This window comes from Pseudomonas cremoricolorata (assembly GCF_000759535.1).
In the GTDB taxonomy this organism is placed as follows: Bacteria; Pseudomonadota; Gammaproteobacteria; order Pseudomonadales; family Pseudomonadaceae; genus Aquipseudomonas; species Aquipseudomonas cremoricolorata_A.
Genome location: NZ_CP009455.1, coordinates 2,977,369 through 3,032,348, shown reverse-complemented (window position 1 = coordinate 3,032,348; position 54,980 = coordinate 2,977,369). Strand labels below are relative to the sequence as shown.

At 63.2% G+C, this 54,980-nt stretch carries 55 protein-coding genes and 1 pseudogene (2 of these 56 only partly in view); 23 read left to right on the top strand and 33 right to left on the bottom strand.

Translation table 11 applies throughout. The features are described from left to right. Positions 1–41, bottom strand: partial view of an aliphatic aldoxime dehydratase gene (gene oxdA, locus LK03_RS13585; protein ID WP_038412900.1) — the beginning only. 1,018 nt of this gene lie to the left of the window's left edge; 41 of the gene's 1,059 nt are visible here — the first part of the coding sequence; the start codon lies at positions 39–41; its stop codon lies beyond the left edge, outside the window. 354 nt (positions 42–395) lie between these two features. On the opposite strand from oxdA, the gene LK03_RS13580 reads away from it, so the two are divergent. Next, entirely contained in the window at positions 396–1,331 is a 936-nt protein-coding gene (locus tag LK03_RS13580) for a helix-turn-helix domain-containing protein (protein ID WP_038412899.1), read from the top strand. Between the two features lie 3 nt (positions 1,332–1,334). Here LK03_RS13580 and rssC read toward each other — a convergent pair whose 3' ends face one another. Together rssC and rssB are read right to left on the bottom strand one after the other, a co-directional pair. Continuing rightward, positions 1,335–1,817 (bottom strand): anti-sigma factor antagonist RssC, encoded by a 483-nt coding sequence (rssC, locus tag LK03_RS13575; RefSeq protein ID WP_038412898.1) that lies wholly within the window; start codon positions 1,815–1,817, stop codon positions 1,335–1,337. After that, positions 1,814–2,998 (bottom strand): two-component system response regulator RssB, encoded by a 1,185-nt coding sequence (gene rssB / locus LK03_RS13570; RefSeq protein ID WP_038412897.1) that lies wholly within the window; start codon positions 2,996–2,998, stop codon positions 1,814–1,816. The genes rssC and rssB overlap by 4 nt, the downstream gene beginning before the upstream one ends. Positions 2,999–3,273: 275 nt before the next feature. On the opposite strand from rssB, the gene LK03_RS13565 reads away from it, so the two are divergent. Beyond that, positions 3,274–3,573: a PilZ domain-containing protein gene (locus LK03_RS13565; RefSeq protein ID WP_038412896.1), complete on the top strand. Its 300-nt coding sequence runs from the start codon at positions 3,274–3,276 to the stop codon at positions 3,571–3,573. An 18-nt stretch (positions 3,574–3,591) separates the two neighbouring features. Here the strand turns inward: LK03_RS13565 and LK03_RS13560 are convergent, their stop codons facing one another. Continuing rightward, on the bottom strand, positions 3,592–4,293 hold the full coding sequence (locus LK03_RS13560; RefSeq protein ID WP_028694379.1) for an MlaA family lipoprotein: 702 nt from the start codon (positions 4,291–4,293) through the stop codon (positions 3,592–3,594). 190 nt (positions 4,294–4,483) lie between these two features. On the opposite strand from LK03_RS13560, the gene LK03_RS13555 reads away from it, so the two are divergent. After that, positions 4,484–5,062: a phosphonoacetaldehyde phosphohydrolase-related protein gene (locus LK03_RS13555; protein ID WP_038412895.1), complete on the top strand. Its 579-nt coding sequence runs from the start codon at positions 4,484–4,486 to the stop codon at positions 5,060–5,062. 120 nt (positions 5,063–5,182) lie between these two features. Continuing rightward, positions 5,183–5,446, top strand: a complete 264-nt coding sequence (locus tag LK03_RS13550; RefSeq protein ID WP_038412894.1) for a DUF4404 family protein — start codon at positions 5,183–5,185, stop codon at positions 5,444–5,446. A 37-nt stretch (positions 5,447–5,483) separates the two neighbouring features. On the opposite strand, the gene queF is transcribed toward LK03_RS13550, so the two are convergent. Both queF and LK03_RS13540 read right to left on the bottom strand, forming a co-directional pair. Beyond that, complete coding sequence (gene queF / locus LK03_RS13545; RefSeq protein WP_038412893.1) at positions 5,484–6,314, bottom strand: NADPH-dependent 7-cyano-7-deazaguanine reductase QueF; 831 nt, start codon at positions 6,312–6,314, stop codon at positions 5,484–5,486. A 62-nt stretch (positions 6,315–6,376) separates the two neighbouring features. Continuing rightward, positions 6,377–6,868 (bottom strand): cupredoxin domain-containing protein, encoded by a 492-nt coding sequence (locus LK03_RS13540; protein WP_038412892.1) that lies wholly within the window; start codon positions 6,866–6,868, stop codon positions 6,377–6,379. 146 nt (positions 6,869–7,014) lie between these two features. Here LK03_RS13540 and LK03_RS13535 point away from each other — a divergent pair, with 146 nt between their 5' ends. Next, positions 7,015–7,695 carry a heavy metal response regulator transcription factor gene (locus LK03_RS13535; RefSeq protein ID WP_038412891.1) on the top strand — a complete coding sequence of 227 codons (681 nt, stop codon included), beginning with the start codon at positions 7,015–7,017 and terminating at the stop codon, positions 7,693–7,695. Then, positions 7,695–9,047, top strand: coding sequence for a heavy metal sensor histidine kinase (locus tag LK03_RS13530; RefSeq protein ID WP_038412890.1), 1,353 nt, complete (start codon positions 7,695–7,697; stop codon positions 9,045–9,047). Before LK03_RS13535 ends, LK03_RS13530 begins: the two co-directional genes overlap by 1 nt. Positions 9,048–9,345: 298 nt before the next feature. Here LK03_RS13530 and prpF read toward each other — a convergent pair whose 3' ends face one another. The 5 genes from prpF to LK03_RS13505 form a co-directional block, all read right to left on the bottom strand. After that, positions 9,346–10,536, bottom strand: coding sequence for a 2-methylaconitate cis-trans isomerase PrpF (gene prpF / locus LK03_RS13525; RefSeq protein WP_038412889.1), 1,191 nt, complete (start codon positions 10,534–10,536; stop codon positions 9,346–9,348). 52 nt (positions 10,537–10,588) lie between these two features. Next, entirely contained in the window at positions 10,589–13,177 is a 2,589-nt protein-coding gene (acnD, locus tag LK03_RS13520) for a Fe/S-dependent 2-methylisocitrate dehydratase AcnD (protein WP_038412888.1), read from the bottom strand. Between the two features lie 70 nt (positions 13,178–13,247). Beyond that, on the bottom strand, positions 13,248–14,375 hold the full coding sequence (prpC, locus tag LK03_RS13515) for a bifunctional 2-methylcitrate synthase/citrate synthase (protein ID WP_038412887.1): 1,128 nt from the start codon (positions 14,373–14,375) through the stop codon (positions 13,248–13,250). 78 nt (positions 14,376–14,453) lie between these two features. Next, on the bottom strand, positions 14,454–15,344 hold the full coding sequence (gene prpB, locus LK03_RS13510) for a methylisocitrate lyase (RefSeq protein ID WP_038412886.1): 891 nt from the start codon (positions 15,342–15,344) through the stop codon (positions 14,454–14,456). Then, positions 15,341–16,057, bottom strand: coding sequence for a GntR family transcriptional regulator (locus LK03_RS13505; protein ID WP_038412885.1), 717 nt, complete (start codon positions 16,055–16,057; stop codon positions 15,341–15,343). Before LK03_RS13505 ends, prpB begins: the two co-directional genes overlap by 4 nt. A 294-nt stretch (positions 16,058–16,351) precedes the next feature. Between LK03_RS13505 and LK03_RS13500 the strand changes: the two genes are divergently transcribed. The 5 genes from LK03_RS13500 to LK03_RS13480 all read left to right on the top strand — a co-directional run bounded on the left by LK03_RS13500 (position 16,352) and on the right by LK03_RS13480 (position 21,764). Then, positions 16,352–16,888: an ATP-dependent zinc protease family protein gene (locus tag LK03_RS13500; RefSeq protein ID WP_038412884.1), complete on the top strand. Its 537-nt coding sequence runs from the start codon at positions 16,352–16,354 to the stop codon at positions 16,886–16,888. A gap of 5 nt (positions 16,889–16,893) precedes the next feature. Then, positions 16,894–18,429: an inactive transglutaminase family protein gene (locus tag LK03_RS13495; RefSeq protein ID WP_038412883.1), complete on the top strand. Its 1,536-nt coding sequence runs from the start codon at positions 16,894–16,896 to the stop codon at positions 18,427–18,429. Continuing rightward, positions 18,429–19,409, top strand: a complete 981-nt coding sequence (locus tag LK03_RS13490) for an alpha-L-glutamate ligase-like protein (protein WP_038412882.1) — start codon at positions 18,429–18,431, stop codon at positions 19,407–19,409. Before LK03_RS13495 ends, LK03_RS13490 begins: the two co-directional genes overlap by 1 nt. A 180-nt stretch (positions 19,410–19,589) precedes the next feature. Continuing rightward, entirely contained in the window at positions 19,590–20,936 is a 1,347-nt protein-coding gene (gene pabB, locus LK03_RS13485; RefSeq protein ID WP_038412881.1) for an aminodeoxychorismate synthase component I, read from the top strand. Positions 20,937–21,029: 93 nt separating this feature from the next. Then, entirely contained in the window at positions 21,030–21,764 is a 735-nt protein-coding gene (locus LK03_RS13480; RefSeq protein ID WP_038412880.1) for a phosphoadenylyl-sulfate reductase, read from the top strand. A 184-nt stretch (positions 21,765–21,948) separates the two neighbouring features. Here LK03_RS13480 and cysB read toward each other — a convergent pair whose 3' ends face one another. The 3 genes from cysB to LK03_RS13465 form a co-directional block, all read right to left on the bottom strand. Then, complete coding sequence (gene cysB, locus LK03_RS13475) at positions 21,949–22,923, bottom strand: HTH-type transcriptional regulator CysB (RefSeq protein ID WP_038412879.1); 975 nt, start codon at positions 22,921–22,923, stop codon at positions 21,949–21,951. 121 nt (positions 22,924–23,044) lie between these two features. Next, positions 23,045–23,542 carry a universal stress protein gene (locus tag LK03_RS13470; RefSeq protein WP_038412878.1) on the bottom strand — a complete coding sequence of 166 codons (498 nt, stop codon included), beginning with the start codon at positions 23,540–23,542 and terminating at the stop codon, positions 23,045–23,047. Between the two features lie 66 nt (positions 23,543–23,608). Continuing rightward, entirely contained in the window at positions 23,609–24,559 is a 951-nt protein-coding gene (locus LK03_RS13465; protein ID WP_038412877.1) for a putative 2-dehydropantoate 2-reductase, read from the bottom strand. 252 nt (positions 24,560–24,811) lie between these two features. Here LK03_RS13465 and LK03_RS13460 point away from each other — a divergent pair, with 252 nt between their 5' ends. Next, the gene (locus LK03_RS13460) at positions 24,812–25,888 is read left to right on the top strand and encodes a 3-deoxy-7-phosphoheptulonate synthase (protein WP_038412876.1); all 1,077 of its coding nucleotides are present in this window, start codon (positions 24,812–24,814) and stop codon (positions 25,886–25,888) included. Between the two features lie 64 nt (positions 25,889–25,952). Here the strand turns inward: LK03_RS13460 and LK03_RS13455 are convergent, their stop codons facing one another. Beyond that, on the bottom strand, positions 25,953–26,234 hold the full coding sequence (locus tag LK03_RS13455) for a GNAT family N-acetyltransferase (protein ID WP_028694400.1): 282 nt from the start codon (positions 26,232–26,234) through the stop codon (positions 25,953–25,955). A 473-nt stretch (positions 26,235–26,707) separates the two neighbouring features. Here LK03_RS13455 and oprI point away from each other — a divergent pair, with 473 nt between their 5' ends. Beyond that, on the top strand, positions 26,708–26,959 hold the full coding sequence (oprI, locus tag LK03_RS13450) for an outer membrane lipoprotei OprI (protein ID WP_003259780.1): 252 nt from the start codon (positions 26,708–26,710) through the stop codon (positions 26,957–26,959). Between the two features lie 98 nt (positions 26,960–27,057). Here the strand turns inward: oprI and LK03_RS13445 are convergent, their stop codons facing one another. From LK03_RS13445 to LK03_RS13435, 3 genes are all read right to left on the bottom strand, one after another. Further along, positions 27,058–28,029, bottom strand: coding sequence for a L,D-transpeptidase family protein (locus tag LK03_RS13445; RefSeq protein WP_038412875.1), 972 nt, complete (start codon positions 28,027–28,029; stop codon positions 27,058–27,060). Between the two features lie 105 nt (positions 28,030–28,134). Continuing rightward, positions 28,135–28,416: a hypothetical protein gene (locus LK03_RS13440; protein WP_038412874.1), complete on the bottom strand. Its 282-nt coding sequence runs from the start codon at positions 28,414–28,416 to the stop codon at positions 28,135–28,137. Positions 28,417–28,474: 58 nt separating this feature from the next. Then, complete coding sequence (locus tag LK03_RS13435) at positions 28,475–29,080, bottom strand: arylesterase (protein ID WP_038412873.1); 606 nt, start codon at positions 29,078–29,080, stop codon at positions 28,475–28,477. Between the two features lie 10 nt (positions 29,081–29,090). On the opposite strand from LK03_RS13435, the gene LK03_RS13430 reads away from it, so the two are divergent. Together LK03_RS13430 and LK03_RS13425 are read left to right on the top strand one after the other, a co-directional pair. Then, complete coding sequence (locus LK03_RS13430) at positions 29,091–29,774, top strand: ABC transporter ATP-binding protein (protein ID WP_038412872.1); 684 nt, start codon at positions 29,091–29,093, stop codon at positions 29,772–29,774. Beyond that, positions 29,774–32,281: an ABC transporter permease gene (locus tag LK03_RS13425; protein ID WP_038412871.1), complete on the top strand. Its 2,508-nt coding sequence runs from the start codon at positions 29,774–29,776 to the stop codon at positions 32,279–32,281. Before LK03_RS13430 ends, LK03_RS13425 begins: the two co-directional genes overlap by 1 nt. Here the strand turns inward: LK03_RS13425 and greB are convergent, their stop codons facing one another. From greB to LK03_RS13410, 3 genes are all read right to left on the bottom strand, one after another. Continuing rightward, positions 32,282–32,764, bottom strand: coding sequence for a transcription elongation factor GreB (gene greB / locus LK03_RS13420; RefSeq protein WP_038412870.1), 483 nt, complete (start codon positions 32,762–32,764; stop codon positions 32,282–32,284). A gap of 73 nt (positions 32,765–32,837) precedes the next feature. After that, positions 32,838–33,146, bottom strand: coding sequence for a hypothetical protein (locus LK03_RS13415; RefSeq protein WP_038412869.1), 309 nt, complete (start codon positions 33,144–33,146; stop codon positions 32,838–32,840). A gap of 216 nt (positions 33,147–33,362) precedes the next feature. Beyond that, positions 33,363–34,772 (bottom strand): transglycosylase SLT domain-containing protein, encoded by a 1,410-nt coding sequence (locus tag LK03_RS13410; protein WP_081951599.1) that lies wholly within the window; start codon positions 34,770–34,772, stop codon positions 33,363–33,365. 151 nt (positions 34,773–34,923) lie between these two features. Here LK03_RS13410 and LK03_RS13405 point away from each other — a divergent pair, with 151 nt between their 5' ends. The 4 genes and pseudogenes from LK03_RS13405 (at position 34,924) to LK03_RS13395 (ending at position 37,603) form a co-directional block, all read left to right on the top strand. Next, positions 34,924–35,730, top strand: coding sequence for a TatD family hydrolase (locus LK03_RS13405; RefSeq protein WP_038412868.1), 807 nt, complete (start codon positions 34,924–34,926; stop codon positions 35,728–35,730). An 85-nt stretch (positions 35,731–35,815) separates the two neighbouring features. Continuing rightward, positions 35,816–36,376 (top strand): annotated as a pseudogene (locus LK03_RS22850) (methyl-accepting chemotaxis protein); the annotation flags it as partial. Between the two features lie 33 nt (positions 36,377–36,409). Continuing rightward, positions 36,410–37,294, top strand: a complete 885-nt coding sequence (locus tag LK03_RS22845) for a methyl-accepting chemotaxis protein (RefSeq protein WP_430962079.1) — start codon at positions 36,410–36,412, stop codon at positions 37,292–37,294. Between the two features lie 75 nt (positions 37,295–37,369). After that, positions 37,370–37,603, top strand: coding sequence for a hypothetical protein (locus LK03_RS13395; RefSeq protein ID WP_038414719.1), 234 nt, complete (start codon positions 37,370–37,372; stop codon positions 37,601–37,603). 11 nt (positions 37,604–37,614) lie between these two features. Here the strand turns inward: LK03_RS13395 and LK03_RS13390 are convergent, their stop codons facing one another. Further along, a complete protein-coding gene (locus tag LK03_RS13390) occupies positions 37,615–38,382 on the bottom strand; it encodes a CHAD domain-containing protein (RefSeq protein WP_038412866.1) in 768 nt (255 codons plus the stop codon). Positions 38,383–38,396: 14 nt separating this feature from the next. Next, positions 38,397–38,675 carry a hypothetical protein gene (locus tag LK03_RS13385; RefSeq protein WP_038412865.1) on the bottom strand — a complete coding sequence of 93 codons (279 nt, stop codon included), beginning with the start codon at positions 38,673–38,675 and terminating at the stop codon, positions 38,397–38,399. A 151-nt stretch (positions 38,676–38,826) separates the two neighbouring features. Between LK03_RS13385 and LK03_RS13380 the strand changes: the two genes are divergently transcribed. Beyond that, complete coding sequence (locus tag LK03_RS13380) at positions 38,827–39,867, top strand: patatin-like phospholipase family protein (protein ID WP_038412864.1); 1,041 nt, start codon at positions 38,827–38,829, stop codon at positions 39,865–39,867. A gap of 51 nt (positions 39,868–39,918) precedes the next feature. On the opposite strand, the gene LK03_RS13375 is transcribed toward LK03_RS13380, so the two are convergent. From LK03_RS13375 to LK03_RS13345, 7 genes are all read right to left on the bottom strand, one after another. Next, positions 39,919–41,790, bottom strand: coding sequence for a SurA N-terminal domain-containing protein (locus LK03_RS13375; RefSeq protein WP_038412863.1), 1,872 nt, complete (start codon positions 41,788–41,790; stop codon positions 39,919–39,921). Between the two features lie 182 nt (positions 41,791–41,972). Continuing rightward, a complete protein-coding gene (locus LK03_RS13370; RefSeq protein ID WP_038412862.1) occupies positions 41,973–42,245 on the bottom strand; it encodes an HU family DNA-binding protein in 273 nt (90 codons plus the stop codon). A gap of 150 nt (positions 42,246–42,395) precedes the next feature. Further along, a complete protein-coding gene (gene lon / locus LK03_RS13365; RefSeq protein ID WP_038412861.1) occupies positions 42,396–44,792 on the bottom strand; it encodes an endopeptidase La in 2,397 nt (798 codons plus the stop codon). Positions 44,793–44,952: 160 nt separating this feature from the next. Further along, positions 44,953–46,236 carry an ATP-dependent Clp protease ATP-binding subunit ClpX gene (clpX, locus tag LK03_RS13360; protein WP_038412860.1) on the bottom strand — a complete coding sequence of 428 codons (1,284 nt, stop codon included), beginning with the start codon at positions 46,234–46,236 and terminating at the stop codon, positions 44,953–44,955. 109 nt (positions 46,237–46,345) lie between these two features. Further along, positions 46,346–46,987: an ATP-dependent Clp endopeptidase proteolytic subunit ClpP gene (gene clpP / locus LK03_RS13355; protein WP_028694418.1), complete on the bottom strand. Its 642-nt coding sequence runs from the start codon at positions 46,985–46,987 to the stop codon at positions 46,346–46,348. Positions 46,988–47,079: 92 nt separating this feature from the next. Further along, positions 47,080–48,390, bottom strand: coding sequence for a trigger factor (gene tig, locus LK03_RS13350; protein WP_038412859.1), 1,311 nt, complete (start codon positions 48,388–48,390; stop codon positions 47,080–47,082). 198 nt (positions 48,391–48,588) lie between these two features. Continuing rightward, positions 48,589–48,894: a DUF6388 family protein gene (locus tag LK03_RS13345; protein WP_038412858.1), complete on the bottom strand. Its 306-nt coding sequence runs from the start codon at positions 48,892–48,894 to the stop codon at positions 48,589–48,591. Positions 48,895–49,144: 250 nt separating this feature from the next. Here LK03_RS13345 and LK03_RS13340 point away from each other — a divergent pair, with 250 nt between their 5' ends. From LK03_RS13340 to LK03_RS13330, 3 genes are all read left to right on the top strand, one after another. Next, a complete protein-coding gene (locus tag LK03_RS13340) occupies positions 49,145–49,858 on the top strand; it encodes a helix-turn-helix transcriptional regulator (RefSeq protein WP_038412857.1) in 714 nt (237 codons plus the stop codon). Between the two features lie 41 nt (positions 49,859–49,899). Continuing rightward, positions 49,900–50,208 carry an antibiotic biosynthesis monooxygenase gene (locus tag LK03_RS13335; RefSeq protein WP_038412856.1) on the top strand — a complete coding sequence of 103 codons (309 nt, stop codon included), beginning with the start codon at positions 49,900–49,902 and terminating at the stop codon, positions 50,206–50,208. A gap of 78 nt (positions 50,209–50,286) precedes the next feature. Beyond that, positions 50,287–51,165 carry a hypothetical protein gene (locus tag LK03_RS13330; protein WP_038412855.1) on the top strand — a complete coding sequence of 293 codons (879 nt, stop codon included), beginning with the start codon at positions 50,287–50,289 and terminating at the stop codon, positions 51,163–51,165. A 75-nt stretch (positions 51,166–51,240) separates the two neighbouring features. Here LK03_RS13330 and LK03_RS13325 read toward each other — a convergent pair whose 3' ends face one another. The 3 genes from LK03_RS13325 to LK03_RS13315 all read right to left on the bottom strand — a co-directional run. After that, the gene (locus tag LK03_RS13325; protein WP_038412854.1) at positions 51,241–53,643 is read right to left on the bottom strand and encodes a TonB-dependent siderophore receptor; all 2,403 of its coding nucleotides are present in this window, start codon (positions 53,641–53,643) and stop codon (positions 51,241–51,243) included. Between the two features lie 115 nt (positions 53,644–53,758). Continuing rightward, positions 53,759–54,706 (bottom strand): FecR family protein, encoded by a 948-nt coding sequence (locus LK03_RS13320; protein ID WP_038412853.1) that lies wholly within the window; start codon positions 54,704–54,706, stop codon positions 53,759–53,761. Next, a protein-coding gene (locus LK03_RS13315; RefSeq protein ID WP_081951598.1) for a sigma-70 family RNA polymerase sigma factor crosses the window boundary here: on the bottom strand, positions 54,703–54,980 show its 3' portion. Its footprint extends 229 nt past the window's final position; the window shows 278 of its 507 coding nt (coding positions 230–507); its start codon lies off the right edge, out of view; the stop codon is at positions 54,703–54,705. The genes LK03_RS13320 and LK03_RS13315 overlap by 4 nt, the downstream gene beginning before the upstream one ends.

The following is a 54,980-nucleotide window of genomic DNA, read 5'->3' as shown; positions in this document are numbered from 1 at the left end:
GTGCGCGGGCACTTGAGGTGTTTGTCGATTGCAGATTCCATCACGCTTCCTCTCAGGTCAGACGGCCAGGCTCGGCCGTCGAATGGCAGGGCATTGCTGCGGGCACCGGGCCACGCGCTGCTGTTCTCGAGGCCTTGCTCGGCGCAGGTCGTTGAACGCTGAGGTGGAAATTAGGCAGCTGCGGGGTGTGCCGCTTGGTTACTGCGGACAACCGTTTGGCTGGTCGGGACAGGGGCGTTGATGGCTATGAATTGGGGAGGCTGTTACGAAACGGAGCGTATGCGTAGTGCACGGGCAAGACTCAACACGCGCTGTAGGAATGGTCTGGTTATTGCTTTGGAGATAGTCGGTCGCGCCGCTGTGCGGCCTCTCGTCGACGCATCAAGGTAATCGCCATGGCTCAGTTGAACCAGTATTCCACCCTGGCCGTCTCCCAGCCCCGCCGCTTCGACTACTGGAAGGAAGTGGTCTGTCGACACTGCCTGAGCGCCGACAGCAAACCCTCGTCGCAGAGCGATTTCGAAGGCACCTTGCAGGTCAATCAGATTGGCGCGTTGAGCATCTCGACGCTGTCCTCGCCGCTGCATCACTGGGTGCGCAGCGAGCAGCATGTGCGCAGCGACGCCGCCGAAGATCTATGGCTGGGCTTCACACGCAACGGCTTCGGCGAGCTGGAACAAGGAGCACAGAAGACCCGTCTTGGTGCAGGCAATCTGTTTCTTTATGACGCAACTCAGCCCTTTCGTTTCAGCCTGGGTGGTACCGAAAACCACCTGCTGCGCATTCCACGGCAGTTGATCGCACCACGGCTGCCGCGCATCGCCGAATGCACCGCACGGGTGCTCGACGAAAGCCGTCCGGGCGCCATACCGCTGCGCGAGATGTGTCAGCAGGCAGCGAGCAACCCAGCGTTGTTGCAGGACGCAGGCCTGGCGCAGCGCTATGCCAGCACCCTGCTCGACCTGCTGGTACTGAGCCTTGAGTTGCAGGACACCGAGGTCGGCCATCAGGAAAAGGATTTGTATGGACGGGTGATGCTGTATATCCAGCGCCACCTGAGCGATGCGCAGTTGTCGCTGGAGCAGATCGCCCAGGCGCATCACGTCTCGACCCGCACCGTCACCCGCGCGTTCGCCCGGCACCAGAAGACCCCGGCGGCAGAAATCTGGAAGGAGCGCCTCAACGCCAGCCGCCATGCCCTCGAGCAGGGGCAGGTGCGCAGTGTGTCACAGGCGGCGCTGGACTATGGGTTTTCCGACTTTTCCCACTACAGCCATGCGTTTCGCAAAGCCTTTGGCGTCACCCCACAGTCGCTGCTGGCACGCGGCTGAGGCTCAGGTACGCTCCAGCGCACTGACCAGGTCGCGGAAGGCTTCGCGGTTGGATTCGTTCAGGCCCATGAGAATGCGGTGCGCTTCGAGCACCTTGGCGCGCACCACCTCTTCGCTTTGATCCTGCGCGGGCAGGTCATCCAGGCATTCCGGGCAGGGCAACGGGTAGTCGACGATGTTGAACACCTGGTCGAAGCCCATCGACTGCAACAGCCTTGAGATGTCCGGATTGGTGGTGACCACGGTGGGCAGCAGCCCCACTTGCTGACGCGAGAGAATCGACAGCTTGGCCAGCAGGCCCAGGGTAGTGCTGTCCATACTCTCGGTTTCGGTCAGGTCGATGACGATGTTGGAGAAATTCAACGCGCTGAAGATCTTCTCGATCGTGGCATCCAGGGCTGTACACAGGGTTAAACGCACTTCACCGACGAACTTCAGAACGAAGGTGCCGTTCTGCTCGGCAAACTGGATTCTTCCAGTACTCATTGAAGGTTCCTGCTCAACACCAATAGGGCGATATCATCCGGCATCTCCCCAAGCGTAGACAATCCGAATCGTTGGCGCAGACCATCCAGGCTGCCCCCTGCGGCCCCGATCAACTCAGGCAGGCCGGCTTCCTTGTCTTTCAGCGTGGCACCGGGCAGCAGGTCGAGGATACCGTCCGAGAGCAAGGTCAGGCTGAACTGCGGCGGCAGCTCGACCACGTGATCCTGGTAGCTGGCCTCATCGAACAGGCCGACCGGCAGGCCACGGCCCTCCAGGTAACGCGCCTGGCCCTGGGTATAAAGCACCGGCAAGGGCAGATGCCCGCCCACCGCGTAGGTCAACAGCCCGGTGTCTTCATCGATCACCCCACCGACCATGGTCACGTGCTTGCCCAGCTTGCAGTTGATCAGGCCGCGGTTGATGTGCCCGAGCACATCGGACGGCTTGAAATCGCGCAGGCGGCTGTTGCGCTTGAATTCGAACAGCAGGCGGGTGGTCATGAACTTCAGCAGCACGGTGACGAACGCCGACGAGGCGCCATGGCCGGAAACATCGGCCAGGTAGAACGCGATGCGGTGCTCGTCGACGCGGAAGTAGTCGACGAAATCCCCCGATAAGTACAGCGAAGGGATGATCTGGTGCTCGAAGGCGATTCCCGCTGCACGCCAGGGGTTTTCCGGGAGCATGTTCATCTGCACCTGACGCCCGGCGGTCTGGTCTTCCTGCAACAGGTGCAGGCTGGCCTGCAATTCGCGGTTGGCGGTTTCCAGGTCTTCGCGGTAGCGCTGGTTCTCGTGCTGCAGGCGTGCACGCTCGAGCGCCCGGTGCACCGAGTGCTCCAGCACGGCAAGGTCTTCCAGGGGTTTGATCAGGTAGTCGGCCGCGCCCAGGCGCAACGCTTCGACGGCGTCGGTCATCACCCCTGCGCCGGAGACCACGATCACTGGCAATTGCGGGACGCGCTCGGTGAGCAGGCCGATCAGTTCGAGCCCGCCCATGTGCGGCATGCGCAGGTCACAAATGACCAAGTCGGGGGGCTGCTGTTCGAAGAGCGTCAAGCCCTGCTGGCCGTTACTGGCCTGAAGCACGCGGAAGCCGCTGTCTTCGAGATAGGCTGCGAGGCTCGCGCGCACTACGTCGTCGTCGTCGATGATCAGCAGCGTTGCACTGGTTTTCTGCATGTGGGCGAACGGCGCCAGAAATAGGTTGGCGTAGCGGCTGGGCCAAGGCTGACAGACGGCTACTGGAATTCTCTCTGACACTCACCGCTGGGGGCAACGGACGCGAAGATGCATTGCCCAACACCGGGTAGAGGTGCCCTGTAAGGCGCAGACGGTACTCCCATCCGCCAGGGGTTTCAAGCATGGCGCGGGCGCGACGTTCACGCACTTTACACGGCAAATTGCCGGGAGTTATAAGAAAGTCCCCTAGCGCTACCAGATGAAAGGTTGAGCCCATGTCAGACACCCCCACCGGCTACAGCGAGAAGCGCGATTTCATTCGCATGCGTGTCGACGCTGCCGCCACCCTGCTGCACGCTGGCGAGGTGATCGCTGCCGTCTGCATCGACCTGTCCAGCAGCGGCATGCAGGTTCAGGCGCCGCAGCAGTTTCAGGTCGGTGATCGTCTGGAGGTGCGTATCGAGTCGGAACACACCGCCCTCGAAGGGCTGCGCGCGAGCACCGAAGTGGTGTGGATCGCCGACCAGCCGGACGGCGAACAGAAACTGGGCCTGCGCATCCTGGTGATGCACTGAAACCCAGTTCGGCTGCGATCAGAAGTCGTCTTCGACCTCGCCATCCTTGACCCGGAATTCGCGGTTCTGCAGGTAGGCGTTGCGGATGAAGATGTACTTGTCGCCGCTGATCAGCTTCTCTGCCGAAAGCAGCTGCGCGCGGGTATCGACCACATCGAGGGCGAAGATCGAATTGCGCGTCGGCACGTGGTCGATATAGCGATACGGCTTGGTGTAGGTATCCGGGTAGCGGGCCAGGCCGTCACGCACGGTGCTCGGGCCGAGCAGCGGAATGACCACGTACGGACCACTCGGAACGCCCCAGTAGCCCAGGGTCTGGCCGAAGTCTTCGTCGCTGCGCTGCAAGCCCATGCGCGTGCCGACGTCGATGAAACCGCCCAGGCCGAAGGTGGTGTTGACGATCAGCCGCGCAGTGTCGACGCCGGCCGCGTGGTACTTGAGCTGCAACACGTTGTTGGCGAGGTTGGTGACATCGCCCAGGTTGCTGAAGAAGTTGTGCACGCCGTCTTCGACGAACTGTGGCGTGACCGCCTGGTAGCCCTTGGCCAGAGGCTTGAGCGCGTAGGTGTCGAGCACATCGTTGAACCTGAAGATCGGCCGGTTGACGGCCTCCCAGGGGTCTTCCTCGGTGGCGGCCTGTACGGCGACCAGCGGGGCCAGCGCCAGGCTGGCACAGATACAGGCCTGGGTGACGCGATCGATCACTCCGGTCCTACGCATAGATGCATCTCCATTAGGGTTCACGACGACAGGTCGCGGGCGGTTGCCTGACAAGCGGCCAGTATAAGGACTCCGCGGTTTAAGAACAGCCTCGCCGATCGAGCCGGGAAATATTGTCAGCAAACATTACCGCTGTCATGCAACGGTAACCTGCCGCCCATAGCGTGGGAATTCTTTTCCGGACGCTGCCATGCCAATCGCCACGCCCGCCCCCTCCCCACTCAACGCCGTGCTGTTCGGCCTGCGCGGCTGCCTGGTACTGGCGAGCGTCGACGCAACCACGCCCACACCTGGCGCCCTGGCCTGCCTGCGCCAACTGCGCCAGCAAGCAGTGCCCTGCCTGTGGCTGGATGACCGCGGTGACGCGCCTGAGCGCCAGGCGTTGCTCGATAGCCTGCCCGCATGGCTGCCCGGCCACGTCGTCGAAGGCCGCCCATACCCGGCGCCAGACGCCTGCTGGCAGGCCTTGATCAGCCTGGGCAGCCCGCGCCTGGCCGGCAGCGTGCTGGTCAGTGGCGATCCGGCGCTGCTCGAAGCCGCACTCAACGCCGGGCTATGGACCGTCGGCCTTGCCGCCTGCAGTCCGTGCTGCGCCAACAGCGCACTGCGCTGGCAGCGCATGAGCGGCGCCGAGCAGGCCCAGGCCCGGGGCCAGGCGACCCTGGCCTTGTTCAGCCTCGGCGTGCACTCGGTGATCGACCATCTAGAGGCGCTGCACGGTTGCCTGCAAGACATCCGTCAGCGCATGGCCAAGGGCGAAAAGCCCTGATCGCGGGTTGATGCCGATCAGGCAAAGCCTTCGCCAGTGGATTACCCTTGCAGCAGGCTAGAAACCTTTCGCTGGCTGCGAAGGTCCATGCCTTGTTAAGTCATTGATGGAGAACCCCCTATGCCCGCCCGCGAACTGCAAGACCGTCTGAACAGCCTGCGCGAGCAACTGGATCGCAACGTGCCGCTGACCGACGAAGAAGTCGCCAGCCTGCACGAGGAAGCCCGGCAGATCGAAGCCCAGCTCAAACTCGAAGAAGCCACCCCGGACAACAACATGGCCGACGGCGTGAACCTGGCGGTCGAGCGCTTCGAGGCCGACCACCCCGACCTCACCGCCACCCTGCGCAGCATCGCCAACTCGCTGCACAGCATGGGTATCTAAGACGCCGGACTGGGGCGCGATCGCGCCCCAGGCGGGGTTACTGACGGGCCAGGCGCAGGTTGCGCGGGCTGATCAATGCGCTGCTGCGGTAGGGGTTGATGTCTAGCCCGCCGCGGCGCACATAGCGCGCGTACACCGTCAGGCGTTCGGGCTTGAGTAGGGTCAGCAGGTCGAGGTAGATGCGCTCTACGCACTGCTCGTGGAAGTCGGCATGCTGGCGGAAACTCACCAGGTAGGCCAAGAGGCTCGCGTGGTCCAGCGCCGCGCCGTGATAGTCGACCACCACACTGCCCCAGTCTGGCTGACCGGTGACCGGGCAGTTGGATTTGAGCAGGTGGCTGTGCACGGTTTCTTCGACCACCCGTTCAGGGTTGCAGCGCAGCAGTTCAGGCTGCGGCTGGTCGTAGCCGCTGATGGTCACATCGAGTGCATCGATGCACTGCCCAGGCAACGCCGCCAGGCCTTCGGCCTCGACTTCGGCCAGGGTCCGCACACGTACCCCCACCGGCTTGCCGGCAACCGCAGACAGGTCGCGCGCCAGGCACTCGCGTAGCTCGCTGATCGAGGCGAAGGGTGTCTGGTTGAGGGAGTTGAGGTAGAGCTTGAACGACTTCGACTCGATGATGTTCGGCGAATCGGCCGGGATGGCGAACTCACCCATGGCCACCACTGGCTTGCCCGACGGCAGCAGCCAGGACAGTTCGAAGCAGTTCCAGAAATCCACCCCTTGCCACGGCAGATTGCCGGCGGCTACGCCCAGCTCGGCCCATTTGGCCTGACGGGGAATGGCGAACAGCAGCGAGGGCGTATAGGTGGAGATGTATTCGCTGGACTTGCCCAGCGGGGAATGTTCGGCGGCGGGATGCATGGCGTGTGTCCTGCTGAATCAAAATGCCGTCCAGTCTACCGGTTTCGCCCGCCGCCTGCAGGTCACTCGATGTTCAGCGGGCCGACCATCCCGGCCTGATAGTGCCCCGGCACGTTGCAGGCGAACTCGATGGCCTCGGTGCCACGGAAGGTCCAGGTCAGTTCGGCGCGCTGGCCCGGCTGCACCAGTACAGTGTTGCCCTCGCCATGGGCATGCACTTCATCACCATCGTGGCCGCCATGTCCCCCAGCCGCAGCAGCGGCATTGAAGATCTTGCCCTGCATGGCGAGCATCTCTTTCTGATGCTCGACGTGCATGGCCTTGGTGCCCAAATTGAATTCATGGGGCAACTGGCCTTGGTTGATCAGCACGAAGCGTACCGTTTCACCGGCTTTGACTTGCAGGCTGGTGGGTTCGAAGGCGATGTCCTTGAGCAACACCTCCACCGTACGGGTGGCCTCGGCAGCAGGCGCCGGTTCGCCGAAGGCAAAACTCTCGGCCATGGCCGGCAGGCTGAGCGCAGACACGGCCGCGACAAGCAACAACGATTTCATGACGACTCCAAATCACTGACAGAATGCCGCGCAGTCTAACCGGCAAGCGCTGGCATCTGGCTGACCGACAGATTACAAAACTGTCAGCTTGGCCGTAGCCCGCCGCCCTGGCGTATCCTTGCGCTCTCGTACCTCAAGGCCGCGCCATGAAACTGCTGATCGTCGAAGACCAGGCCAAGACCGGCCAATATCTGTGTCAGGGGCTGCGTGAGGCCGGCTTTGCCACCGAGCTTGCCAGCGATGGCGACAGCGGCCAGCACCTGGCCCTGACCGGCGACTACGACCTGCTGCTGCTCGATGTGATGCTGCCGGGCCGCGATGGCTGGCAGATTCTGCAAAGCGTGCGCCAGGCCGGGCTGGATACGCCGGTGCTGTTTCTCACTGCCCGCGATGCCGTGCAAGACCGCGTGCATGGCCTTGAGCTGGGCGCCGACGATTATCTGGTCAAACCCTTCGCGTTCTCGGAACTGCTGGCACGGGTGCGCAGCCTGCTGCGCCGCGGCGCCAGCCCAAGCCACGACACCTGCCTGAGCCTGGCCGACCTCAGGCTCGACCTGATCCGTCGCCGGGTCGAGCGCGCCGGCCAGCGCCTGGACCTCACCGCCAAGGAATTCGCCCTGCTCGAACTGCTGCTGCGCCGCCAGGGCGAGGTGCTGCCCAAGTCGTTGATCGCCTCGCAGGTGTGGGACATGAATTTCGACAGTGACACCAACGTCATCGAAGTCGCCATCCGCCGCCTGCGCCTGAAGGTCGATGACGCCCATCCACACAAGCTGATCCATACCGTGCGCGGCATGGGTTATGTGCTCGAAGTGCGCCACGACTGATGCGCCTGTCGCTGGGAACGCGCCTTGCCTTGTTGTTCGCCGCCTGCACGGCAGCGGTGTCGCTGGGCGCCGGGCTGCTGTTCAGCCAGGCCAGCGCGCGACACTTCATCGAACTCGACCAACAACTGCTCAGCGCCCGTCTGACGCAACTGCGCAGCCAGTTCGGGCCGCTGTCCAGCGCAGAACAACTCACCGCGCACCTGCCCCAGCTGCGCAGCCAGCTCAGCCATCAGTCTGACCTGGCCTTGCGCATCAGCGGCGGCGACGGGCAAACCTGGTTCGCCAGCCGCAGCGGGCTGCCAGATGAGCCAGCTGCAGCCGGGCTTGCCACCTTGCACGCCAATGGCACCGACTTTCGCAGCCTGGGTGTCGCCCTGGGCGGCAACGACACCGGCGCTGCGCGCATGACGCTGTTTCTCGACATCACCCACCACCAGCACTTCCTGCAACGCATGCAGCAGTTGATCTGGTCGACGGTCGGTCTGTCGGCCCTGGCCACGGCGCTGCTCGGCGCCTGGGCGGTGCGCCGCGGGCTGCGGCCGTTGCGGCAGATGGGCAAGGTCGCCGCCAGCGTGTCGGCGCGCTCACTGACCACGCGCCTGCCGGTCGGCCAGTTGCCCGATGAACTGGCCGAACTGGCCGGTGCGGTCAACGCCATGCTGCAACGCCTGGACGATGCCTTCCAGCGGCTGTCGGCATTCTCCGCCGACATCGCCCATGAACTGCGCACGCCGCTGTCCAACCTGTTGACCCACACCCAGGTAACGCTGACCCGCCCGCGCAGCCTGGAGCACTACCGCGAGGCACTGCATGGCAACCTCGAAGAGCTGCAGCGCATGGCGCAGATGGTCAACGACATGCTGTTTCTGGCCAAAGCCGATCACGGTTTGCTGGTGCCAGGCCAGCAGCCGTTGCAGCTCGAAGAGGAAGTCGACGCGTTGCTGGAGTACTACGCAGCGCTGGCCGAAGAGGCGGACATACGTCTGCAGCGCGACGGCACCGCGGCGCTGAGCGGTGATCGGCACATGCTGCGCCGAGCGCTGTCGAACCTGCTCGACAATGCCTTGCGCTTCACCCCCGCAGGTGGCGAGATTCGCGTCACCTTGCAGCCCGGCGCGCGCCTGTGCGTGGCCAACACCGGCCCTGCCATCGGCCCTGCCGCCCTGCCGCGGCTGTTCGACCGTTTCTACCGCGCAGACCCCGCCCGTCGTGACGGCGGCCGCGAACATGCCGGGCTGGGCCTGGCCATCACCCGCTCGATCGTCCAGGCCCACGGCGGGCAGATCAGCATCGATAGCCAGGCGGGCTGGACCCGAGTGATTCTTGACCTGCCGGTCGTGCGGGAGGGCTAACGGTGTGATGGCCTGAACTTTTACAGACCAGAACTCGTTCGCAAGTCAACCCAATCAGCGCCCGATTACCTGCAACGCTCACAGCCAAGCTCTTTCACACCGATCGTTCAGGCGCCACCGATCGCGACTGTAGCCGGCCGGAGTGCAGGGCCGGCTAGTGGAGCATGGGGGTTTTGCCTACTTTTGGCCCCCGTCAAAAGTAGGTCGCCGCCAGGCGAAACAGGGCTCAGAGAACAGTGTCGCAATGACTGACGTTCCTCTAAGGCAACCACTAAATCCCGCCCTCAACGAAAGCCAATTAAAAACTTCCCCCCGGCACCCGCACCCATCCTTCCATCAACACCCGCGCACTGCGACTCATCAGCACCTGGGTAACCTGCCACTGACCGTCCACCTGACGTGCCTCGGCGCCGACGCGCAGGGTGCCGGAGGGGTGGCCGAAGCGCACCGACTGGCGCGTGCCGCCGCCGGCAGCGAGGTTGACCAAGGTGCCGGGGATCGCCGCAGCAGTGCCGATGGCCACCGCTGCGGTGCCCATCATCGCGTGGTGCAGCTTGCCCATGGACATCGCTCGCACCAGCAGGTCGACCTGATCGGCGGTGACCGGCTTGCCGCTGGAGGCGGTGTAGTCCATGGGCGGCGCGACGAAGGCCACTTTCGGCGTGTGCTGCCGGGCCGCGGCCTCTTCCAGGCGGGCGATCAGGCCCATGCGCAGGGCGCCGTGGGCACGCAGGGTCTCGAGGCGCACCAGCGCAGCGGGGTCGGCGTTGATCGCTTCCTGCAACTCACAGCCGCGGTAACCCAGATCAGCGGCGTTGACGAAGATGGTCGGAATGCCGGCGTTGATCAGCGTTGCTTTGAGCGTGCCGATGCCCGGCACCGTCAGCTCATCGACCAGTTTGCCGGTGGGGAACAGCGCCCCGCCCTCGCCGTCTTCATCGGCGGCCGGATCGACGAAGGCCAGTTGCACTTCGGCTGCGGGAAAGGTCACGCCGTCGAGTTCGAAATCGCCGGTTTCCTGCACCTGGCCGGCGCTGATCGGCACCTGGGCGATGATGCTCTTGCCGATGTTGGCCTGCCAGATACGCACCGTCGCCACGCCGTCGTGGGGAATGCGTGTCGGGTCGATCAGGCCGCTGCTGATGGCAAAGGCGCCGACGGCGGCGGTGAGGTTGCCGCAATTGCCGCTCCAGTCGACGAAGGGCTGATCGATCGAGACCTGGCCGAACAGGTAGTCGACATCGTGTTCGGCGCGCTCGCTGGCAGCGACGATCACCGCCTTGCTGGTGCTGGAGGTGGCACCGCCCATGCCGTCGATCTGCTTGCCGTAGGGGTCGGGGCTGCCGATCACCCGAAGCAGCAGGGCGTCACGGGCAGGCCCGGGCACCTGGGCGCGCTCGGGCAGTTGGTCGAGGCGAAAGAACACGCCTTTGCTGGTACCGCCACGCATGTAGGTGGCGGCAATCCGGATCTGCGCTGGGTAGGTCATGCTGGCATCCTGTTGGCCGGCCAGCGCGAGGGGCTGGCGCGGCTCGGTTGAGTCAGACGGTGGCTTCGAGGAAGTCCTGGGCGAAACGCTGCAGCACGCCACCGGCCTCGTAGATCGACACTTCTTCACCGGTGTCCAGGCGACAGGTCACCGGCACCTCCAGGCGTTCGCCGTCGCGCCGGGTGATGACCAGCGTCAGGGTCGCCCGTGGCGTGCGCTGGCCGACCACGTCATAGGTTTCGCTGCCATCGAGGGCCAGGGTGTGGCGATCGGTGCCAGGGTGGAACTCCAGCGGCAGCACGCCCATGCCCACCAGGTTGGTGCGGTGGATGCGCTCGAAGCCCTCGGCGACGATGGCCTCGACCCCGGCCAGACGCACGCCCTTGGCCGCCCAGTCGCGGGACGAGCCCTGGCCGTAGTCGCCGCCGGCAACGATGATCAGCGGCTGCTTGCGCGCCATGTAGGTTTCGATCGCCTCCCACATGCGCGTCACCTGGCCTTCCGGCTCAAGCCGGGTCAACGAGCCTTGGCGCACCTTGCCGTCGGTGTCGCGGACCATCTCGTTGAACAGCTTGGGGTTGGCGAAGGTGGCGCGCTGCGCGGTGAGGTGGTCGCCGCGGTGGGTGGCGTAGGAGTTGAAGTCCTCTTCCGGCAGGCCCATTTTCGCCAGGTACTCGCCGGCAGCGCTGTCACGCATGATGGCGTTGGACGGCGACAGGTGGTCGGTGGTGATGTTGTCCGGCAGCACCGCCAACGGGCGCATGCCGGTCAGGCTGCGTTCGCCGGCCAAGGCGCCTTCCCAGTACGGTGGGCGGCGAATGTAGGTGCTCATCGGCCGCCACTGGTACAACGGCGGCACACTCGGGCCGCTGTGGCTGTCGATGGCGAACATGGGGATGTACACCTGGCGGAACTGCTCGGGCTTGACCGCCGCCTTGACCATGGCGTCGATCTCGGCGTCGCTCGGCCAGATGTCCTTGAGGCGGATTTCCCGGCCATCGACCACACCCAGCACATCCTTCTCGATGTCGAAACGGATGGTGCCGGCAATCGCGTAGGCCACCACCAGCGGCGGCGAGGCGAGGAACGCCTGCTTGGCATACGGGTGGATACGCCCGTCGAAGTTGCGGTTGCCCGACAGCACGGCGGTGGCGTACAGGTCGCGGTCGATGATTTCTTGCTGGATCTGCGCATCCAGCGCACCCGACATGCCGTTGCAGGTGGTGCAGGCGAAGGCGACGATGCCAAAGCCCAGTTGCTCGAGTTCCTGCTCCAGCCCGGCCTCTTGCAGGTACAGCTGTACCGCCCGCGAACCCGGCGCCAGGGATGACTTGACCCATGGCTTGCGGCTCAGCCCAAGGCGGTTGGCATTGCGCGCCAGCAGCCCGGCGGCGATGACGTTGCGCGGGTTGCTGGTGTTGGTGCAACTGGTGATGGCGGCGATGATCACCGCGCCGTCGGGCATCTGCCCGGGCACATCGTCCCAGGCGCCGGCAATGCCCTTGGCGGCAAGATCGCTGGTGGCGACCCGCGCGTGCGGATTGGAGGGGCCTGCGAGGTTGCGCACCACGCTGCCCAGATCGAAGCTCAGCACGCGTTCGTAGTCGGCTTCCACCAGGCTGTCGGCCCACAGTCCGGCGACCTTGGCGTAGGTTTCCACCAGTTGCACCTGCTGCTCTTCACGGCCGGTCAGGCGCAGGTAGTCGAGGGTCTGTTGGTCGATGGCGAACATCGCCGCAGTGGCGCCGTATTCGGGGGCCATGTTGGAGATGGTCGCGCGGTCGCCCAGGGTCAGCGCGGCGGCGCCGCTGCCGTGGAACTCCAGATAGGCGCCGACCACCTTCTGCTGACGCAGGTACTCGGTCAGCGCCAGCACCAGGTCGGTGGCCGTGACGTTCGGCGCCAGACGCCCGCGCAACTCGACGCCGACGATCTCCGGCAGGCGCATCCACGAGGCGCGGCCGAGCATGACGTTCTCGGCTTCCAGGCCACCGACACCGATGGCGATCACCCCCAGGGCATCGACATGCGGGGTGTGGCTGTCGGTACCGACGCAGGTGTCGGGGTAGGCAACGCCCTGCTCGCTGTGGATCACCGGCGACATTTTCTCCAGGTTGATCTGGTGCATGATGCCGTTGCCCGGCGGAATCACATCGACGTTCTTGAACGCTTGCTTGGTCCAGTTGATGAAATGGAAACGGTCTTCGTTGCGCCGGTCTTCGATGGCGCGGTTGCGCTCGAAGGCCTGCGGGTCGTAACCGCCGCATTCCACGGCCAGGGAGTGGTCGACGATCAGTTGCACCGGCACCACCGGGTTGACCTGGGCCGGATCGCCGCCCTTGTCGGCAATGGCATCGCGCAGGCCCGCCAGATCGACCAGGGCGGTCTGGCCGAGGATGTCATGGCACACCACCCGCGCCGGGTACCAGGGGAAATCGAGGTCGCGCTTGCGCTCGATCAGTTGCCCAAGGCTTGCGTCGAGGGTGGCAGGGTCACAGCGGCGCACCAGATTTTCCGCCAGCACCCTGGAGGTGTACGGCAGCCGGGCGTAGGCGCCGGGCTGAATCGCCTCGACCGCTGCGCGGGCGTCGAAGTAGTCCAGCGCTGTGCCAGGCAAAGCATTGCGGTATGCAGTGTTCATAGCGTTATCAGGCTCTATCACGGTAATCGGGCCAGGCCCGAGGCGGCCGGGGCGGCCCCCGGCCTGTGGTTCAGCGCTGCTCGATGGCCACGAACGGGCGCTGCTCGACGCCGGTGTACTCTGCACTCGGGCGGATGATGCGGTTGTTGGCGCGCTGCTCGAACACGTGCGCCGCCCAGCCGGTGAGGCGCGAGCAGACGAAGATCGGCGTGAACAGCTTGGTCGGGATGCCCATGAAGTGGTACGCCGAGGCGTGATAGAAATCAGCGTTGGGGAACAGCTTTTTCTGCTCCCACATGGTCTTGTCGATGGCCTCGGAAACCGGGAACAGCACGCTGTCGCCAGCTTCTTCTGAGAGCTTCTGCGCCCAGCCCTTGATCACTTCGTTGCGCGGATCGCTCTCTTTATAGATGGCGTGGCCGAAGCCCATGATCTTGTCCTTGCGCTCGAGCATGCGCAGCAATTCGGCGGTGGCCTCCTGCGGGCTGCTGAACCGCTCGATCAGCTCCATCGCCGCTTCGTTGGCGCCGCCATGCAGCGGGCCACGCAGCGCGCCGATGGCGGCAGTGATGCACGAATACAGGTCAGACAAGGTCGAGGCGCAGACCCGCGCGGTGAAGGTCGAGGCGTTGAATTCGTGTTCGGCGTAGAGAATCAGCGACACGTTCATCACCTTCACGTGCAGCTCGCTCGGGGTCTTGCCGTGCAGCAGGTAGAGGAAGTGTCCGCCGAGGGTGTCCTGGTCGCTCTCGCAGTCGATGCGCACGCCATGGTGGCTGAAACGATACCAATAGCAGACGATGGCCGGGAACAGCGCCAGCAGACGGTCGGTGCGGTCGTGCTGGGCACCGAAGGTCAGTTCCGGCTCCAGCGTCCCGAGCATCGAGCAACCGGTGCGCATGACATCCATCGGGTGGGCGTCGCGGGGAATGCGCTCAAGCACTTCCTTGAGCGCCTGGGGCAGGCTGCGCAAACCCCTGAGGGTGTGCTTGTAGTCGGCGAGCTCGGCGGCGCTGGGCAGTTTGCCGTAGAGCAGCAGGTAGGCGACCTCTTCGAATTCGGCGCCGGCGGCCAGGTCACGCACGTCGTAACCACGGTAGGTCAGCCCGGCACCGGCCTGACCCACGGTGGACAGCGCGGTCTGCCCGGCAACCTGGCCACGCAGGCCTGCGCCACTGAGTACTTTTGCTTCGGCCATGGTGTTTCTCCTCATCTTGGAATTGTCTTGTAGGAACGGCCGGGTGGTTCGGCCCTGGCAACCGGGCCCCGCCTGCCTCTAGCCTTTCTTCTGCGCGAACAACGCATCGAGGCTCTGCTCGAAGGCGTGATAACCAATGGCGTCGTACAGCTCCATACGCGTCTGCATGGTGTCGATCACGTTCTGCTGGGTGCCGTCGCGGCGCAGTGCGGCATACACGTTCTCGGCCGCCTTGTTCATCGCGCGGAATGCCGACAGCGGGTACAGCACCAGCGCCACATCGACCTCGGCGAGCTGCGCGGTGGTGTACAGCGGCGTGGCGCCGAACTCGGTGATATTGGCCAGAATCGGTGCGCGCACTCGCTCAGCGAAGGTCTTGTACATCGACAGTTCGGTGATCGCCTCGGGGAAAACCATGTCGGCGCCGGCTTCGACACAGGCCGCGGCACGCTCCAGGGCGGCCTCCAGGCCTTCCACGGCCAAGGCATCGGTGCGCGCCATGATCACGAAGCTGTCGTCCTGGCGGGCATCGACCGCCGCCTTGATACGGTCGACCATTTCCTGCTGGGTGACGATTTCCTTGTTCGGCCGATGCCCGCAGCGCTTGGCGCCGACCTGGTCTTCGATATGAATGGCCGCCGCGCCGAATTTCTCCATCGAGCGCACGGTGCGGGCGACGTTGAACGCCGAGGCACCGAAGCCGGTGTCGACATCGACCAGCAGCGGCAGATCGCACACGTCGGTGATGCGCCGCACGTCGGTCAGCACGTCGTCGAGGTTGCTGATGCCCAAGTCCGGTAGCCCCAGCGAGCCTGCGGCCACGCCGCCGCCAGAGAGGTAGATGGCCTTGAAGCCGGCGCGCTTGGCCAGCAGCGCATGGTTGGCATTGATGGCGCCGACCACCTGGAGCGGATGCTCGGCGGCGACCGCCTCACGGAAACGTTGGCCGGGCGTGCGCTTGACTGTCATGACTCACCTCGAAGGCTGGGAGTGGCGGCGCCCTGGTAGTGGCGCTCGATATTGCGTCGGGAAGCGCCGATGTGGCGGCGCATCAACAGTTCGGCCAGTTCGCCGTCGCCGGCTTCGATGGCATCGAGAATACGGTGGTGCTCGGCGAACGCCTGGCGTGGCCGATTGGGCATGCTGGAAAACTGCAGGCGGTACATGCGCACCAGTTGGTACAGCTCGCCGCAGAGCATCTTGACCAGAGTCTGGTTGCCGCTGCCATGGATGATCCGGTAGTGGAAATCGTAGTCGCCCTCTTGCTGGTAGTAGCCGACCCCGGCCTGGAACGCCGCGTCGCGTTCGTGGGTGTCGAGCACCTGGCGCAGCTCGCGAATCTGATCCTGACCCATGCGCTCGGCCGCCAGACGGCAGGCCATGCCTTCGAGCGATTCGCGAATCTGGTACAGCTCGATCAGCTCGGTGGGATTGAGCGACACCACCCGCGCGCCAACGTGGGGCACGCGCACCAGCAGGCGCTGGCCTTCCAGACGGTGGATAGCCTCGCGCAGCGGGCCGCGGCTGATGCCGTAGGTACGCGCCAGCTCCGGCTCGGAAATCTTGCTGCCGGGGGCGATCTCACCTTCGACGATGGCCGCCTGAATACGCCGAAACACGTGCTCGGAGAGGGTTTCACCTTCATCGGCGAGGCTGGCCAGTGGCTGTACGGTATCCCGCATGATTGTCGACACCTTGTTCGATTTAAACGAAAAAATAGCGCCATACCGCTCAATCGTCAAACGCGGAAATCTGGATTGTCGACAATCTAACAACAGAGAAACTCCCCTGCCGCTTCGCTGTCAGAACGCGGCGCGCTGGCGTCAAGACCTCGGCGTGATAGAATGCCGCGCCAGTTGCTGGCACATGGACACCCTGCCTGCCAGCGTTTCGCGCGCCTGGTAGTTGAATGAGGATGCACGCGCAGTCACTGCCAGTCGCCTTGCCCCAACCTTGCACTGAACTGCGTCAGGAATATGAAATTCACACCCGCTCTACCTTTGCTGTGCCTTTTCCTGCTGCCGGCCTGCGCCCTGGCCGCAGAGAAGGCCGTGTACGGCCTCAACGAATACGCCCACCTCGGCGGGCTTGACCTGGAAGTGGCGGCCAAGCTCGACACCGGCGCCAAGACCGCCTCGCTCAGCGCCCGTGACATCAAGCGCTTCAAGCGCAACGGCGAGAGCTGGGTACGCTTCTACCTGGCCATCGATACCGCCCACAAACACCCCATCGAACGCCCCCTGGCGCGCGTCAGCAAGATCAAGCGCCGCGCCAGCGACTACGACAGCGAGTCGGGCAAGGCCTATACTGCCCGCCCGGTCATCGAGCTGCAGATCTGCATGGGTCAGCGCCAACGCACCATCGATGTCAACCTGACCGACCGCAGTGCGTTCCAGTTTCCATTGCTGATCGGCTCGGAGGCGCTCAAGCAATTCGGCGCACTGGTCGATCCAAGCCTCAAATACGCGGCCGGCAAACCTGCCTGTGCCTCCAAAGCTCCCACCGCAGAGTAATTCCGATGCGTTCTCTTACCCTTCACCTGAAAGTCCTGATCACCGTTCTGGTGCTGCTGGGCGTAATGGTCACGGCCTATCAGATCTTCTTCCTCGGCATCCCGGTGACCGAAGACGAGACCGACGACTTGTGGAACATCGACGCCAAGGTCGAGTTCGTGGCCAGCTCCAAGGACCCGGTCAAGGTGCAGATGTTCGTGCCGCCGTTGAATCGGGACTACGTCAGCCTCAACGAGAGCTTCATTTCCAACAACTATGGGGTCAGCGTCAACCGCGCCGATGGCAACCGCAAGGTGACCTGGTCGGCCCGTCGCGCCAACGGCAACCAGACCCTGTACTACCGCCTGGTGCTGACCAAGCGCTACAGCACGGAAAAAGCCGCCATCAAGGGCGCCACCTTCCGTGACAGCCTGGCCGTAGAGGGCCCTGAGAAGGTCGCCGCCGAAGCGCTGATGGCGCCGATTCGCCAGCACTCGGCAGACGTCGAGACCTTCGTGGGCGAGACCATCAAGCGGGTCAACAACCTCAACGACGACAACGTCAAACTGCTGCTGGCCGGTGACACCTCGGCGCAGAACAAGGCGCGCGTGGTCGACCTGCTGCTGTCCATCGCCCACGTGCCGATGGAAAAAGTGCATACCATTCGCCTGATCGCCGACACCCCGCAGAGCCCTGAGCTGTGGCTGCGCAGCTTCAACGGCAATGACTGGCTGTACTTCAACCCCGATACCGGCGAGCAGGGCCTGCCCAACGACCGCCTGCTGTGGTGGACCGGCGATGACAACCTGGTCACCGTCGATGGCGGCAAGAAAGCCAACGTCACCTTCAGCCTGAACAACAGCGAGATGAACGCCATCCGCCTGGCCAAGCTGACCGACGAGAATACCGACGCCGACTTTCTCGAATACTCGCTGTACAGCTTGCCGCTGCAGACTCAGCAAACCTTCATGATCATGGTCATGATCCCGATCGGCGTGCTGGTGATTCTGGTCCTGCGCAACCTGATCGGCATCCAGACCCTGGGTACCTTCACCCCGGTCCTGATCGCCCTGGCCTTCCGCGAAACCCAACTGGGCTTCGGCATCATGCTGTTCACGGTGATCACCGCGCTCGGATTGTCGCTACGCTCCTACCTCGAGCACCTCAAGCTGCAGATGCTGCCGCGGCTGTCGGTGGTGCTGACCTTCGTCGTGGTGTTGATCGCCGCCATCAGCCTGTTCAGCCACAAGCTGGGGCTCGAACGCGGTCTGTCGGTGGCGCTGTTCCCGATGGTGATTCTGACCATGACCATCGAACGCCTGTCGATCACCTGGGAAGAACGTGGCGGTGGCCATGCCATGAAGGTTGCCATCGGTACGCTGTTCGCCGCGTCCCTGGCGCACCTGCTGATGATGGTGCCGGAGCTGGTGTACTTCGTCTTCACCTTCCCGGCGGTACTGCTGGTTCTGGTGGGCTTCATGCTGGCGATGGGTCGCTACCGCGGCTACCGCCTGACTGAGCTCGTACGCTTCAAGGCGTTCCTGAAAAAGGCTGATGCCTGATGTTCGGACTGATCAAGACCTGGAAGGCCCTGGAAGCCCGGGGGATCATGGGCATCAACCGGCGTAACGCCGACTACGTGCTCAAGTACAACAAGCGCAACCTGTACCCGGTGGTCGACGACAAGATCATCACCAAGGAACGGGCCATGGCCGCCGGCATTCATGTGCCGGAGATGTTCGGGGTGATCGAGACCGAAAAGGAAATCGACAAGCTCGACCAGATCATCGGCGGGCGCAGCGACTTCGTCATCAAGCCGGCCCAGGGCGCCGGCGGTGACGGCATCCTGGTGGTGGCCGATCGTTTCGAGGATCGCTACCGCACGGTATCGGGCAAGATCATCAGCCACGAGGAAATCGAGCACCAGATCTCGAGTATCCTCACTGGCCTGTACTCGCTGGGCGGACACCGCGACCGCGCGCTGATCGAGTATCGGGTCACGCCCGACCAGATCTTCAAGAGCATCAGCTACGAAGGCGTGCCGGACATCCGCATCATCGTGCTGATGGGCTACCCGGTGATGGCAATGCTGCGCCTGCCCACTCGCCAGTCGGGCGGCAAGGCCAACCTGCACCAGGGCGCCATCGGCGTCGGTGTCGACCTGGCCACCGGCGTGACCCTGCGCGGCACCTGGCTCAACCGCATCATCAGCAAGCACCCCGATACCACCAACTCGGTAGACGGTGTCCAGTTGCCCAACTGGGATGGCTTCATGAAGCTTGCAGCCAACTGCTACGAGCTGTGCGGGCTGGGCTACATCGGTGTGGACATGGTGCTGGACCAGGACAAGGGCCCGTTGATTCTGGAGCTCAATGCGCGCCCCGGTCTGAATATCCAGATCGCCAACGACTGCGGGCTGACCCAGCGCACCCACGCGATCGAGGCGCACCTGGAAGCCTTGGCCAAGGACGGTATCAGCGAAGACCCCGACCAGCGGGTCAAGGTCGCCCAAGGTCTGTTCGGGCACGTGCTCGGACACTAGACTGGCCATGTGCGGCCGACCGGGCCCTCGCTCCGGTTGGCCGCCTGTCCAGTCTGTCGCTGATGGCTTCAGCCCCAGACCCAGGCGATTCCCGCTGAGTAAACGTCGCTCCGGCGCTAGTCGCTTTTCCTACACGGGTCTACAATCGCCCTCCCCGCTTTGACATCGCTGTCCACACAGATGCCGACCTGCACGCTTCACCCCCTGCCCTATCTCGCCGACCCCGCTGGCTACTTCGCCCACCTGCGCGACGCCCCTGGCGCAGTATTGCTCGACAGCGCGCGCCCTGGTGCCGAACGTGGGCGCTTCGACCTGCTCAGCGCCTGGCCCTTACACGCGTTGCAGGTGCGCCCGCAGGAAAGCGGCGAGGCGTACCTGCAGCGGTTGCGCGAGGCACTTGCACAGCTGGGCCCGGCCGAGCTGCCGAACGCTGTCGAGCTGCCCTTCGCGGGCGGGTTGATCGGCTACCTGAGCTATGACTTTGGCCGGCGCCTGGAGCATCTGCCCGAACGCGCCGTGGACGATCTGCACCTGCCCGATGCCCACCTTGGGCTGTATCCCTGGGCGCTGATCAGCGACCACCACCTGCGCACCAGCCAGCTGGTGTTCCACCCGCAACTGGAGAGCGCCGAACGTGAACGCCTGATCGCCCTGTTCGCCGCGCCTGCGCCAGCGCCGCAGCAGGCTCGCTTCAGCGTGAACCAAGCCATGCGCGGCGATCTCGACCGCGATCAATACCGCCAGGCCTTCGACCGCGTGCAGGCTTACATCCACGCCGGCGACTGCTACCAGATCAACCTCACGCAACGTTTCCGCGCGCCGTGCCAAGGTGACCCGTGGCAGGCCTACCAAGCGCTGCGCAAGGCCTGCCCGACGCCGTTTTCCGCCTTCATGCAACTGGCTGACGGCAGCGCCTTGTTGAGCCTGTCACCGGAACGCTTCGTCCAGGTCAGCGGCAGGCGAGTGGAAACCCGGCCCATCAAAGGCACTCGCCCGCGTGCCAACGCCCCCGAGCAGGATGCTGCCAACGCCCAGGAGTTGCTCGGCAGCAGCAAGGACCGTTCGGAAAACCTGATGATCGTCGATCTGCTGCGCAACGACCTCGGCCGCACCTGCGAGATCGGTTCGGTGCGGGTGCCAGAGCTGTTCAGCCTCGAGAGCTATCCCAACGTGCACCATCTGGTCAGCAGCGTCACCGGACGCCTGGCCGCAGGCCGCGATGCCTTCGACCTGATCGCCGGCAGCTTCCCGGGCGGTTCGATCACCGGGGCGCCGAAGATTCGCGCCATGCAGATCATTGACGAACTGGAACCCACCCGCCGCGCCCTGTACTGCGGCTCGTTGCTGTATGTGGACGTACGGGGCGAAATGGACAGCTCGATTGCCATCCGCAGCCTGCTGATCAAGGACGGTCAGGTCTGCTGCTGGGGCGGTGGCGCGGTGGTGGCCGACTCGCAATGGCAGGCCGAGTACGAAGAGTCGATCGCCAAAGTGAGAATTCTGCTGGAGACGCTGCAGGCACTCTGAGCGCCGGGGTGACACTGCGTGTGCTGCGGCTTTTTTGTTACCATCGGCGTCACTACGAGCGCCAAGCGCCATATTCAAGATGGAAACCGCCTGATGAGCCAACCCTTCGACGTCACCGCCCTGGCCGCCACCTACGCCAGCAAGTCCCCCCAGGACATCCTTAAGCTCGCCTTCGAGCATTTCGGTGATGACCTGTGGATTTCCTTCAGCGGTGCCGAGGACGTGGTGCTGGTGGACATGGCCTGGAGACTCAACAAGCAGGTCAAGGTATTCAGCCTCGACACCGGCCGCCTGCACCCCGAGACCTATCGCTTCATCGAGCAGGTACGCGAACAGTACGACCTGCCCATCGAACTGCTCAGCCCCGACCGCGACAAGCTCGATGCCTTCGTCAAGGAAAAGGGCTTGTTCAGCTTCTATCGCGATGGCCATGGCGAGTGCTGCGGCGTGCGCAAGATCGAACCACTGCGCCGCAAGCTGGCGACCGTCAGCGCCTGGGCCACCGGCCAGCGTCGCGACCAGAGCCCAGGCACCCGTAGCCACGTCGCTGCACTGGAAATCGACACTGCGTTCTCCACCCCCGAGCGCCCGCTGTACAAGTTCAACCCGCTGGCCCAGATGTCCAGCGAGGACGTCTGGGGTTACATCCGCATGATGGAGCTGCCCTACAACAGCCTGCACGAGCGCGGCTTCATCAGCATCGGTTGCGAACCCTGCACCCGCCCGGTCCTGCCCCGCCAGCACGAGCGGGAGGGACGCTGGTGGTGGGAAGAATCGACGCAGAAGGAATGCGGCCTGCACGCTGGCAACCTCATCTCTAAGGCCTGACGGCAGTTGTAAGCTTTTAGCGGCAAGCGGCAAGCGGCAAGTAAAAGCGGTCCGTGGTGGGGCGGCTGTTTCTTGTGGCTTGTGACTTTGCTTTAGGCAAAGAAAAAGAGCAGGCCGGCGCGGACTGCTCTTTCTTGTAGCTTGAAGCTAGCGGCTCGTCGCTCGGCACTAGCCGCCGCGGCGGCTAGTGCACCGGCAATTCGACCCCGTCGAACAGCGCCTCGAGCTCTTGCTTGTTGTGGCACTGAATCGCCTTGGCCATGACCTCGCGGGTCAGGTGCGGGGCGAACTTCTCGATGAAGTCGCACATGAAGCCACGCAGGAAGGTGCCGCGACGGAAGCCGATCTTGGTGATGCTTGGTTCGAACAACTCACTGGCATCCAGCGCGACCAGATCGGCATCGAGCTTGGCGTCGACCGCCATGCCGGCGACGATGCCCACGCCCAGACCCAGGCGCACATAGGTTTTGATCACGTCGGCGTCGGCTGCGGTGAACACCACCTTGGGTACCAGGCCGCGTTGGCTGAAGGCTTCGTCGAGTTTGGAACGGCCGGTGAAACCGAACACATAGGTGACGATGGGGTATTCGGCCAGCGCTTCGAGGGTCAGTTTTGGCAGCTTGGCCAGCGGGTGGCCCTGGGGCACCACGACGCAGCGGTTCCACTTATAGCACGGCATCATGATCAGGTCGTTGAACAGCTCCAGCGCTTCGGTGGCGATGGCGAAATCCACCGTGCCATCAGCGGCCATCTCGGCGATCTGCATCGGTGAGCCCTGGTGCATGTGCAACGCCACTTCCGGGTACTGCTTGATGAAACTACTGATCACCGGCGGCAGTGCGTAGCGCGCCTGGGTGTGGGTGGTGGCGATGGACAGCGTGCCCTTTTTCTCGTTGGAGAATTCCTGGGCGATCTGCTTGATGCTTTCGACCTTGCGCAGAATCTCGCCAGCGGTGTTGATGATGCGCTCGCCGGCGGGGGTGACGCGGGTCAGGTGCTTGCCGCTGCGGGCGAACACTTCGACACCCAGTTCGTCTTCGAGCAGGCGGATCTGTTTGCTGATACCGGGCTGCGAGGTGTACAGGCTCTGCGCCGTGGCGGATACGTTGAGGTCGTGGTGCGCTACCTCCCAGATGTAGCGCAGTTGTTGCAGCTTCATAGATATCCCTCGGATCAGCAAAAGGTCAGCAGGCGGCGACGGTTTATAACTATATTAGTGGTCAAAGAAATAAATCTAGAACTTTTTCTTCAATGGGTAGGGAATTGACAACTGCAGTGCTTCACCCTTTCCGACGACCCAGGTGTTGCGACAGCGGCACCATGTACACCGGCACCTGGGCCAGTTGCAGCAGCCTGACGGCAGTCCGACCGATGGGCACATCGGCCCCGGCCCCTCGGCTGTGACTGCCGAAAATCAGCAGGTCCACCTGCAACCGCTCGACCTGCTCGAGAATCACCTGCGCCGGATCGCCCTGGCGCACCCTCACCGCCCGAATCACCGCCAGATCCGCCGCCTCGCCCAGTTCATCGCGCAGGTTGGCCAGCACGCGTCCCTCGATGCTTGCCAGCACCGTGTCAACGCCCTGACTGTGCAGGCGGTCGAGGGTCTGCTCATCGAGGCAGCTCTGCAGCAGTGACTCGGCGAACTGGCCCATGGGCTCGACCGCATGAATGATGTACAGGTCGGCCTGGAAGGTCCGCGCCAGGGCCAGGGCATGTTGCATGACGAACGGCGCATAAACGCCCAGGTCGCTGGCGTACAGCAGGGAACGAATCATGCGGCCTCCTCGACTGCCGGGACGGCAAGGCAAGGTTCAGCTTAGCAGCGCCTCCGGTCGGCGCCGTCACTCGGCGGCGCGGTTGCGCCGATCGATGAAGGCCAGGGCCTGATACAGCGCCTGCATACGCGGCAGCACGCATCCGATTGCGCGCGCCCGGGCCAGGGGTTCTGCGTAGATCGCCTGCAGTTCCAAGGGACGCTGCTGCACATGGTCGTGGTACATGCTCGGCCAGTAGTCGGGCATCTGCTCGGTCACGCGCAGCAGATGCGCTGCGTAGCCATCGCCCACCTCATGGCCACACGCCCTGGCGCCTTCGACCACTTCGGCCATCAGCGCCTCGATCGACGCGCGGCTGTCCGGGTCGCCCATCAAGGCACTGGTACTGGCCCCGAGCAGCACCGAGAGGCCGTTGTACGGCACGTTCCACACCAGCTTCTGCCAACGGGCCAGGGCCAGATCGGGCATGGCCTGCGAGTCGATGCCAGCGCGGTGGAACAGCTCGGCGCCTTCTTCGACGATGGCCTGGCCGGCGTCAGCCGCAGGCCCGCTGTGGTAGCCAAGATTGACCGCACCGAGCGCCTGGTGGCGAACGGTGCCAGGGCCTTCACGGTGCACGCAGATGAAGCACAGCCCGCCAAGCAGGTGCATGTCGTCGCGCAAGGCCGGGCGCAGTAGCTCCTCCATGCCCAGGCCGTTCTGCAGCAACAGCACCTTGGCCCCCGGCGCCGCCGTTTGGACCAACAATGGCGCCAGCTCGGCGTTGCTGGTGGCTTTTGCACCCACCAACAGCCAGTCGCACGGCGGCAGGTCGGCGGCGTCGGCGTAGGCCTGAACCGGCAGGTTCAGCGAGCCGTGCACACGGCTTTCGACGGTCAGTCCGCGCTCGGCCACGGCAGCGTATTCGCTGCGCAACAGAAAATGCACATCAAAACCTGCACGAGCCAGCATCAGGCCGTAGAAACCCCCTATGGCGCCGCTGCCAATGATGCCGATCCGAACGGGGTGGGTGCTCATGCAACTCTCCTGATGCGCGTGGTCGAGCCGGTGATCTTGGCACGAGCGCCGGGTGCATTTCGAGCCCGAGCTGGATCGAGCCAGGGTCGCACAGCCTCGGAACCGGTAAAAACCCCACGCCGGCTGGGGCTTGCCCATTGTCGCACCCCCCTTGAACGCGCTAAGGTTCGGCCCTCCCCGCTGCGAACAAACTGCTGCTGGGCCGCACGGGGATTGCTGGCGGCCGGCACCCGTGACCTGACGAGTAACACGATGGCTGATTTACCGATCGATGACCTTAACGTTGCCTCCAACGAGACTTTGATCACCCCTGATCAGCTCAAGAAGGAAATCCCCCTCAGCAGCAAGGCTCTGCACACCGTGACCACAGGTCGCGAAGTGGTGCGCAACATCCTCGATGGCAAGGACCACCGCCTGTTCGTGGTAGTCGGCCCTTGTTCGATCCACGACGTCGATGCCGCCCACGCCTACGCCGAGCGTCTCAAAGTGCTGGCCGAGGAAGTGTCCGACACGCTGTATCTGGTCATGCGCGTGTATTTCGAAAAGCCGCGCACCACGGTCGGCTGGAAAGGCCTGATCAACGATCCGTACCTGGACGACTCGTTCAAGATTCAGGATGGCCTGCACATCGGCCGCAAGCTGCTGCTCGATCTTGCGGAAAAGGGCTTGCCCACCGCTACCGAAGCACTCGATCCAATTTCCCCGCAGTACCTGCAAGACCTCATCAGTTGGTCGGCCATCGGCGCACGTACCACCGAGTCGCAGACTCACCGGGAAATGGCTTCGGGGCTGTCGTCGGCAGTCGGTTTCAAGAACGGCACCGATGGTGGTCTGACCGTGGCCATCAACGCCCTGCAGTCGGTATCCAAGCCGCACCGCTTCCTCGGCATCAACCAGGAAGGCGGCGTGTCGATCGTCACCACCAAGGGCAATGCCTACGGTCATGTGGTATTGCGCGGCGGCAACGGCAAGCCCAACTATGATTCGGTCAGCGTTGCGCTGTGCGAACAGGACCTGGCCAAGGCCAAGATCAAGCCGAACATCATGGTCGACTGCAGCCACGCCAACTCCAACAAGGACCCTGCCCTGCAGCCGTTGGTGATGGACAACGTCGCCAACCAGATCCTGGAAGGCAACCAGTCGATCATCGGCCTGATGGTGGAAAGCCACCTGAACTGGGGTGCGCAGTCGATTCCGAAGAACCTCGCCGAGTTGCAATACGGCGTGTCGGTCACCGACGCCTGCATCGACTGGGCTACCACTGAAACGGCCCTGCGCAGCATGCATGCCAAGCTCAAGGATGTTCTGCCCAAGCGCCAGCGCGGCTGAGGCCAACACCTGAACATGAAAACGCCGGGCATTGCCCGGCGCTTTCGTTGTGATCAGTTGGTCATCATGCCTGATTGGAGTGGCGCTGCTGACGCTCCATGTAGCGCTCCACGTATGAACACGACGGAATGACCGTGTAGCCCATCTGCTCAGCGTAGGCCAACGCCCGCTCGGTCAGTGCCGCAGCGATGCCACGCCCGCGCAAGGCGTCGGGGACGAAGGTGCGATAGATGTCCAGCGTCTGCTTGCCCAGATCCATGTAGGTCAGGTAGGCCCGATGACCGTCCACGTGGGTCTCGAACTGATGACCGGTTTGGTCATGGCGGATGGTCAGCGCTTCGCTCATCACAACTCCTCGCAGGTCTTCTGGCAGACCCCAGCCTTATCAATATCACCGTTGCAGCCCGACAGCGTCATGCGCGTTGGACAGTACTGCACGCAGTATCGTTCGGCGCCGAGTATCTGGCAACTAGTCTGCAATAGGCATTGCCCGCCCTGCCGGCAGGAAGTGCGCATGCAAGGGGACCGCTAAGTGTGCTGTTTGGCAACAACAGCGCTACACACCGAAAGCGCGAAAGACCGAAAACGTCACACTTAGTTCAACGCAACTTATGCGGACGAGCCAGTACGGCCTACGCCGCGGCTGCACATGACCCTCTGTTTACAGGGCCGACCCTGCGCTGGGCAGGAGATTTTTTTGCGCTTCTTGCTTTCAGTCAGTTTACTTACTACAAGTAATGGGTACTATGTACGCCGGCCAGTTTCTCATTTTTGAGAGATGGCTATTTAATAGATATAAAGTCCTTGAAGGGGAACACGATGAACAACGTTCTGAAATTCTCTGCTCTGGCTCTGGCCGCAGTTCTGGCTACCGGTTGCAGCAGCGTCTCCAAAGAAACCGAAGCTCGCCTGACTGCTACCGAAGACGCAGCAGCTCGCGCCCAAGCCCGTGCCGACGAAGCCTACCGCAAGGCCGATGACGCTCTGGCCGCTGCTCAAAAGGCTCAGCAGACCGCTGACGAAGCCAACGAGCGCGCTCTGCGTATGCTGGACAAAGCCAGCCGCAAGTAATAATCCTTCGGGGTTATGCTTAAGCCGATCCAACTGGATCGGCTTTTTTGTGTCCGTCGACAATGGCCCGAGGCAACTGCGCGCCCGGATGGGCAGCCTTATTGCAACTCCGGCGGCAGCTCCGAGGCGACCGTAGTGTTTGCCGCACCCGGCACCGCGATTTCCACGGGCAGGCCATCTTCAGCGGCCACCACGTCACGCACCATGTCCCAGTTCATGCGCACGTTGTTGGCAAGGTCTTCGCGCTTGAGCAGGGCGTTGATCACCGCAGTATGCTTGTCGACCACCGACGGGTTGCCGCTGTCGTCCAGAGGCGTGTGCGCCTCGAGGTAGACCTTGCCACCACTGACGCCGAACTTGTACGGCTCGTTGATGATGCGCACCGGTGTACCCACCGGCACCAGGGTCGAGAGTTCCAGCACGTTGTTGTTCAACATGCGGAAGCAACCATGGCTGGTGCGCATGCCAATGCCGAACTTCTTGTTCGAACCATGGATGAGATAACCGGGCACGCCGAGTGTGAACTTGAACGGCCCGAGCGGGTTGTCCGGGCCGGCAGGCACCACGGCCGGAAGAATATCGCCATCGGCGGCATGTTCGGCGCGGATCGATGCCGGTGGCGTCCAGGTCGGGTTGGGCGTCTTGGCGATGATCTTGGTATTGGCGATCGGTGAACCCCAGCCTTCGCGACCGATACCGAGCGGGAAGGTGTACACCACGTCCTCGCCCTTGGGGTAGTAGTACAGACGATACTCAGCCAGGTTGATCACCACACCCTCACGCGGGCCTGGCGGCAGGATGTAACGCGTCGGCAGGACGATTTCCGTGCCGGCACCTGGCAACCAGGGGTCGACGCCCGGGTTGGCGGCGATCATTTCCAGATAGCCAAGGTCGTTGGCGGTGCCGATGTCGGCGAAGGTGTCTTCGTACTTGGCGGTAAGGGTACGTACCTGGCCAACGACGTCCTCACCCGGAGGCGGCAATGGCAGCTGCAGCGCGGTGGCGGAGCCTGCTACCAGCAGGGCAGCCAGGCTCAGGCAGCGGGTGACGGCAGGCAAACGCGGCAACATCCGGTGAATCCTTAGCAATGGGGTCAAGACATTCAAGTGTACACGCGGCCCGCGACAAGCGGGAGGCACAAGGCCCGCAGGCGGCTTGCAGATGATGAAAGGCGCCTACAGCTGCGGCCAAACCGGTCGGGTGCCGCGCCGCTGCGCTTCGAGGATGGCCCGGCACAACGCGCACAGGCGCTGGTCACGGAAGATACTGCGTGCCACTGTCGACCAGCGCGGTTGTGCCGGTAGCAGACCGCCGCACAGCGTGCGGTCGGCAGGTGCTCCCAGTTCCAGCTGGCGAGTGACGAGGTGAACGCGAACTTCCTGGCAGGCGAACAGATCGAGTTGTTCATCGGGCTCGATCAGTTGATAGGCGTACAGGGACCAGGCGGGGCGCGGCATCGGGGGCACTCGAAACGGGGGGCGCAACATTATCCGAAAGCGGCCCCCGATTAAAGCGTCAGAGCAAGGGTTTGAGCGTCGGCCAGGCATTTTCCAACAGCTGCTTCTGCGCACCTGGGCCGGGGTGAATGCCGTCGGCCTGCATCAGCTCGGGCACCCCACCCACACCCTCGAGGAAGAACGGGACCAGCGCCACGTCATTCTGCTTGGCGACCTGGCTGTAGGTTTCGGCGAAGGCCGTGGTGTAGCGCTCGCCGTAGTTGGGCGGCAGACGCATGCCCAGCAACAGCACCTTGGCGCCGGCCGTCTTGGACTGATCGACCATCGCAGCAAGATTTTGTCGCAATTGAGTGGGGGCCTGGCCGCGCAGGCCATCATTGCCACCCAGCTCCAGTACCACCACCTCAGGCTTATGCTCGGCCAGCAGCGCGGGAAGGCGCGCCTTGCCGCCGGCGCTGGTGTCGCCGCTGATCGAGGCATTGACCACCTTAAGCGGATACCCAGAGCTTTTCAGACGCTGTTCGAGCAAGCTGACCCAGCCCTGACGGGTATCCAGGCCAAAACCTGCGCTGATACTATCGCCGACGATCAGCAGTGTTCCCGCCATCGCGGTCTGGGCCAGGCAATACAGGGCCAGACCTGCACTCAATAACCACACTCGCATTGGATTCTCCATGGGCCCCAGCATTCTCGTTGCGCAGAACCTTAGCAAAGTGGTCCCTAGCGCGGAAGGCGAACTGACCATTCTCCACCCCCTGTCACTGACCCTCGCCGAAGGCGACAGCCTGGCCATCGTCGGCGCGTCCGGTTCGGGCAAGTCCACCCTGCTCGGCCTGCTCGCCGGGCTCGACCAGCCAAGCGCCGGCGGCGTCGTCCTGGCCGGGCACGATCTGGGCCCGCTCGATGAAGACCAGCGCGCGCAGGTACGTGCCGAGCACGTCGGCTTCGTGTTCCAGTCGTTCCAGTTGCTCGACAGCCTGAACGCCCTGGAAAACGTCATGCTGCCCCTTGAACTGGATGGCCGCCGCGATGCCCGCGAGCAGGCCCGCAGCCTGCTCGAACGGGTCGGCCTGGGCCAGCGCCTGAGCCATACCCCGCGTCAGCTCTCCGGCGGCGAGCAACAACGGGTGGCCATTGCCCGCGCCTTCGCTGCGCAGCCCTCGGTGCTGTTCGCCGACGAACCCACCGGCAACCTTGACAGCCACACCGGCGCACGCATCAGCGACCTGCTGTTCGAACTCAACCAGGAACGCGGCACCACCCTGGTGCTGGTGACCCATGACGAACGCCTGGCAGCACGCTGCCGGCGCTCGATTCGCCTGGAAGCCGGGCGCCTGGTCGCGCCCGTGGAGGCCTGATGACGCGTCTCGATTTCTTCGGTTTGCTGAGCCTGGCCGGCCGGCAACTGCGCCGTGATGCTCGTGCCAGCGAAGTCCGCGTGCTGTTCTTCGCACTGCTGGTGGCCGTCGCCGCAAGCACCGCCATCGGCTTCTTCGGTGCCCGCCTGAACGGCGCCATGCAACTGCGTGCCAGCGAATTCCTCGGTGCCGACCTGGTCCTGCAGGGCACCTCCCCTGCCCATGCCGAGCAACTGCAGCGCGGGCGAGAGCTTGGCCTGGCGTCTGCCCATCTGGTGGAGTTCAGCAGCGTGGTGGCCGCTGACGACGGCATCCAACTGTCCAGCGTCAAGGCGGTGGATGCGGCCTACCCGCTGCGCGGCGAGCTGCGCAGTGCCCCCGCGCCGTATGCCCCGGAGACCGCCGGCGGCGGACCTGCCGCCGGGGAAGCGTGGGTCGAGTCTCGCCTGCTGGCCGCCCTCGATCTGAGCATCGGCGACAGCATCGATGTCGGCAAGAAAACCCTGCGCCTGACCCGCGTGCTGACCTACGAGCCCGACCGTGCGGGCAACTTCTACAGCCTGACCCCTCGGGTGCTGATGAACCTCGCCGACCTCGACGCTACCGGAGTGATCCAGCCCGGCAGCCGGGTCAGCTACCGCGACTTGTGGCGCGGTGAAGCGCCAGCGCTGGCGGCGTACCGGGATGAAATACAGAAGAACCTGGGCGCCAATCAGCGTCTGCTCGATACCCGCGATGGTAATCGGCAGATCGGCGGCGCCTTGGGCAAGGCCGAGCGTTATCTGAACATGGCCAGCCTGGTGGCGGTGCTGCTGGCCGGTGTGGCGGTGGCGCTGTCGGCCAGCCGCTATGCCGCTCGTCGTCTCGATGCCAGCGCCCTGCTGCGCTGCCTTGGCTTGTCGCGGCGCCAGGCGCTGGGACTGTACTGCCTGCAACTGGCCATGCTTGGCGTGCTCGCGGCGGTCGCCGGTGCCGTGCTCGGCTGGCTGGCCCAACTGGGCCTGTTCCGCCTGCTGCAAGGCCTGTTGCCCAGCACCTTGCCCGGCGGTGGCCTGGGGCCTGCGCTGGCAGGCATCGCCACCGGCCTGGTGGCCTTGGCCGGCTTCGCTCTGCCACCGCTGGCCGCGCTGGGTCGGGTGCCGCCGCTGCGCGTGCTGCGCCGCGACCTGTTGCCGGTCCCCCCGAGCAGCTGGTTGGTGTACGGCGCGGCGCTGGTGGCGCTGGGCCTGATCATGTGGCGACTGAGCCTCGATCTGCTGCTGACCTTCGCCCTGCTCGGCGGCGGTCTGATCGCCGCGCTGTTGCTCGGCGGCCTACTGCTGCTCGGCCTGCGCAGCCTGCGCCGGCTGCTGGCCGATGCGCCACTGACCTGGCGTCTGGGGCTCGGGCAACTGCTGCGTCATCCGCTGGCCGCCGCCGGACAAGCGTTGGCATTCGGCCTGATTCTGCTGGCGATGGGCCTGGTGGCCTTGCTGCGGGTCGAGTTGCTCGACACCTGGCAGGCGCAATTGCCTGCCGATGCGCCGAACCACTTCGCCTTGAACATCCTGCCCGACGAACGCCAGCCCTTTGCCCAGCAGCTGCAAAGCCTCAATGCACGCTCGGCGCCGTTGTACCCGGTGATCCCCGGGCGCCTGGTGGCGATCAACGATGAAGCGGTGCAGCAGATCGTCAGCAAGGACTCGGCGGGCGAACGTGCGGTACAACGCGACCTGAGCCTGACCTGGGCCGCCGAGCTGCCTGAAGGCAATGCCCTGAGCGAGGGCACCTGGTGGAGCGCCATACCGACCGCTGACGATATGCCGGGAGTGTCGGTGGAAGCGGAGCTGGCCGCCAGCCTGGGCCTGCAACTGGGCGACCGGCTCACCTTCGACATCGCCGGCGAACAGCACAAGGCTCAGGTCAGCAGCTTGCGCAGCGTGCACTGGGACAGCTTCCAGCCCAATTTCTACATGATCTTCCAGCCCGGCACGCTGCAGGGCCTGCCGACCACCTACCTGACCAGCTTTTACCTGGGTAGTGGCCACGAGCAGGACATCGTCGCCCTGGCGCGGGCGTTCCCGGCGGTGACCATTCTTCAGGTCGATGCCCTGCTCAGCCAGCTGCGCAGCATCCTCGCCCAAGTCACCCTGGCGGTGGAATATGTGCTGCTATTCGTCCTCGCGGCGGGCCTGGCCGTGCTGTTCGCAGGATTACAAGCGACGCTGGACGAACGCATCCATCAAGGTGCGCTGCTGCGCGCCCTGGGGGCACGCAGAGCGTTGCTGGTTCGCACCCGGCGCATCGAATTCGGCCTGCTAGGCGCTGCCAGCGGGCTGCTGGCAGCGCTGGGCTGCGAGCTGATTACCTGGGTGCTGTACCGCTATGCCTTCGCCTTGAGCTGGAGCCTGCACCCTTCGCTGTTGCTGCTGCCGCTGGTGGGCGCAGTCGTGGTGGGTGGTGCCGGTGTGCTGGGTACGCGGCGAGCGCTCAATGCCAGTCCGTTGCAGGTGCTGCGCGAGGGCTGATCAGCGGCCCTCTGGCAGGTACCAGATCCGGTTCACGTACCACACCGCCTCGCCCGTGGGCGTCTGCACCACCACCTCGTCGTCCTGCTGTTTCTTCAGCAGGGCGCGAGCCATGGGCGAGTCGATGGAGATGTAGTCGTTGCGGCCGTAGATTTCGTCGTAGCCCACCACGCGCAAGGTCAGCACCTCGCCCTGCTCGCTCTCGATCTCGACCCAGGCGCCGAAGAACACGCGACCTTCCTGCTCGGGGGCGTAGGCGACGACCTTGACGTCTTCCAGACGCTTGCGCAGATAGCGCACGCGACGGTCGATCTCACGCAGCAGCTTTTTGTTGTACTGGTAATCCGCGTTCTCGCTGCGATCCCCCAGGGAAGCCGCCCAAGCCACTTTCTGAGTGATTTCCGGGCGGTACACGCGCCACAGGTGGTCGAGTTCCTGCTTCAGCGCCTGGTGGCCTTCGGTGGTGATGATATTGGTGCTCAACGACGACTCCTGGTGACGGCACGGCAGGCATCTGCACCTGCCGGGAGCAGCGCCTGACGACGGCGCCGGATGCTCAGCGCCGGGTAATGAGGCCCTGGCGGGCAATACGGGTCAGTTGCGCGATGACCTCGCCGGCAACATCGGCGGCAGGTGACTGAATCACGGCCAGGTCGAAACGATCGCTGGCATAGCCTGCCAGGTCGCTGTCGCGGTCGGCGAACTGAATGAGAAACGCCCGGGCATGACCCTTGCGCCGGGACAGACCTTCGAGGTGGCGCAACAAGGTGGGCTGGTGTTGACCGCCGAGCAGGATGCGCGGGGTACGGGCAGCCTGGTGGGCCGTCAGTGGGCTCAGGCAGACACTGGTGCGTGGACAACTCATGGGGGCTTACTCTCCGCCTCGCGAATCCCGCTGGGCAGCGGTGGGAGGCGTCACCGAACCAGCGCTTTAGCGGTATTTCGTCGACCTCCACGGAGGCCGTCATGCGCCCCGCAAGTAGCTGTTTAAATCGGCGCAGGCGCCAATGCTAGGGGCTTGTGCGCGAAGATACAAGCCGCACGTTACAGCCCGTGAAGCACACGACAGATCGGTCACGTCTCAGCGCTGGCGGGTACGCTCCAGCGCCAGACGCTCGCGGTTGTACGCCAGGTAGTACTTGTTGACGCTGTTGACGAAGTTGACCGGTCCCATGCCCACCTGCTCCATGGCCACCCGCTCGGTCTGGAAGAACCACTGATTGCCGTTCAGGCCCCGGCGCCGGGCCTCGGCGCGCATGGCCTGGACGCGCTCGGGACCGAGGTTGTAGGCCGCCAGGGTGAAGGCCATGCGCTCACGGTCGTTGAGCGCCGGACTGGCGAAGAACTTGCGGCGAATCAGCGCCAGGTAGCGCGCCCCGGCCTGCACATTGCCATCGACCGTAGCCGTGTTATTGACCCCTACCCGCTGCGCTGCCGAGGGGGTGATCTGCATCAGACCATGGGCACCGCCGCCACCGCGCGCCTGGGGATTGAGCGTCGACTCCTTGTAGGCCAGCGCGGCCAGGTTCAGCCAGTCGATCGATTGCGCCTCGCCGTGGCGCTGCAATACGCTGCGCACCGCTTCCAGGCGCTGGCGCTCCTGACGCGCCAGGGGGTTGTGCACCCGGTACTGGCGGCGGTAGATGCGCTCGAAGGCGGCATTCTGGTTCTCGGGCGCGCGGTAGGTCGCCAGGAAGCGGTTGAGGGTTTGTTCCAGTACCGGCGCGTCGCGGCGCACGTACCAGCGCACCGCCTGGGGCTCGCCAAGCTTGACCCGGGTATCGAGGCGCAGCTTGGGCATGACCCGCTGCCAGCGCTCGGCAATTGGCCGCTCGACCACGGTCAGCGGATAGATACCGGCCTGGACCATCTCCAGCACGTCCTCGACCGCCAAGGTCGGGTCGACCCATTCGATCTTGATCGGCGCGCGCTTGCGCAGCGCCAGCTGGCGATTCACGGCCTCGATCGCCACCCCTGCGGCACTGGCGCTGATTAGCGCCACGGTGCGCCCGGACAACTGCTCGGCACGCGCTACGCTGCGCGCGCCCTTGCGCCCGACCAGCACCAAGGACACGCGATCGACCACCGGATCGCTGGCCACCAGTTGGTGCACCAGTGCTGGGTCGAACAGCTCGCCGGGGGCTGCGATGTCGCCCTCGCCGCGCAACAAGGCGCCGGGCAATTGACCCTTAGCCTTGGGCACCAGCTTGACCTGCAAACGGTGCTTCTCGCCGAGTCGGGCGTTGAGGTAATGCTCGAGCGCGCGGACCCGGTGGTACTCGATACCCACCGGCTCGCCCTTGACCTCACCAGAGCTGTTGCGGCTTTGATTGACCAGTACCCGCAGCACCTTGGCCGAGCTGATCTGGGGAAAATCGCGCGGTTGACTGTGGCTCGAGGTCTGCTGCGGGCCGGCCAGACGAGCGGTGGCAGGACCTGCGATCAGCAGTCCGATTACCAGCAAAAGAGTCAGCAGAATGCGGGCTGTCACATGGCGTGTCCGAATGGAAGTGAGTGTTATCAGCGCAAGCGGAGGTGACAACTGACATCAACAGACAGTGGCAAGCCATTGAGGTTCGGCGATTATTTGTTCCGCCGCCTGCTTTGTTATGCTGGCCTGCCCGGGGCACGAGGTAGCAACCATGCAACTGATCGATATTGGCGTCAACCTGACCAACAGCAGTTTCCATGACCGCCAGTCGGAGGTGGTCGAACGCGCCCGTGAAGCAGGCGTCGTGCAAATGCTGTTGACCGGCACCAGTCTGCAGGTCAGCGAACAGGCCCTCGAACTGTGTCATGGCCTCGATGAAACGGGACAGACACTCTTCGCCACCGCTGGCATCCACCCCCACGATGCCAACAGCTGGAATGCCGACAGCGAGCGGCAACTACGCCAGTTGCTGACCCAGCCACGGGTGCGTGCAGTGGGTGAGTGCGGGCTGGATTTCAACCGTGATTTCTCCCCAAGGCCGCTACAAGAGAAAGCGCTGGAGGCTCAGTTGACGCTGGCCGCCGCACTGCAACTGCCGGTGTTCCTGCACGAGCGCGACGCCAGCGCACGGCTGCTGGACATACTCAAGGCGTTTCGCGATCAACTGCCTGCGGCCGTGGTGCACTGCTTCACCGGTGAGCGTCAGGCGCTGTTCGCCTACCTTGACCTCGACCTGCACATCGGCATTACCGGTTGGATCTGCGATGAACGCCGCGGTACGCACCTGCACGGTCTGGTCGGCAACATTCCCGAGGGTCGCCTGATGCTGGAAAGCGATGCGCCCTACCTGCTGCCGCGTACGCTCAGGCCCAAGCCCAAGAGCGGACGTAACGAACCGGCGTTTCTCCCTGCAGTACTGCATGAGGTCGCGCGTCACCGGGGAGAAACTGCCGAGCACACCGCCGCACATACCACGGCCTGCGCCCGAGCGTTCTTCGACCTGCCCGAGGTTTCTTGACGAGCGTCAACGACGGCGCTGTGAGTGAGCGGCACAATGATGGCACCTTGCCAATACTGTTCCGCCAACTCAGAGAAGACCTGCCATGGGTGCCTGGCTTAGCAACGTTTCGCTCAAATACAAATTCTGGGCCGTCAATGCGGTGGCCTTTTTCACGACCCTGCTGCTGGTGCTCTACGCCGTGCACCTGGAGCAGGATGCCCGCCTGCAGAGCGCGCGCGCGCATGCGGCGGCCGAAGCCCAGTTGCTGGCGGCCTGGCCTGGGGAGCAAGCTCTGCCGGCCCAACCGCAACTGGTCAGCTGGCGCATGGGCCAGACCCCGACCCTTGCCGGCGTAGGGCTTTCCATCCCCAGCGACGCACAGGGCTGGATCGCCCTGGCAGATGGCCCCCTGCTCGGTGACCAGCGCGTACGCGGCGCTCACCTGATTCAACGCGGTGACATGCACCTCGCCGTACTGGCGACCGCCCCCAGCTTCACTCAGGTGTTCTTCGACCGCTTCGGCCACTACGCCCTGTGTGTGCTGGTGCTGATGCTGTTGATGCTGGGCGCCTCGCAGTTGCTGATCCGCTTTCTGCTGCGTCAACTCAACACCCTCAGGAGCGTCATGCTCCACGTCGAGAAAACCGGCGACCTGTCTGCCCGCGTGCCGCTGGCCGGGGGCGATGAGGTCGGACAGATGGCCGTGGCCTTCAATGCCATGCAATCGACCTATCACCGCGTGGTCGGTACCGTGGCGCAATCGGCAGCGCAGCTCGATGCCGGCGCCGCGCAACTGGCAGCCAGCATGAATGACGTGCGTCACGGCATGCTCGGCCAACAGAGCGAAACCGATCAGGCGGCCACCGCGATCAACCAGATGACCGCCACCGTGCACCACATCGCCCAGCACGCCGGTGCCACTCGAGATCTGTCCCAGACGGCGGATGCCTTGGCCGGAAGTGGCCAGCAAGTGGTCGGCAGGGTTCAGGCCTCAATTGCCGGGCTTTCGAGCGGCGTGCAACAAACAGCCGAGATGATTCGCCAACTGGCCGACGACAGCCAGAAGATCACCGGCGTGGTCGGGGTCATTCACAGCATCGCTGAACAGACCAACCTGCTGGCGCTCAACGCCGCCATCGAAGCGGCCCGCGCCGGGGATCTGGGGCGCGGTTTCGCGGTGGTCGCCGATGAAGTGCGCAACCTGGCCAAACGGGTGCAGAGCTCGACCGACGAGATCACCGGGATGATTTCCACCCTGCACAGCGGTACCCGGGACGCCGTCGATTTCATGCACGAAAGCTCGCTCAAAGCCGACGACTGCGTCCGACAGGCCCAGGAAGCCGGCGCCGCGCTGGCAGAGATCACCAGCGCCGTGGCGCAGATGCGCGAGAGCAACACGCAAATTGCGGTAGCTGCCGAACAGCAGAGCCAGGTCGCCGAGGAAATGAACTGCGCCATCGTCAGTATTCGCGATGTGACCGAAGACACCGTGCAGCAAACCGTTGGCTCGGCCACAACCAGCCGCGAGCTGGCCACCCTGGCCGGCGAACTGAACCGCGCCATCGGCCAGTTGGCGCTATAGCCCTTATAGCCAGGCTCGATTGGCTGGCATCGCTGATGGGCACTAGGCTCATGCAATCACCGCGAGGAAGATTCCATGAGCAAACGTCTGCATCACCTGCTTGCCAGTCATTGGCGTATCCAGCCCTTGAGCCTGCATCCGAGCAGTGCACAAGTCATGCAACTGCTTGCATTGGCGCTGATCGTGCCCGGCACGCTACTGGTGGTCAGTGGCCTGGCCGCACTGGATATCGCGCAACTGGCCGTTGGCGCGATCGCCATCGCCGCTGGCTGGCAGATGCGCCCTCGCCCTGCCCGCTCAAGCCACTGAGTATCCTCTGATCAGCGCCGCAACAGCGCGGCGTCGAGGCGCTTGAGGGTGCGGTCCGATTGACCCTCGAAGCCTTTAATTTCCTCCTGCCACTGCTCCACGCACGAGGCCAGATCGGCCTGCTCATCGGCCATCAGCAGCCATTGCAGTCTGTCGTGCCAATCACCCAGATCGCCTTGTGCACGCTTGAGCACGCTGCGCAGCTTCTTGCCGGCGTGATCGAGTTGCGGGTACGCCTCGTCCCCGTAGCGCACCCGCTTGATCAACAAGCGCAAGCGATGTCGATCGTGCTCGGGATCGGCCAGACCCTTTTCCAGCTTGCGCCACTGCTTGCGCAGACGCTTGTCGACATCGGCCTTCAGGCCATCGAGCAAGCCGTCGCGCTCAGCGGCGCGCAGGAACGAGGGAAAGGCGTCGAGGATGCCCAGCAGGCGAGACAGCTCGCCGCTGGCAGCCACACCCCGAAAATCATGGGTGCGCTGACGCATGCGCTGCTGGCCCGCCGCCTGCTGCCCGCGTTCGAGCAAATGCGCCGCCAGCACCTCGCGATCGCGTAGAGGCGTGGTCAGGCTGCCCAGGGCGCGGGCGGCCTGCTCCAGCGGCTCGACGCCTGGCAAGCCGCGCAGTGGCCGCACCAGGCTACGCAAACGGCGGGTGCTGGTGCGCAGATCGTGCAGCGCTTCACTGTCGGTGTCGGCCGCCAGGCGCTCACGGCAGGCCAGCAGACGTACCTGAAGACACAGCACCTGGACAATGATGTGATCAACCATGGCAGACATGCAAAGCTCCTCGATCAGCGACCAGCGCGCGATTCACGAATGTAGAAGCGTGCCTTCTCGGCCTTCCTGGTGCAGCCTTCAAAGCCTTCGAACTGCTGCTGGGTCTTGGCCCCGGTCAGCAGTGACAGCGCCTTCGAATAACTGACAGTCCCGGCAAAGCCCTCGGCCTTGGCAAGGTCCAGCTCTTTCCAGGCAGCGTTGAGCTGAGTGCCGCAGCTTTCGCGGTAGGCCGTCTTGCCGGCACAGCCGGCCAGCGCCAGAACGATCATGGGCAGACAAATCCAGGCTTTCATCTTGGGAACCTCTAAAGGTGGACACTCGGTGGCTGTTGAGACTCTGTAAACGGAGCAAAAGTGCCCAGATACGCCTCCTGCCACCGCGCCGATTGAATCGTGCAGGCCAGTGGTTCATTGTGGCGCGGGTGCAGATAAGGCGGAGTTGTTCATGAGTAAGCGGGTGGCATTGGTTCTGGGCTCGGGCGGCGCACGCGGCTATGCGCATATCGGCGTGATCGAGGAACTCGAACGACGCGGTTATGACATCGCCTGCATCGCCGGCTGTTCGATGGGTGCGGTCATCGGCGGCATCTACGCCGCGGGCAAACTGCCTGAATACCGCCGCTGGATCGAAAGCCTCGACTACCTGGATGTGTTGCGTCTGGTCGATGTCAGCTTCCGCCTCGGGGCGATCCGTGGCGACAAGGTCTTCGGCCAGATCCGCAAGATCGTCGGCGAGATCAACATCGAACAGTTACGCATCCCCTATACCGCCATCGCTGCCGACCTGACCCACCAACAGGAAATCTGGTTCCAGGAAGGCTGCCTGCATCAGGCCATGCGCGCCTCGGCCGCGATACCCAGCCTGTTCACCCCGGTTCAGCAAGGCAATCGCATGCTGGTCGACGGCGGCATTCTCAACCCGCTGCCCATCGTGCCGGTGGTTTCGAGTCACTGCGACCTGATCGTCGCGGTCAACCTCAACGCCACCAACCACAACCATTACCAGCTCCCGGTGATCGAGCGACCTGCGGCCTTCAAGATGCGCTTCGATGCGCTGATCAACTCCCTCGGCTCGCACCTGCCGTTTCGCCGCAAACCCGCTGAACGGCTCATGCGCATCGATCGGGAAATCAGCACCGGACATGCGCCCCAGGCCAACCCATGGCTCAACGAGGGGGCGGACCCCGAAGGTCAGCAGCCGGCCGCTGCACCTGAGACGGACGCCGCGCCGAAGTCTGCCACAGGCTCGTTCATCATCGACAACGTCGGACCGGCTTCACTGCTGGATCTGATCAACCAGAGCTTCGAGGTCATGCAGACCTCGCTGGCACAGTACAAGATCGCCGGCTATCCGCCGGATGTGCTGATCAACGTGCCCAAGCGCGTGTGCCGGTTCTTCGAGTTCTACAAGGCCCCTGAGCTGATCGCTCTGGGCCGGGAAATCGCTCGCGACACGCTGGATACCTACGAACGCCAGCAGCGCTGAGCCAGAAACGAAACAGGCCGCATCAGCGGCCTGTTTCGTTCAGCGTGAAACTCAATAGCGCGTGATATCGGCCTTGGCTTCAAGCTGCTTGCGGAACGCAGCGAAGTCCTGCTGACCTTCGCGGGAGGCAAGGTAGCGGGCGATCTGCTGCTTTTCCTGGTCGGTGGCGGCGGCACCTTCGTTGACACCCTTGAGCTTGAGCACCACCAGGCTGCCATCGTTGAGCACGGCACTGCCGTACACCGGCTTGTTGGCCGCTGTGGGCTTGGCCATGCGGAATACCGCCTGCAGCTCGACCGGATCGATGCCGTCCTGACCGCGACTCACCGCTTCCTGAACCTTCCAGGCCTGGCCATCATGGGCGGCGTCGGCGTTGACCGAGCCGTCTTCCAGACCGGCCACCAGCTTGTCAGCCTTGGCCTTCAGCTCAGCCGTGGCCTTGTCCTTGGCCAGTTGCTGGCGAATGCTCTGCGCGACGGCCTCCAGCGGCAGCTGGGTCGGACGACGATGCTCCTTGACCCGCAGGACCACGATGGTTTCCGGATCGAGTTCGAGCGCGCTGCTGTTGGCGCCTTCATCCAGCACCTCTTCGCTGAACGCTGCCTGGATCACCGCACGGTTGGCCGTGATGCCCTCGCCGCCCTCGCGACCGAAGGGTGCCGAGGTCTGCACTTTCAGACCCAGGTCCTGGGCCGGCTGAGCCAGATCGGAGGCTTCGAACGCAGAGTCTTCGAGCTGCTTGGTGACTTCGACGAAACGCTGCTCGACCTGCTGGGTTTTCAGCTCGCGGGACAGTTTTTCCTTGAGGCTGGCGAAGCTCGGAACCTCGGGCGCTTCAACACCCAACAGCTTGATCAGGTGATAGCCGAACTCGGTGCGAACCGGCGCCGAGACCTGGTCCTGGTTGAGCTTGTACAGCGCATCTTCGAAGCTTGGGTCGTAAACACCCGGGCCGGCAAAGCCCAGATCACCGCCACTGGCAGCAGAACCTGGGTCCTGGGAGAACTCCTTGGCCAGCGTGGCGAAGTCTTCGCCTTTGCTCAGGCGCTGCTGGATCTCTTCGATACGGGCCTTGGCCTGGGCATCGTCGGTCTTGTCATTGACTTCGATGAGAATGTGCGCAGCGTGACGCTGCTCGGCCAGGTTCGCGGTTTCTTTCTCGTACAGAGCCTGCAACGCTTCGTCGCTGACCTTGACCTGGTCGAAGAACGCCGACTTCTTCAGCTCGATATAGTCGATGACCGCTTGATCGGGGGTCATGAACTCCTTGGCGTGCTGATCGTAATGCGCCTTGACCTCATCGTCGCTGACCTGCACGGCGCTCGGATTGGCCTTGAAGGTCAACGAAGCGAAGTCACGGGTCTGCTTTTCAAGTCGGGCGAAGGCTTCGACCTGCTTGTCGGTGACGAAACTGCTGCCGGCGATACCCGTACGCAATTGGCCAATCAGCATTTCTTCGCCAAGCATGTCGCGGAACTGCATACGGCCGTAGCCCAGTTGGCGAATGACCTGATCGAAACGTTCGGCGTTGAATTTACCGTCGACCTGGAATTCCGGCGTTTGCAGGATGACCTGGTCCAGCGCGGCCTCGGAGAAGGCGAACTTGGCATCCTTGGCCCCGTGCAACAGCAACTTGCGTTCGATCAGCCCTTTCAAGGCTTCCTCACGCAACATCTTGTCATCCAGACGAGCCGGATCGAAGTCCTTGCCCAACTGCTGCATGAGTTGCCGGCGCTGCATGTCGACAGCCTGGCTCAGCTCGTTCTGACTGATGGTTTCACCGTTGACCTTGGCAGCATCCTGGCTGTGGCTGGCGGCCTGGAAAATGGCTTCGAAGCCGGTCAATGCCATCAGCACGACGATGAGGCCGATGATGGTCTTGGCAATCCAACCCTGTGAATTGTCCCTGATATTCTGCAGCATGCGTCCCCCAGAAACGGTTGTACCACTGCGTAAACAACCGCGGAGCGTGGGTAGAGTCCTGATATGAAGAAAGGCGCATCCTGTGGATGCGCCTTCTCGAAGCGGGCGTGCCCGGCGGGGATGGTGTTCCCGCCATCACGCGGTCGACCCGGGCATTGCCTGGGTCGGCTGAAAAAGACGCCTTAGTTGACGGCGTCCTTCAGACCTTTGCCCGGCTTGAAGCTAGGCACTTTGGCAGAGGCGATCTTGATGGCTGCGCCTGTCTGCGGGTTGCGACCGGTACGCTCGGCGCGCTCCTTGACAGTGAAGGTGCCGAAGCCGACCAGTACCACATCGTCACCTTTCTGCATGGCGCCAGTGACGGACTCGATTACAGCGTCCAGGGCCTTACCGGCAGTGGCTTTGGAAATGTCAGCAGAAGCGGCAATAGCGTCAATCAGTTCCGACTTGTTCACTCTAAGTCCCCTTGTTTCTCTATTTGAGTTTAATTCTGAAAGCTTGATGAAGGCGTACGAAGATATGCCTGGATTACCGGTTGACGCTGGCGGGCGCCGTATAGGAAGCGCCAGCAAAACGGTGAAATGGCGTATCCAGGCAACTATCTACTAATGCGTGCTGATTCTGTCCTTGGCATCGCTGTCGCGCTTTTCTTCTTTGGCGACAATCTCCGGAGCCACGTCTGGCAAGGGCTCGGGGGCGTATTGCAGCGCAATTTGGAGGACTTCGTCAATCCATTTGACCGGTTTGATCTGAAGATCCTGTTTGATATTTTCAGGAATCTCCTTCAGATCACGAACATTTTCCTCTGGAATGATCACTGTCTTGATTCCACCCCGGTGCGCCGCCAGCAGTTTTTCTTTCAGGCCACCGATTGCCAGCACCTGACCGCGCAGGGTGATTTCACCGGTCATGGCAACATCGGCCCGCACCGGAATCTGCGTCAGTGCCGAGACCAGCGCGGTGCACATGCCGATACCGGCGCTTGGGCCATCCTTGGGCGTAGCGCCCTCCGGCATGTGGATATGCACGTCGTGCTTCTCATGGAAGTCCGGCGCAATGCCGAGGCTGCGGGCGCGACTGCGTACCACGGTTTGCGCGGCAGTGATGGACTCGACCATCACATCGCCCAGCGAGCCGGTCTTGATCAACTGCCCCTTGCCGGGAATGACTACCGACTCGATGGTCAGCAGTTCGCCACCGACCTGGGTCCAGGCTAGCCCTGTGACCTGGCCAATCTGGTCCTGCTGCTCGGCCAGGCCGTAGCGGAACTTGCGAACGCCCAGCAGGTGTTCGAGTTGCTCGCCCGTGACCTTGACGTGGAACTGCTTCTGCCCGCTGTGCTCCTTGACCACCTTGCGGCAGACCTTGGCGATCTGCCGCTCCAGGCCACGCACCCCGGCTTCACGGGTGTAGTAGCGGATGATGTCACGGATGGCGCTGACGTCGATTTCCACTTCGGTCTTTTTCAGACCGTTGGCCTTGATCTGCTTGGGGGTCAGGTACTTGACGGCGATGTTGATCTTTTCGTCTTCGGTGTAGCCCGGCAAACGGATGATTTCCATCCGGTCCAGCAACGCCGGCGGGATATTCATCGAGTTCGAGGTGCAGAGGAACATCACGTCGGACAGGTCGTAGTCGACTTCGAGGTAATGGTCATTGAAGTTGTGGTTCTGCTCGGGATCGAGCACCTCCAGCAACGCCGAGGCCGGGTCGCCGCGCATGTCGCTGCCCATCTTGTCGATTTCATCGAGCAGGAACAGCGGGTTGCGCACGCCGACCTTGGTCATCTTCTGGATCAGGCGACCGGGCATCGAGCCGATGTAGGTGCGACGGTGGCCGCGGATCTCGGCCTCGTCGCGTACGCCGCCCAATGCCATGCGCACGAACTTGCGATTGGTCGCGGTGGCGATCGATTCTGCCAGCGAAGTCTTGCCCACACCGGGAGGCCCCACCAGGCACAGCACCGGCCCGCGAATCTTCTTCACCCGTTTCTGTACGGCGAGATACTCGAGAATCCGCTCTTTGACTTCTTCCAGACCATAGTGATCGGCATCGAGGATTTCCTCGGCCTTGCTCAGATCCAGGCGAACCTTGCTCTGTGCCTTCCACGGCACCTGCACCAGCCAGTCGAGGTACGAGCGAACCACTGTGGCCTCGGCAGACATCGGCGACATCTGCTTGAGCTTGTTCAGCTCGGCCTGGGCCTTGGTCAGCGCATCCTTGGGCAGGCCAGCTGCCTCGATACGTTTTTTCAGCTCTTCGATTTCGTTGTGGCCTTCGTCGCCATCGCCCAGCTCCTTCTGAATGGCCTTCATCTGCTCATTCAGGTAGTACTCGCGCTGGCTTCGCTCCATCTGCTTTTTCACCCGGCCACGGATGCGCTTCTCGACCTGCAGCAGATCGATTTCACCATCGAGCAAGGCCAAGACATGTTCGACACGTGCCGAAAGGTCGATGATCTCGAGGATTTCCTGCTTCTGCTCGATCTTCAAGGCCATGTGCGCGGCCATGGTGTCGACCAGACGCCCTGGCTCATCGATGCTGTTGAGTGAAGACAGCACCTCGGAAGGCACCTTCTTGCCCAGTTGCACGTACTGCTCGAATTGCGACAGCAGGGTGCGGACGAACACTTCCGACTCACGCTCGGCCGTGTCGACCTCATCGATCAGGGTCACTTCTGCGCGGATGTGCCCATCGACTTCATTGAAATGCTCGACCGCGCCGCGCTGCTCGCCCTCGACCAGCACCTTGACGGTTCCATCGGGCAATTTCAGCAGCTGCAGTACGGTTGCGACGGTGCCGACCTGATAGAGCGCGTCTTCGCCCGGATCATCATCGGCAGGATTCTTCTGGGCCAGCAGGAGGATCTGCTTTTCGCCCGTCATCGCAGCTTCGAGGGCTTCGATGGACTTTTCACGCCCCACGAACAGCGGGATGACCATGTGCGGGTATACGACGACATCGCGCAATGGCAAAAGAGGCAAGTCGAGGGTGGTCTTCATGATTTCGCCTCTACAGCGGCCCAGGGGCCGGAAACCGGTGGAAATATTGCTTGGGGGTTAATGTGGGGGTAGGTCCGCAAAATTACAAGCGCTGAAGCCAGTAAAAGCAGAAAGGGGCCCGTAGGCCCCTTTCGGTGTCGCTTGCGCGTGGCTGGTGGACTCAGGCGTCCGGAGCAGCCTTGGCTTGCGGCTCGCTGTTCTCGTAGATCAACAGCGGCTGCGAGCTGCCTTCGATGACGCTTTCGTCGATGACCACCTTGCTGACGTCCTTCTGCGAAGGAATGTCGTACATGGTGTCGAGCAGGATGCCTTCGAGGATCGAGCGCAGGCCACGAGCACCGGTCTTGCGCTCCAGGGCCTTGCGTGCCACGGCCTTGAGCGCATCACTGCGGAATTCGAGGTCGACGCCTTCCATCTCGAACAACTTGCCGTACTGCTTGGTCAGCGCGTTCTTGGGCTCGGTGAGAATCTGCACCAAGGCAGCCTCGTCGAGCTCATCGAGGGTGGCCAGAACCGGCAGACGACCGACGAACTCGGGAATCAGGCCGAACTTGACCAGATCGTCCGGCTCGACTTCACGCAGCGATTCGCCGACCTTCTTGCCCTCTTCCTTGCTGCGCACTTGCGCCCCAAAGCCGATACCACCCTTGGCAGAGCGGTTCTGGATGACTTTCTCGAGACCGGAGAAGGCGCCACCACAGATGAACAGGATGTTGCGCGTATCGACCTGCAGAAATTCCTGCTGGGGATGCTTGCGACCGCCTTGCGGCGGAACCGAGGCGACCGTGCCTTCGATCAGTTTGAGCAGCGCTTGCTGAACGCCTTCGCCCGATACATCACGGGTGATCGAAGGGTTGTCGGACTTGCGCGAAATCTTGTCGATTTCATCGATGTAGACGATACCCATCTGGGCCTTCTCGACATCGTAATCGCACTTTTGCAGCAATTTCTGAATGATGTTCTCGACGTCTTCGCCCACGTAGCCTGCTTCGGTCAACGTGGTGGCGTCAGCGATGGTGAACGGCACGTTCAACAGTCGCGCGAGGGTTTCGGCCAGCAATGTCTTGCCCGAGCCGGTAGGCCCAATGAGCAGGATGTTGCTTTTGCCAAGCTCGACTTCTTCGCCTTTCTTGTCGCGCTGATTGAGGCGCTTGTAGTGGTTGTAGACCGCTACGGCAAGCACCTTTTTCGCGCGTTCCTGACCAATCACATACTGGTCCAGGATGCCGCTGATTTCTTTAGGCGAAGGCAATTTGTGCGCGCTGCTTTCGGCCTGGGCTTCCTGCACCTCCTCGCGGATGATGTCGTTGCACAGGTCGACGCACTCGTCGCAGATAAATACCGAGGGGCCAGCAATCAATTTGCGCACTTCATGTTGGCTTTTGCCGCAGAAGGAGCAATAGAGCAATTTGCCGCTGTCCTCGCCGTTACGGGTGTCAGTCATTCGATCGATCCAATCCGGGTAGGCTTGCAACACAAGATGAAGGCAACTGCAGGCTTTTTCAAGTCCACAGGCCGAGGCATGGCGCCCCGGCCTGCTTGGTCTGCCAGCGTCAGGACGCCAGTTGCCGCTTGTCGTAGACCGAGTCGACCAGGCCGTACTCGGCCGCACGCGAGGCGCTCATGAAGTTGTCACGCTCGGTGTCACGCTTGATGGTTTCCAGGTCTTGCCCGGTATGGTAGGCCAGCAGCTCGTTCAGGCGCGCCTTGATGCTGAGGATTTCCTGCGCGTGAATTTCGATGTCGGTGGCCTGGCCCTGGAAGCCGCCCAGCGGCTGGTGAATCATCACCCGCGAGTTCGGCAGGCAGTGACGCTTGCCCTTGGCACCGGCGGCCAGCAGGAACGCGCCCATGCTGCACGCCTGACCGATGCAGATGGTCGAGACGTCCGGCTTGATGAACTGCATGGTGTCGTAGATCGACATGCCCGCAGTCACCGAACCACCCGGCGAGTTGATGTAGAGATGGATATCCTTGTCAGGATTTTCCGCTTCGAGGAACAGCATCTGCGCCACGACCAGGTTGGCCATGTAGTCCTCGACGGGACCGACCAGGAAAATCACGCGCTCCTTGAGAAGACGCGAGTAGATGTCGTAGGCACGTTCGCCACGGGCGGACTGCTCGACTACCATCGGGACCAGACCGCCTGCGGCCTGAATGTCAGAGCTCTGCTGCATATAAGAATTGCGGGACATGTCCTGCACTCACTCCCAAATAGTCATGGCTTGAATACACACAAGCCAGCGCGAAGGCTGGCTTGTGTGGGCTTCCTACGATTAAAGCAGTGTTACTCAGCGGCAGGAGCCTGTGCTGGTTTTACCGCATCTTCGTACGAGACCGACTTGTCGGTCACAGTCGCTTTCTGCAGAACAGTATCTACAACTTGTTCTTCCAGCACAACCGAACGAACCTCGTTCATCTGCTGGTCGTTCTTGTAGTACCAGGCGATGACTTGTTCTGGTTCCTGGTAGGCCGACGCCATTTCCTCGATCACTTCACGCACTTTGGCATCGTCTGGCTTGAGGTCGAACTGCCTGACCACTTCAGCGACGATCAGGCCCAGTACGACGCGGCGCTTGGCCTGCTCTTCGAACAGGTCGGCCGGCAGTTGATCGGGCTTGATGTTGCCACCGAACTGCTGAACGGCCTGCACGCGCAGACGGTCGACTTCGTTCTGCAGCAGCGCCTTCGGCACCTCGACCGGGTTGGCGGCCAGCAGACCGTCCATGACCTGGTTCTTGACCTTGGCCTTGATGGCCTGACGCAGTTCACGCTCCATGTTCTTGCGAACTTCGGTGCGGAAACCTTCCAGCGACGATTCCTTGATACCGAACTGGGCGAAGAAGGCTTCGTTCAGCTCAGGCAGCTCGGGTGCGGCCACGGCGTTGACGGTGATGGTGAACTCGGCAGCCTTGCCGGCCAGCTCGAGGTTCTGGTAGTCCTCGGGGAAGGTGACGTTGACGACACGCTCTTCACCCGCCTTGGCGCCGACCAGGCCATCTTCGAAGCCGGGGATCATGCGGCCGGAACCCAGCACCAGCTGAGTGCCCTTGGCCGAACCGCCCTGGAACACTTCACCGTCGACCTTGCCAACGAAATCGATAGTCACCTGGTCGTCGTTCTGCGCTGCGCGCTCGACAGCCTCGAAACGGACGTTCTGCTTGCGCAGCACTTCCAGCATGTTGTCTAGGTCCGACTCGGCCACTTCGGCGCTCAGGCGCTCGACGCTGATCGACTCCAGGCCGGCAACGGTGAACTCGGGGAAGACTTCGAAGACTGCAACGAACTCGAGGTCGCCGCCTTTTTCGAACGACTTGGGCTCGACCGACGGCGCGCCTGCCGGGTTCAGCTTCTGCTCGACCACAGCTTCATAGAAGGACGACTGCACCAGGTCACCGAAGGCTTCCTGGCGAGCGGCTTCTTCGTAGCGCTGACGGATGACGCTCATGGGCACCTTGCCTGGACGGAAGCCCGGGACCTTGGCACGACGGGCAGTCTGTTGCAGACGCTTGTTGACTTCGCTCTCGACGCGCTCGGCCGGAACGGCGATGGTCATGCGGCGCTCGAGAGCAGAAGTGTTTTCAACAGAAACTTGCATGGATATTCCTCGTTGCACAGACGTTAGCCGGCGATAGCCCGACTCCAGAATCAAGGGCGAACATTCTAGTGATTCATCCACCAGAAGTCACCCCACCCCGTTGACGGAACGCCACACCGGACGATTACCTTCAAAGCCCCGGCGACCGCTCGCCGAGCCCCGATATCAACTTCACTGACGACCACCCCGATCGAGCGATCAAGGCGCCGCCGGATCGAGTTCGTTGAACACGCAGTATTCTTCCCATTCCAGACCGAGCGCCTGCGCCACTTCCTGATGGGTTTCCAGGCGCATGCTGGCGAGCGCCTGCGGCGACTCGGCGATCAGCTCGAGCGCATATTCCCAAGCCTCAAGCCCCTCGCTCTGGGCTTGATCCTCGAACGCCCAGGCGATTTGCTGGGCCTGCTCGCGCGCGTCGAGGCCGCTTATTTCCTCGAGCAACTGCGGATTAGCCTGGGCAAACCGCTCTAGCGCGGCGCTTTGGCGATGTTCCTTGGCGATCATCGACTGTTCCTCTGCAAGCAGCACGTGCCGCCTGGCGATCAGCCTTGCCCCGTTCGGTTGGCAAAGCCTGTTTGAAGTGCCTTGGAAAATGGGGCCTGACATACGGATTTCAAGTCCTGGCAGTGCAAATTCTGGCTGGGAGAATCGAAGCGCACCATTACACCGGCGTCGGCTGCGCCGCGCTAAACTTGCCCACCTGACACGCGGCGCCCTGTGCACGCCTTTCCATCGACATACTCCACGAAGCCCCATGCGCAAAGCTGATCGCCTGTTCCAACTGGTCAACCTGATTCGTGCCCACCAGCCCATTTGCGCAGAAAGACTCGCCGAGCGCATGCAGGTGTCAGTGCGCAGCATTTACCGCTATATCGACGACATCTCGCTTAGCGGCATTCCGATTTATGGGACGCCAGGCGTCGGCTACGCCCTGCACGACACATTCGAACTGCCGCCCTTGTCGCTGACCTCGCTCGAATTCGAAGCATTGATGCTGGCCGTGGACATGCTTGCCAGCACCACGGATCAGGCATTAGGTGCTGCGGCGAGGTCATTGCTCGGCAAAGTGGCCGCCTCGCTACCCGGCGCAGCGCCAGCACCGGACCAGGTGGCACTACGCGCACTGGGCCGCACCCCGCCGGTCATGCGCGATCATTTCGGCACGCTGCGTCAAGCGATCGAGAAAGGCCAGAGCGTGCGGATTATCTACCTGAGCCTGGCTGGTCAACCTTCGCAGCGCCTGGTCTATCCGCTGGGGTTGTTCTACTGGGGCGGCAAGTGGACTCTGGGCAGTTGGTGCACGACGCGTGATGCCTACCGCGATTTTCGCGTCGACCGTATCGCGGCAGTGGCGCTCGACGCGCCGTTCGCCGCCGACCGTCACGAGCTCACGCTGCAGGCCTATACACGCCATCAGGCTGAACAGTGGAAATCGCTGATCGGCACTGACAGCACGCTGTCAGGATGATCCTCGACACTGACGGCTCATCCACAGCCAAGAGTCTTACCATGCCTGATTCCTTCCACGTTCTCGAACTGGCCGTTTTCACCGTCAAGCCTGAACAGGTTGCCCACATGCCGGCACTTCGCAGCGAGCTTCGCCAGACGCTGCGCGACTTTCCGGGCCTGATCGACTACCGCCCCTACAGCCCCATCAGCGCGGACCGCACGTTCGTCGACCTCGCTGTATGGGATACCCTGGAGCACGCCAAGAACGTCGCCAGCGCGTTCAATCAGGGCGACCCGCGCTTCGCACGCTACATGAACGCAATCGAGTCGCTGAGCTTCATGAGCCATTTGCGCCCCGACCAGAGTTGAGTGCCCCCCGCACCAACGCTTCAGTTCGAAGCGCTGGCGCTGTAGATTGCGCGGTTTGAGTTCAAGGACGACATGACGATGACCCCGAAGACCCTGCTTGCACTGAGCCTGTTACCACTGGCAGCCGATGCTGGGTGGTCGCAGAACCAGCTCAACGACCCTTCGCAGCCTGGCCCCATCACCTTTTACACGCAACCTGCCAGCCCCACGCGAGGCCATGGCCCGGGACTGGAGTTGATGGTCATCGACAGCCATGATGGCGAACCTGCGGCGTTGCTGAATTTCGCCGATGGCGGCCCAGACAGTTGCCAGGGCGAGCAAGGGACTGCCTGCACGGCCAAGGTGCGCTTCGATCAAGGTGCAACCACTGAACTGAAGGTCTTGGGCAACGCTGACGGTAAACTGGTGCCGGCCGACATGGGCGCCTTCACTGGCGCTCTGCTGCACGCACGCAGCCTGACGGTGGAAGTGGCGTTCTCGGGGAAACCGGTGCACTACCGCTTTGATCTGCCGCCGCTGAACATCGAGCAGTCCAGACCTGCGACCGTGACCATCATAGGCTTCGACCTGGGCCGCGCCTATCCCGACAAAAAACCTGCGCTGAACAAGGGTAAGAGCGCCAATGGCAGTACGTGCTACGACGGCAAGAATGTGGCCAATGCCTTGGCCGGTAACACAGCCGCGGCAGTGACCTTGTGCTTCTACAAGGATGTGCTCTATAGCGCCCTGGTGACGCCAGGCAGCGAGCGCAGCTACAACGCCGCCTACAGTTACTTCAGCGAACGCTTCGGCGAGCCACCGGCAGATTCACCCGTGCTGTTCTGGCCGGATGTCGACACCCGCATGAACCGAACCCAGACCCAGGTCATAGCCTTCATCAGCGAAGACGGCACCTTCGATTCGCCTTTCATCATCACCGATCGGCGCTGGTCATTGCTGGCGCCGCCGGTGAAATGACACCTGCCGCTCAGGCCGCCCCGTATGCCGGGCCGGCCTGGCTGCCTTCTATTAATAGCCGCGCACTCATCGCGCTCAGAAATCCCCGCGCAGTGTCAGCATGTAACTGCGTGGCGTGCCATAGGTGGTGCCGCGGGTCCAGTAGCCGGTCGAGTCGAAGTATTTGTGATCGAGCAGGTTCTCTACATCGACCGCCACCGTCCAGTTGGCGTCGAGCTTGTAGGCGGCCCGCGCATCGAAAATCGCCCGACCGCTATTACTCACGCCGTTGTAGGCGTCGTAGTAATGCGACTGCGCTGATACTCCGCCGCCGACACTGAGGCGGCTCCACTGCCCCGGCAAGGTGTAGTTGCTGTTGAGCCGCAGCATGTGCTTGGGCGTCTGCGCCGAGATCGGCCCACCGGTTTCCGACTGCGTGGTGTTGAACGTGTAACCGGCCGCGACTTGCAGGCCAGGCAGCAGCTCGCCACTGGCCTCAGCCTCGAAGCCTTTGCTGCGGCTGATACCATCGCTGTTGACGAAGCAGCGCCCCGCGACATCGTTGGGGCATTCGCCATCGTTGGCATAATCGCGAGCAGCAACTTTCTCCTGTTCGATGTAGAACAGCGCCAGCGAGACGTTCAGGCGCTTGTCGAACAGCTCGCCCTTGATCCCGGTTTCATAGTTCGAACCCACCGCCGGGTCGAGCATCTGCCCGCCGACCGTGCGATAACCGGCCTGGGGCATGAAGATATCGGCATAGCTGGCGTACCACGACCAGTGCTCGTCGAGGTCGTAGATCGTGCCCACGAAGGGCGTGAACTCGTGCTTCTGCTGGTTGGTGTTATTGATGTCCTCGCTAAGCGTTTCGGTCTTGTACCAGCTCAGCCGCCCACCGAGGATCAGGCTCAGGTCTTCGGTCATGTGCAGACGCGCATTGAGGTAGGTGCCATACCGCGTGTCGAAGGTGTCCTGCTTGTAGTCCCAACCCTGACGGCGCAGCTTGGGCACGTTGTTATGGTCGGGCCGGTAGACGTTCAGCGGAATCGGCTTGTCGAGGGCGACGGTCGCTTCCTTGTCGTTCATCTTGCGCTTCGACCAGTTGGCCCCCAGCGACACCTGATGGCTCAGCCCGAACGCCTCGAACTCACCGTCCAGATGGCCGTCCACCGCGTTCGCGGTGACGTCGAACTTGTGGTAGCTGACATCGTTGACCATCGGGCCGGTCGGGCTGCCGTACTCCAGGGTGTCCTCGGCGCCCCACTCGATGGCACTGCGGTTGTAGCCGCTTTCGGAATGCGACACGGCCAGCTTGCCGGTCCAGTTGTCGTTGAAGCGGTGGTTGAGGTCGGCGAAGACCTCGTCGGTATGGCTCTGCAGCGTGGCCCAGTCCTGCCCCAGGAACGTCGAACGCGGCAGATGCGGGTTGCTGCCGTCGGGATTTCTCGGCAGGCCCAGCACGCTGTAGCCATCGGTGCGCGAGGTCTGCCGACGCAGGCCGAGCGCCACGGTGGTGGTGTCGCTCAGGTCGCCCTCGAGGATGCCGTACAGCAATGGCCGCTTGGACTTGGTGACATCGGTGAAGTAACCGCGGTCCTCGTACGACGCAATCATGCGCCCGCGCACTGTGCCTTCATCGTTGAGTTTGCCGCTGGCATCCAGGTCAAGGCGATAGTTGTCCCAAGAGCCGGCACGCGTGGTGACAGAAAAACGCGGATCGAGCGTAGGACGCTTACGCACCAGGTTGACCGCACCACCCGGATTGCCCGCCCCCACCAGCAGCCCGGACGCTCCGCGCAGCACCTCCACGCGATCGAACACCGCCATGTCCGGGATCATCCAGCCGGTATAGGCGTAGGCCTGCCCGGCGACACCATCGACCATATAGCTGTCGTCGGTCAGGTCGAAGCCGCGGGAGCTGAAATGGTGGTTGCCGTAGCCGCGATTGGCGCGGGTGATACCGGTGGTCTGCGCCATCACCTGATCCAGCGACACCAGATTCTTGTCATCCATCAGTTTGCGCGTCACTACGGTCACCGACTGCGGTGTTTGTCGCAGCGTCTGCGCGCTCTTGCCGATCGTCACGGCACCGGTGGTGTAGGAACCGGAGAATTCGGTGGTCTCACCCAATGTCTGGCTGTCGATGGTGGTGGCGCCCAGCTCCAGCGCGCCCTCGGCATCAACCGCCGTTTCAACGCTGAACGTGCCATTGCCCGTGACGATCGCTTGCAGACCGCTACCTGCCAGGGCCTGCTGCAAGGCTTGCAGCGGGCTCATCTGACCGTGGATGGCGGGCGCCTGCTTGCCGGCGACCAACGCCGGGTTGAGCGACATCACCTGCCCGCCCTGCCGGGCGATGGCGTTGAGGGTCTGCGCCAGGCTGGCGGCGGGCAGGTCGAAACGCTGCTGCTGTTGCTGCGCGGAACCTTGCGCCCAGGCAGGCGCTACAGATGCGCTGGCCAGCGCTATGGCGAGGGCAAGGGGCCAGGGTTTGAACACGTGGATACTCCTGAATTTTTCTATTGTCAGGAGCTAGGTGCATCGAAACGAAAAAAGCGGACACGAATGAGAGAATTTTTCATTCGAATTAGCATTTGAATGATTCCCCACTCACTCAGCGTGACTCGATCAGGGTCAACCAACTGCCGTAGCGCCTGACCCGGATAGGCATCGTGTCTTCCAGGGCCGCCAGCGCTCGCTCGCTATCACCCAGCGGGAACACGCCCTGCACGCGCAGGTTGCGCACCTCGGGATCGACGCGCATGAGCCCTGGCCGATAGGGCCGCAGGGCATCGATCACCGCCTGCAACGGCTCGTCCAATACGCTCAGACGACCTTCGAGCCAGTCGGCGCGATACTGCTGCGAGTCGCTGGCAAGCTCGACACGCGCCCCGCGCAGCACTGCCGCCTGCCCTGCTGCCAGGTCCAGCCAGGCACCTGCTGGCACCGACGCGCGCACGCTGTGCTCGAGCACCACCACGCGGGTCGCACCATCCAACTGCTCGACCAGAAAGCGCGTGCCCAGGGCGCGCGCATCACCCTGCTCGGTGCGCACCAGCAGCGGCCGCGTCGCATCAGGCGCCACCTGAATGACCAGCGCACCCTGATAAAGGCGCAACAGCCGCTGATTCGCCGAGAACTCGATGTCCAGCGACGTACCGGCATTCAGGCTCAATCGACTGCCGTCGACCAGGGTGACCGTGCGTCGCTCGCCCGTGCCGGTGCGCAGATCAGCCGTCAGCATCCGCGCACTGTCACTGTGCGCACCCAGCCACAGCGCACCGCCCAGCAGGGTGAGTCCACCCAACCCACGCAGCACGTCGCGACGACGCATTTGCGGCTGCAACAACGTATCGCGCAGCACCTGCGGCGCCCGCCGTGCGACTTCGTAATGGCCACCCATGCCGCGCTGCAGCTGTTCCCAGGCTTGGAGGTTGGCAGAATCCTGGGCCAACCAGCGCTCAAAGCGCGCCTCCTGCCGCGCATCCGCGCGACCCGAGCGCAGGCGCACCATCCAGGCGATGGCCTGCTCCGCCGCTGGGTCCAGCGCGCCACGGCTCATGGATGAGCACCGCTGAGGTAGCACTGACGCAAGGCCTGGGTCATGTAGCGGCCTACCGTGCGCTCGGATACCCCAAGCTTCTGGCTGATTTCGGCATAGGGCAGACCGTCGAGCTGACTGAGCAGAAAGGCTTTCTTCACGATCAGCGGCAACCCTGCCAGGCTGCTGTCGATGGCATGCAGCGCCTCGAGCAGCAAATGGGTTTGCTCCGGCGACGGCGCCAAGGCCTCCGGCAGCAGCATCAAGCGCTCCAGATAGGCCTCTTCCAGCCGCC

What these genes read in the sequence shown, in the direction of transcription:
- LK03_RS13460 (WP_038412876.1), top strand. Translation starts at nt 24,812, where the DNA reads ATGGCTGATTTACCGATCGATGACCTTAACGTTGCCTCCAACGAGACT.
- cysB (WP_038412879.1), bottom strand. Translation starts at nt 22,923, where the DNA reads ATGAAGCTGCAACAACTGCGCTACATCTGGGAGGTAGCGCACCACGAC.
- LK03_RS13490 (WP_038412882.1), top strand. Translation starts at nt 18,429, where the DNA reads ATGTTCGGACTGATCAAGACCTGGAAGGCCCTGGAAGCCCGGGGGATC.
- LK03_RS13505 (WP_038412885.1), bottom strand. Translation starts at nt 16,057, where the DNA reads ATGCGGGATACCGTACAGCCACTGGCCAGCCTCGCCGATGAAGGTGAA.
- LK03_RS13550 (WP_038412894.1), top strand. Translation starts at nt 5,183, where the DNA reads ATGCCCGCCCGCGAACTGCAAGACCGTCTGAACAGCCTGCGCGAGCAA.
- LK03_RS22845 (WP_430962079.1), top strand. Translation starts at nt 36,410, where the DNA reads ATGGCCGTGGCCTTCAATGCCATGCAATCGACCTATCACCGCGTGGTC.
- LK03_RS13535 (WP_038412891.1), top strand. Translation starts at nt 7,015, where the DNA reads ATGAAACTGCTGATCGTCGAAGACCAGGCCAAGACCGGCCAATATCTG.
- LK03_RS13395 (WP_038414719.1), top strand. Translation starts at nt 37,370, where the DNA reads ATGAGCAAACGTCTGCATCACCTGCTTGCCAGTCATTGGCGTATCCAG.
- LK03_RS13540 (WP_038412892.1), bottom strand. Translation starts at nt 6,868, where the DNA reads ATGAAATCGTTGTTGCTTGTCGCGGCCGTGTCTGCGCTCAGCCTGCCG.
- LK03_RS13470 (WP_038412878.1), bottom strand. Translation starts at nt 23,542, where the DNA reads ATGATTCGTTCCCTGCTGTACGCCAGCGACCTGGGCGTTTATGCGCCG.
- oprI (WP_003259780.1), top strand. Translation starts at nt 26,708, where the DNA reads ATGAACAACGTTCTGAAATTCTCTGCTCTGGCTCTGGCCGCAGTTCTG.
- clpX (WP_038412860.1), bottom strand. Translation starts at nt 46,236, where the DNA reads ATGACTGACACCCGTAACGGCGAGGACAGCGGCAAATTGCTCTATTGC.
- acnD (WP_038412888.1), bottom strand. Translation starts at nt 13,177, where the DNA reads ATGAACACTGCATACCGCAATGCTTTGCCTGGCACAGCGCTGGACTAC.
- LK03_RS13565 (WP_038412896.1), top strand. Translation starts at nt 3,274, where the DNA reads ATGTCAGACACCCCCACCGGCTACAGCGAGAAGCGCGATTTCATTCGC.
- LK03_RS13375 (WP_038412863.1), bottom strand. Translation starts at nt 41,790, where the DNA reads ATGCTGCAGAATATCAGGGACAATTCACAGGGTTGGATTGCCAAGACC.
- rssC (WP_038412898.1), bottom strand. Translation starts at nt 1,817, where the DNA reads ATGAGTACTGGAAGAATCCAGTTTGCCGAGCAGAACGGCACCTTCGTT.
- lon (WP_038412861.1), bottom strand. Translation starts at nt 44,792, where the DNA reads ATGAAGACCACCCTCGACTTGCCTCTTTTGCCATTGCGCGATGTCGTC.
- LK03_RS13435 (WP_038412873.1), bottom strand. Translation starts at nt 29,080, where the DNA reads ATGCGAGTGTGGTTATTGAGTGCAGGTCTGGCCCTGTATTGCCTGGCC.
- LK03_RS13320 (WP_038412853.1), bottom strand. Translation starts at nt 54,706, where the DNA reads ATGAGCCGTGGCGCGCTGGACCCAGCGGCGGAGCAGGCCATCGCCTGG.
- LK03_RS13405 (WP_038412868.1), top strand. Translation starts at nt 34,924, where the DNA reads ATGCAACTGATCGATATTGGCGTCAACCTGACCAACAGCAGTTTCCAT.
- LK03_RS13560 (WP_028694379.1), bottom strand. Translation starts at nt 4,293, where the DNA reads ATGCGTAGGACCGGAGTGATCGATCGCGTCACCCAGGCCTGTATCTGT.
- LK03_RS13430 (WP_038412872.1), top strand. Translation starts at nt 29,091, where the DNA reads ATGGGCCCCAGCATTCTCGTTGCGCAGAACCTTAGCAAAGTGGTCCCT.
- LK03_RS13380 (WP_038412864.1), top strand. Translation starts at nt 38,827, where the DNA reads ATGAGTAAGCGGGTGGCATTGGTTCTGGGCTCGGGCGGCGCACGCGGC.
- LK03_RS13455 (WP_028694400.1), bottom strand. Translation starts at nt 26,234, where the DNA reads ATGAGCGAAGCGCTGACCATCCGCCATGACCAAACCGGTCATCAGTTC.
- LK03_RS13530 (WP_038412890.1), top strand. Translation starts at nt 7,695, where the DNA reads ATGCGCCTGTCGCTGGGAACGCGCCTTGCCTTGTTGTTCGCCGCCTGC.
- LK03_RS13335 (WP_038412856.1), top strand. Translation starts at nt 49,900, where the DNA reads ATGCCTGATTCCTTCCACGTTCTCGAACTGGCCGTTTTCACCGTCAAG.
- prpB (WP_038412886.1), bottom strand. Translation starts at nt 15,344, where the DNA reads ATGACAGTCAAGCGCACGCCCGGCCAACGTTTCCGTGAGGCGGTCGCC.
- LK03_RS13440 (WP_038412874.1), bottom strand. Translation starts at nt 28,416, where the DNA reads ATGCCGCGCCCCGCCTGGTCCCTGTACGCCTATCAACTGATCGAGCCC.
- LK03_RS13495 (WP_038412883.1), top strand. Translation starts at nt 16,894, where the DNA reads ATGCGTTCTCTTACCCTTCACCTGAAAGTCCTGATCACCGTTCTGGTG.
- prpC (WP_038412887.1), bottom strand. Translation starts at nt 14,375, where the DNA reads ATGGCCGAAGCAAAAGTACTCAGTGGCGCAGGCCTGCGTGGCCAGGTT.
- LK03_RS13500 (WP_038412884.1), top strand. Translation starts at nt 16,352, where the DNA reads ATGAAATTCACACCCGCTCTACCTTTGCTGTGCCTTTTCCTGCTGCCG.
- prpF (WP_038412889.1), bottom strand. Translation starts at nt 10,536, where the DNA reads ATGACCTACCCAGCGCAGATCCGGATTGCCGCCACCTACATGCGTGGC.
- LK03_RS13480 (WP_038412880.1), top strand. Translation starts at nt 21,030, where the DNA reads ATGAGCCAACCCTTCGACGTCACCGCCCTGGCCGCCACCTACGCCAGC.
- LK03_RS13555 (WP_038412895.1), top strand. Translation starts at nt 4,484, where the DNA reads ATGCCAATCGCCACGCCCGCCCCCTCCCCACTCAACGCCGTGCTGTTC.
- LK03_RS13340 (WP_038412857.1), top strand. Translation starts at nt 49,145, where the DNA reads ATGCGCAAAGCTGATCGCCTGTTCCAACTGGTCAACCTGATTCGTGCC.
- rssB (WP_038412897.1), bottom strand. Translation starts at nt 2,998, where the DNA reads ATGCAGAAAACCAGTGCAACGCTGCTGATCATCGACGACGACGACGTA.
- LK03_RS13465 (WP_038412877.1), bottom strand. Translation starts at nt 24,559, where the DNA reads ATGAGCACCCACCCCGTTCGGATCGGCATCATTGGCAGCGGCGCCATA.
- LK03_RS13415 (WP_038412869.1), bottom strand. Translation starts at nt 33,146, where the DNA reads ATGAGTTGTCCACGCACCAGTGTCTGCCTGAGCCCACTGACGGCCCAC.
- LK03_RS13445 (WP_038412875.1), bottom strand. Translation starts at nt 28,029, where the DNA reads ATGTTGCCGCGTTTGCCTGCCGTCACCCGCTGCCTGAGCCTGGCTGCC.
- clpP (WP_028694418.1), bottom strand. Translation starts at nt 46,987, where the DNA reads ATGTCCCGCAATTCTTATATGCAGCAGAGCTCTGACATTCAGGCCGCA.
- queF (WP_038412893.1), bottom strand. Translation starts at nt 6,314, where the DNA reads ATGCATCCCGCCGCCGAACATTCCCCGCTGGGCAAGTCCAGCGAATAC.
- LK03_RS13425 (WP_038412871.1), top strand. Translation starts at nt 29,774, where the DNA reads ATGACGCGTCTCGATTTCTTCGGTTTGCTGAGCCTGGCCGGCCGGCAA.
- LK03_RS13385 (WP_038412865.1), bottom strand. Translation starts at nt 38,675, where the DNA reads ATGAAAGCCTGGATTTGTCTGCCCATGATCGTTCTGGCGCTGGCCGGC.
- LK03_RS13345 (WP_038412858.1), bottom strand. Translation starts at nt 48,894, where the DNA reads ATGATCGCCAAGGAACATCGCCAAAGCGCCGCGCTAGAGCGGTTTGCC.
- LK03_RS13330 (WP_038412855.1), top strand. Translation starts at nt 50,287, where the DNA reads ATGACCCCGAAGACCCTGCTTGCACTGAGCCTGTTACCACTGGCAGCC.
- pabB (WP_038412881.1), top strand. Translation starts at nt 19,590, where the DNA reads ATGCCGACCTGCACGCTTCACCCCCTGCCCTATCTCGCCGACCCCGCT.
- LK03_RS13390 (WP_038412866.1), bottom strand. Translation starts at nt 38,382, where the DNA reads ATGTCTGCCATGGTTGATCACATCATTGTCCAGGTGCTGTGTCTTCAG.
- tig (WP_038412859.1), bottom strand. Translation starts at nt 48,390, where the DNA reads ATGCAAGTTTCTGTTGAAAACACTTCTGCTCTCGAGCGCCGCATGACC.
- LK03_RS13580 (WP_038412899.1), top strand. Translation starts at nt 396, where the DNA reads ATGGCTCAGTTGAACCAGTATTCCACCCTGGCCGTCTCCCAGCCCCGC.